Genomic DNA, 57,671 nt, shown 5'->3' with positions numbered 1-57,671 from the left:
CCGTTCCAACGGTAAAAGAGAAAGAAAAAGCAGGAGAAGAGTTCGAGTACTTGTTCTGGGTCAGCTCGATGGGTGCTTATGACAACCGTTCACAGAAAATCGCGCTTTCTTTAGCGAAGATCATGAACGAAGCGGGCATCACCTACGCGATTCTTGGTAACAAAGAGAAAAACTCTGGGGATACGGCACGTCGTCTTGGGAATGAGTTCTTGTTCCAAGAGATGGCGAGCGCGAACATTGCATTGTTTGAAAAGCATGATGTGAAGAAAATCATTACGATTGACCCGCATGCTTATAACACGTTTAAGAATGAGTATCCGGAGTTTGGTCTGAAGGCGGAAGTGTATCACCATACGGAGCTTCTCGCTGAATGGATCAAAGAAGGAAGAATTAAGCCGAAGTATGAAGTGAATGAGACGATCACGTATCATGATTCATGCTACCTTGGCCGTTATAACGAAGTATACGAACCACCTCGGGATATTTTAAAAGCTATTCCTGGCGTTAAGGTCGTTGAGATGGATCGTAATCGTCAGAACGGTATGTGCTGTGGAGCTGGCGGAGGAATGATGTGGATGGAGGAAAAAGCAGGATCGCGTGTGAACGTCGCTCGTACAGAACAGGCACTGGCAGTTAATCCAACCATGATCGGAAGCGGATGTCCATACTGCTTAACGATGCTAAGTGATGGTACGAAAGCGAAGGAAGTTGAGGATCAAGTCCAAACGTTAGATGTTGTTGAAATCTTGGAGAAATCTTTGTTTGGGTCACAAAAACAAGAGGTTCTTCAGTAATTGAATGAGACAGATGAGCTGCTTGGTTCCGTGCCGGCAGCTTCATCCTTGATTAGTAGGTGACTGAGCGTTCGCTCGGCATGTCTAATAACCTTTTGAAAGCGTTTACTATTGGAATTCAACAAATACGGGAGGTTTTTGTATGACTAGATCAGTAATCGTCAGCGGGGCACGTACGCCTGTTGGGAAATTTGGCGGTGGGTTAAGCTCATTGACCGCGTCAGACTTAGGTGGAATCGCGATCAAAGAAGCGTTACAGCGCGGAGGCGTTTCACCTGAATCGGTTGATGAAGTGATTTTAGGATGTGTTCTTCAAGGCGGGCAAGGCCAGATCCCTTCTCGTCAAGCAGCACAAAAAGCAGGACTGCCTTGGGAAACAAAGACAGAGACGATCAACAAAGTCTGTGCTTCAGGTCTTCGTTCGATTACGATGGCCGATCAGATCATCCGTGCAGGCGATGAAGAGGTGATCGTTGCAGGCGGAATGGAATCGATGAGCAATGCTCCGTATATTTTACCAAAAGCGCGTTGGGGACTTCGTATGGGTGACAGCTCTGTGAAAGACCTTATGGTGCATGACGGGTTAACGTGTACGTTCACTGGAGTTCATATGGGGATCTACGGAAACGATGTGGCAAAAGAGATGGAGATCACGCGAGAGCGCCAAGACGAGTGGGCATACAGAAGTCACCGTTTGGCAGTGGAAGCAGCAGAGAACGATGTGTTTGCTGAAGAGATCGTGCCAGTAGAAGTTCCTCAGCGTAAAGGAGATCCGATCGTTGTTTCAAAAGATGAGTCTCCGCGAAAGGATACTTCTATTGAATCTCTTGCAAAGTTAAGACCTGTCTTTTCACAAGATGGAACGATTACAGCAGGAAATGCGCCAGGGGTAAATGACGGTGCGGCAGCAGTGGTTGTGATGAGTGAAGAACGTGCACTAAAAGAAGGAAAAGAAGTGATGGCGACGATCTTAGGTCATACAGCGATTGCAGTAGAAGCGAAAGACTTCCCGAAAACACCCGGGCTTGTGATTACAGAGCTTTTAAAGAAAACAGGAAAAACACTGGATGAGATCGACTTGTTTGAAATCAACGAAGCATTTGCAGCTGTTGCTTTAACAAGTGCAGAGCTTGCTGGGTTAGATCTTGAAAAAGTGAATGTGAACGGTGGTGCGGTCGCACTCGGGCATCCGATTGGAGCGAGCGGCACACGTATCGTCCTTACGTTAATACATGAATTGAGAAGACGCGGCGGCGGGCTTGGAATCGCATCGATCTGTTCAGGCGGCGGTCAAGGTGACGCCATTTTAGTAGAAGTACAAGGATAAGAGGAGGAAGCATAAGTGAACATCAATCAAATTATGGTGATTGGCGCAGGACAGATGGGATCAGGAATCGCACAAGTCTGTGCCATGGCAGGCTTCGACGTTATTTTGCACGATATTAAGGAAGAATTTATTGAAAAAGGAATTGGAAACATTCAGAAGAACTTAAATCGTCAAGTTGAAAAAGGACGTTTGGAAGAAAGAGAAAAAGAAGCGATCCTTTCCCGTGTAACGACCTCTGTCGCCTTAGAAAATGCTTCTAAAGCAGACTTAGTCATCGAAGCGGTCGTTGAGAACATGGACGTCAAAACACAGCTCTTTAAGATGCTGGACCAATTTGCACCAGATCACGCGATTTTAGCATCAAATACATCTTCCCTTCCGATCACGGAAATTGCTGCAGCGACTGAACGTCCGGAGAAAGTGATCGGCATGCACTTCATGAACCCGGTTCCGGTTATGAAACTAGTAGAGATCATCCGTGGGCTTCAAACGACTGACGAGGTTTATGAAACGATCGAAGCGGTATCTAAGAAACTCTCAAAAGTACCAGTGGAGGTAAACGATTTTCCAGGGTTCATCTCAAACCGTATTCTAATGCCTATGATCAACGAAGCGATATTCGCGGTCTATGAAGGCGTTGCGACACCGGAAGCGGTTGATGAGATTATGAAACTCGGAATGAACCACCCGATGGGACCGTTAACGTTAGCAGACTTTATTGGACTTGATACATGCTTGTACATCATGGAAACGCTCCATGAAGGCTTCGGTGACGATAAGTACCGCCCATGCCCGCTCTTGAGAAAGTACGTAAAAGCTGGCTGGCTAGGCAAGAAGACAGGCAAAGGCTTCTACACCTACGCATAGGGGGTCTGACCCCAAACAAAGACAAAAATTCAATTTTGTCTTTGTGAGAAAGACAGTTCAGCATTTCAAAATGGAAATGGGGAGAGACCATGAACCTCGTGTTTACGGAAGAACAAAAGATGATGCAGAAGATGGTACGGGATTTTGCACAAAAAGAGATAGCACCCGCCATTGAACATATGGAAGAAACGGAAGAGTTTCCTCGTCATCTTATTAAGAAGATGGCGGAGCTTGGACTCATGGGAATTCCCATCCCTGAAGAGTATGGCGGTGCAGGGATGGACTTTACATCATACATCATCGCGATTAACGAGTTATCCAAAGTGAGCGCGACGATCGGTGTGATTTTATCCGTTCATACGAGTGTCGGAACGAATCCGATCCTTTATTTCGGGAATGAAGAACAAAAGAAAAAATACATTCCTAAGTTAGCGAGTGGAGAGTACCTTGGTGCGTTCGGACTTACAGAACCAAGTTCAGGTTCTGATGCAGCTAGTCTTAAGACAAGAGCGGTTAAAAAAGGTGATCACTACGTTTTGAACGGTTCTAAGATTTTTATTACCAATGCAGGCGAGGCCGATGTCTATATCGTGTTTGCTTCAACTGAACCAGACAAAGGCAGCTATGGGATATCCGCTTTCATCGTAGATAAAGACACGCCGGGATTTTCAGTAGGGAAGAAAGAGAAAAAAATGGGGTTAAACGGATCAAACACGTGCGAGATCATTTTTGAGGACGCGCGTGTTCCTGCTAAAAATCTGTTAGGTAATGAAGGGGAAGGCTTTAAGATCGCGATGAGTAACCTGAATACGGGCAGGATCGGTATTGCGGCACAATCGTTGGGGATCGCAGAAGCTGCACTTGAATATGCAGTCAATTATGCAAAAGAGAGAAAACAATTCGGCAAGCCGATCGGAGCAAATCAAGGTTTAGGATTCAAACTGGCGGACATGGCAACAGAAGTGGAAGCGGCAAGATTATTAACCTATCGTGCGGCAGACATGAAGACAAACAACATTTCATGCGGAAAAGAAGCGTCTATGGCGAAACTATTCGCTTCCGAAACCGCGATGAAAACAGCGATTGAAGCGGTGCAAGTCTATGGTGGTTATGGCTATTCAAAAGAATATCCGGTTGAAAGATTGTTCCGTGACGCGAAGGTGTGTCAGATCTACGAAGGAACAAGTGAAATACAGAGAATGGTACTCAGCAAACACCTACTAGGGTAAGAGGGAGAGAATAGAGATGCAATTTTTATTATCTGAAGAACACGAAATGATTCGCAAGATGGTCCGTGACTTCGCAAAGAACGAAGTAGAACCGACAGCGGCTGAGCGTGATGAAGAAGAACGTTTCGACCGTTCCATCTTTGATCAAATGGGAGAGCTTGGGCTTTGTGGGATTCCTTGGCCAGAAGAATACGGCGGAATCGGCGGGGACTATCTTGGCTATGTTATCGCAGTAGAAGAACTTTCACGCGTTTGTGCGTCAGTGGGTGTAACCCTTTCAGCACATACGTCCCTTGCTGGCTGGCCGATCTTCAAGTTCGGTTCAGAAGAGCAGAAACAGAAATTCCTTCGTCCGATGGCAGAAGGAAAGAAGATCGGTGCTTACGGCTTAACAGAGCCAGGTTCTGGATCTGATGCAGGGAACATGAAAACAACAGCGAAAAAAGACGGTGATCACTACATCATTAACGGCTCTAAAATATTTATAACGAATGCGGGAGACGCAGAGATCTATGTAGTATTTGCTCGTACGGATATAGATGCAGGCACAAGAGGTGTATCTGCATTCATCGTAGAAAAAGGAACACCAGGATTTTCTTTTGGGAAAAAAGAAAAGAAGCTTGGAATCCGTTCATCTCCAACATTAGAGATCATTTTCGAAGATTGCCGAGTGCCCGCTGAAAACCTTCTGGGCAAAGAAGGTGAAGGATTCAAGATCGCGATGATGACGTTAGATGGCGGACGTAACGGTATCGCAGCTCAAGCAGTTGGTATCGCACAAGGCGCACTCGATGCTTCCGTGAACTACGCGAAAGAACGTAAGCAGTTCGGTAAGCCGATCGGAGTGAACCAAGGGATCGGGTTCAAACTAGCGGATATGGCAACAAAAGTGGAAGCAGCAAGACTTTTAACTTACCAAGCAGCATGGAGAGAATCAGAAGGTTTGTCCTACGGGAAAGAATCCGCCATGTCAAAACTGTTCGCAGGAGACATCGCGATGGAAGTAACAACCGACGCCGTTCAAGTATTCGGCGGATACGGCTACACAAAAGAATACCCAGTAGAACGCTACATGCGTGACGCAAAAATCACACAAATCTACGAAGGCACACAAGAAATTCAACGACTCGTTATTTCAAAAATGCTTTTAAAAGATTAAGAGTTAGAACATTTGTGACGCTCTGGCTTGAATCGGTTTTTCATGAGTTGATTTTTAACAGAGATCTTTTTACAGAGCGCAGCTAGACAAAATAGATTCTAAAAACACCCATGCAGTTGATTGGAGCGCAAGATGCGAGACTCCTGCGGGACCAGTGGGACAGGTGAGACCATTAAATGTCGCAGAGCGACGAATGGGCTCACCGCCCGCCCCGCGGAAAGCGAACATCTGGAGCGTAAATCAACAACCCCAAGCACAAAATCACCACTTCCAAATTTTTTTAAGATCTTTTAGGAGGAAACCATGCATCCATTAGCCAAGCGCATCCAGCAAAAAGAGGAACGGGCCCTTGCAAAAGCGATCACACTTGCCGAAAACAGCGGAGCCGATAAACTAGAGCTTTTAAAAAGCATCTACCCAATGCAAAAAGGCGCACATTGGATCGGAATCACAGGTTCACCCGGTGCAGGGAAAAGCTCGCTCGTTAACCGCCTCATTTCATACCTGCGCAATAAAGGATTGACGGTAGCGGTTGTGGCAGTGGATCCGACAAGTCCCTTTAGCGGAGGCTCCATACTTGGAGACCGTGTACGCATGGCTGATCACTTTACCGATCCTGGCGTGTTCATCCGAAGTATGGGTACCCGCGGAAGCTTAGGCGGACTCTCCCGTTCTACTAAGGAAACTGTGCGGCTCATGGATGCTTATGGGTTTGATGTGATTTTAATAGAAACAGTAGGAGTCGGGCAGTCGGAGCTCGATATTATGAAACTCGCAGATTCTGTTGCAGTGGTCTTGAACCCTGGCAGCGGGGATGTCGTACAGGTGTTTAAAGCGGGAATCATGGAGATCGCAGACTTGTTTGTAGTCAACAAAGCGGATATGCCAGGCGTTCCGAAGCTATTGGCAGAGATTGAAGCAATGCTCGACCTCGTCAAACACGATAGCCCCTACCGGCCACCGGTGGTTCAGACGATTTCTACTGAAAATAAAGGGCTAGAAGCATTATGGGAAGCGCTTCTCGCTCATAAAGCGTATTTAAAAGAGAGCGGTGAGGGAAGCGTTCGAAAGCTTGCCAACCTGAAACGCGAAGTGATGGAAGTGGTCCAACATGAGATTTTTCAACAAGTATGGACAGAGGAAAAAGAACATGGATTCTCCTGGCTATCCGATATAGAGCAAGGCACCACAGATCCTTATACAGCTGCAGAGAAAATCCTTAATCAGCGCTTGCAGCCTGGAGACACGAAAGAGAACGAGTGAGAAGTGAGGGAGGCCATTGAGTAAAAAGGAAGTACCGTCGCTCGTAAAAGATGAAAAACTCATTCAAAAGCGACGCGAAGAGATGGTAAAAGCTGCGGTGTCTTTATTCAAGAAAAATGGATTTCACCGCACCACAACCCGTGAAATCGCAAAAGTTTCAGGTTTCAGCATCGGTACACTCTACGAATACATCCGATCGAAAGAGGATATTTTGTACTTGGTCTGTGACAGCATCTATGATGGCGTGAAATGGAGGCTGCAGCAGGATATCGACTCGGCAGACAGCGGAATAAAAGGTGTTGAGAAAGCGATCACGGCTTATTTTAAAGTGATGGACGATATGCAGGATGAAGTGCTTGTTATGTACCAAGAAGCAAAGTCATTATCTGATGAAGCATTGCCTTATGTACTGAAAAAAGAGCTTGAGATGACGGCGATCTTTGAGAGACTTTTATCTCAAGCCGTGCATAAGGGAGATCTAGACTTAAACGAAAAAGAAATCCAGGCGGCTGCCCATAACATCTTGATCATCGGGCAGATGTGGACGTTCAGACGCTGGGCACTTCAAAAGATATATACCTTGGAAGAATACACAAAATTACAGCTCCAGCAGCTGCTCCATGGCATTAAAGGAGCGTAAGAAAGGATGAAAAAGATGGCTCAAACTGATATTTACCGGCCGAAAAATCCGGTTCGATTTGTAACCGCTTCCAGTCTCTTTGACGGACATGATGCTTCAATCAACATCATGAGAAGAATCATTCAGTCGAACGGATGTGAAGTCATCCACCTTGGGCATAACCGTTCTGTAGATGAAGTGGTGAGTGCTGCTATTCAGGAAGACGTTCAAGGAATCGCGATCTCTTCTTATCAAGGCGGACACGTGGAATATTTTAAATACATGATCGATTTATTGAAAGAACGCGGAGCTAGTCACATCAAAGTGTTTGGCGGAGGCGGAGGGGTGATTATCCCGCCTGAGATCAAGGAACTTCATGCATATGGCGTAACGCGCATCTTCTCACCAGAAGACGGGCGATTGCTAGGGTTACAAGGCATGATCAATCTTATGGTAGAAGAGTGTGATTTTCCGACGGTTACATCACTGACAGACGAGATCGAGAAGGTAAAAGAAAAAGATGTACGTTCCGTTTCACGTTTGATCACACTTGCTGAAAATGCTAAACAAGCTTCAGAAGAGATCGCTGCTACAGCCGAACAGACTCTTTCTGCTTTAAAAGGAATACAGAAGGAAGTGCCTGTTTTAGGAATTACAGGTACTGGTGGAGCGGGGAAAAGTTCCCTTACCGATGAACTTGTACGCCGTTTCTTAAACGAGTGCGAAGACAAAACGATCGCAATTATCTCGATTGACCCAACGAAACAAAAGACGGGTGGAGCCCTTTTAGGGGATAGAATCCGCATGAACGCGATCTATCATCCGCGTGTTTATATGAGATCACTGGCTACACGCGGATCTCGTTCAGAGCTTTCAGATGCGATCAAAGATGCGATTGCGGTAACAAAAGCAGCAGGCTATGATTTAATCGTTGTTGAAACAAGCGGTATCGGGCAAGGGGACGCAGGAATCTCCGAGATCTCTGATGTCTCTTTATATGTGATGACAAGCGAATTTGGTGCGCCTTCACAGCTAGAGAAGATCGACATGATCGATTACGCAGACATCATCGCGATCAATAAGTTTGAGCGCAAAGGCTCTGAAGATGCATTGCGAGATGTGAAAAAGCAGTATCAGCGCTCTCGCAACTGGTTTGATAAGGATCTGGATGAGATGCCAGTCTATGGAACCATTGCGAGTCAGTTTAATGACGCTGGCACAAACGTTTTATTTTATCACTTGATGAAGTTGATTGAAGAGAAGTCTGGTATGGATTGGGGCATTCAGCCTGCAGCGGAAGCGATGACAGCGAAAAAGAACGTCATCATTCCAGGCGAGCGCGCTCAGTACTTGAACGAAATCGCTCAGACTGTCCGTAACTACCATGAAACTGTGAACGAACAATCAAAGCTTGCTCGTAAATCGTTCCAGATCAAAGGGACACTTGAAACGGTCAAAGAGTATGATGTTTCGGGTGTTGAAGTTGAGACAGGATTGAACAAAGCGCTTGAAAAAGTGGAAGAAGAGCTCATGCCGGCGACGAAGAAAATGCTGAATGATTGGCCGAAGATTAAAGAAATGTATGCGAAGAAAGAGTTTGTAACAAAGATCCGCGACAAAGAGATCGTGACAGAACTGACGACGAAAAGTCTTTCAGGTCTTGATATCCCGAAAGTGGCTCTTCCCAAGTTTGAAGACTGGGGAGACATCGTAAAGTGGATTATGAAAGAGAATGTCCCAGGTTCATTTCCTTATACGGCTGGCGTATTCCCTTTTAAACGAAAAGGCGAGGATCCAAAGCGTCAGTTCGCTGGAGAAGGAACACCTGAACGAACCAACCGACGTTTCCATTACTTATCGAAAGATGATGATGCGAAGCGACTAAGTACTGCGTTCGATTCTGTAACGTTATATGGTGAAGATCCGGATTATCGTCCGGACATCTACGGGAAAGTCGGAGAGAGCGGTGTAAGCATCTGCACACTCGAAGATATGAAAAAGCTGTATGACGGTTTTGATTTAATTGCACCTTCTACATCCGTATCGATGACGATTAACGGTCCTGCACCGATCATCCTTGCGATGTTCATGAACACAGCGATCGATCAGCAAGTAAAGGTTTTTGTAGAAGAGAACGGCCGTCAGCCGAATGAAGCAGAATACGAAGAAATTAAAGCGAAGACGCTTTCCGCTGTTCGCGGAACCGTTCAAGCAGATATTTTAAAAGAAGACCAAGGACAGAATACTTGTATCTTCTCAACCGAATTCGCTCTTCGTATGATGGGAGACATTCAGCAGTACTTTATCGATCATAAAGTACGCAACTATTATTCTGTTTCGATCTCTGGCTACCATATTGCGGAAGCGGGTGCGAATCCGATCACCCAGCTTGCGTTCACACTTGCAAACGGCTTTACGTATGTGGAGTACTATTTGAGTCGCGGTATGGATATTAACGATTTCGCACCGAACCTTTCTTTCTTCTTCTCTAACGGGCTTGATCCTGAATATAGTGTCATCGGCCGTGTGGCGAGAAGAATTTGGGCGACTGTCATGCGTGATAAATATAAAGCGAACGAACGCAGTCAAAAGCTTAAGTATCACATCCAGACTTCTGGACGTTCCCTTCACGCACAGGAGATTGATTTTAACGATATCCGCACAACCCTTCAAGCGTTGATGGCACTGTATGATAACTGTAACTCGCTTCACACGAACTCTTATGATGAAGCGATCACAACACCAACAGAGGAATCCGTTCGCCGCGCGATGGCCATCCAGATGATCATCACGAAAGAGCTGGGTCTAGCACGCAATGAGAACTCGCTTCAAGGTTCGTTCATCATTGAAGAATTAACAGATCTAGTAGAAGAGATGGTTCTTCAAGAGTTTGAACGTATGAATACAAGAGGTGGAGTACTTGGCGCGATGGAAACGCAGTACCAGCGCGGTAAGATCCAGGAAGAATCGATGTATTATGAGATGAAAAAGCATGATGGATCACTTCCGATTATCGGGGTGAACACGTACTTGAATCCGAATCCGCCATCTGAAGAAGAATTCAACATGCAGCTTGCGCGTGCGACGAAAGAAGAAAAAGAACAACAGATTAGAAACCTCGCAGCTTTCCAGGAGGCTAGAAAAGATCAAGCGGGAGAAGCTTTGGCTCGCTTGAAGAGTGTTGCGCTTAACGGCGGAAATATCTTTGAAGAGCTGATGAATACCGTAAAATATGCGAGTCTTGGACAGATTACGAGCGCATTGTATGAAGTCGGGGGCAAATATAGAAGGAATATGTAAAGAAAATAATGATGAAAAACATGGTGCTCTAAATAGGGCGTCATGTTTTTTTGTACTTAAATCTTTTTCTTCCATGCAAGTTGATTGGAACGCAAGGTTGCCGACACCTAACTGACGAGCGGTCAGGTGGAGACTCCTTATGGCGCAAAGCGGCAGGAGGCTCACCGCACGCCTCGTGGAAGCGAGCAACCTGGAGTGGAAATCAACTTCTCTCAAAATACATTTACAAGCTGAGATTTAGAATCTCAGTTTTTTTGTTCAATTCATAATCGCTCCTTCTTTAGTAAAAGATAAATCATACTAACGATATTGTTGCATGGTAAAAGTTTTTTACTGTTAGGAAAGGGGAGGCAAATGAACTGGTTTAAGAAAAGCTCGAAAAAAGAAGAACATACGTTACCACAGGTTCTTGAGTATTTAAAAAAATCCGGTGATTTTTTGGACTTTCAAAATCCTCAATCGCCAACCCCTTATTGGATTTCCTATTTTCGTTCATTAGTAGATGCGGAGATTATTCATCGGGACATTCTTCCCTATTTAAACAAAACAACCATAAAAAAAATAGAAGAACTTAAGGCCGCTCTTCCTATTGAAAACGTAATGGTAACGAGTGATCTAGAGACAATCCGGCAAATGATGTTATCTGGCTGTGTACTGATCCGATTAAACGAAAAAGATCAACAAGGTGTGCTTGTAAAAGCAGAAATGAATAAAGTACGGGAAATATCGATACCTGAAGAAGAATTCAGTGTTGTTGGACCAAAGGAATCCTTTGTTGAATCGATTACGACCAATTTGAATTTGATTAGAAAGCGGCTCCCGGTACCAGAGTTAGAGATCAGAGAATTTAAATTAGGGAAGCTCTCAAAGACGAGGGTCGCGGTCATCTATATTTCAGGGATAGCGAATGAAGAAAACATTAATACCGCTCTGCAGCGAGTGGGGGAGATCGAGATTCATCAGATTTTGGACAGTTCGTATGTTTCTCAACTTATATCGGACAATGACAATTCTCCATTTCCTCAGCTGATTGACACAGAACGTCCTGATCGTGTGGCCGGTGTTCTTAGTGAAGGAAGTATCGTCATATTGGTAGATGGCTCGCCGCATGCTTTAATTGGACCAACTACCCTTGTAAAATTCTTTTCAGCTTTAGAAGATTATTTTCTTAATTGGCAATTAGCTTCAGTACTAAGGATTCTCCGTTTAATTGCCGTTTCGTTCTCTATATTAATAACTCCTATTTATGTGGCGGTACTTAATTATCATTATGAATTGATACCAAAGGATTTGATGGCAACTCTTATATCTTCTCGAGATTTTGTCCCATTGCCACCTTTTTTAGAAGCACTCGTTCTAGAACTGACAATTGAACTTCTGAGAGAAGCAGGGGCGAGACTTCCAACAAAAGTCGGTCAAACTATCGGTATCGTAGGCGGGATCGTAATCGGAACAGCATCCGTTGAAGCAGGTTTAACAAGTAACGTGATGCTGATCATTGTTGCATTAGCCGCACTGGCTTCCTTTACAACGCCGGTTTATAAAATGAGTAACGCCATCCGATTGATTCGTTTTCCCTTTCTTGTGTTAGCTGAACTATGGGGAATGATTGGTATTTCGATCGCTTTTATCTTTTTGATGGGCCATTTACTTCGTCTCACTTCTTTTGGTAGACCTTATTTAGAACCCATCTATCCACCGCGTCTTGAAGATTTAAAGGACGCGTTTGTGAGACTTCCTTTTAAAACGCAGCCTAAGAGACCTGTGCAATTACAGTCACAAGATACGGTTAAGTTTTCAGAGAAAGCAGCAAAAGAGAAAAAGGACATTGATGAATAAATTTCTGTATGGAGATGTTATTTTATGAAAGTAACGGTCAAGGAGCAATTTCTTATATCCCCTTATCTCGCCTTTTTCATTGTGCATAGTATGCAGATTGGAGTCGGCGTTATGGGCTTTCAGAGGTATGTAGCAACCTATACGGAACAGGATTCGTGGCTTACGGTCATGATGGGAGGAGCTGCTGTTCATCTCGTAATTTGGATGATGTATAAGATGCTTAATAAAGAACAAGGAGATATCCTTTCTATCCATGAGACCGCATATGGAAAATGGATAGGTCGACTTCTTACTATTCTATTTATCATTTACTTAATAGCGATGGGAATCACCGTGCTTCGAACTTTCCTAGAGGTGCTTCAAGTATGGATGTTTACGTTAATGAAGACGTGGGTGTTCACCTTCGTTTATTTAATCGCTGCCTATCATATTATTGCTGGCGGATTCCGTTCAGTAGTAGGTGTTTGTTTTTTAGGAGTGGTCGTTCCTTTTTATTTGAACTTTACCTTTCTCGCACCGCTAGAGTTTTCAAATGTTCGTAATTTATTCCCGATCTTGGACCATTCTATCAAAGATTTTATCGTGGCTATGAAACCTATGACTTTAAGTTATTTAGGCTTTGAAACGCTTCTTGTGTTTTATCCCTTTTTCAAAAAGCCGGAAACCTCACAAAAATGGTTTCATTACGGAAATCTTTTTACCGTCGTCTTGTATTTCTATCTCATGCTCATCACCCTTGTTTACTATACGCCTGATCATCTGAGACGTACGATTTGGGCAACCATTTCGATGTGGAAGATCATTCGTTTTCCTTTTGTCGAACGATTTGAATATATCGGTCTTGCAACATGGACCATTGTTATCCTTCCTAATATTTGTTTAGCTTTTTGGGCAGCAAGCAGGATGGCAAAGCGTATGTTTAACGTCACACAAAAGAAATCGCTCATCTTTATCTTAGTCTTTGCGATGATCGTATCACCCATGTTTGATGACCGAACGTCCATTGAGAAGTTAAATATGATGGTCTCTCAGTTTGGTTTCTATTTTAATTTTGGTTATATACCGTTATTGTTCTTCTTCCATTACTTTATGAGTAAAGTGAGGAACAAAGCATGAAAAAATTTATAATAACGATCCTTGTTATATGCATTGTAGGATATTTCGGAAGGATTGATAAAGAGATCCTGGATGATTTAGACATTGTGACAGCAGTGGGGTATGACTATAAAGGCAAACGTAAAATCGAAGCCACTGTCGTCTCGCCTATTATCAATCCTGATAAAAGTATATCGAATAAGACGATATCATCCGTAGGTAAAATGAGTAAGGAAGCGTTGTATTTTCTTAATCAAAAATCACCGAATCCCGTCGTAAACGGAAAGATCGAAGTGGCTCTTTTTAGTGAAAAACTTGCCAAAACAAGGGGTGTGCAGAATTATATAGATTATGTTCATCGTGATCCAAGTATCGGTACAAGGCTTATTTTAGCCGTTGTAGATGGAAACGTAAAAAAAATGCTAGGAGAATCTTTTAAAGATTTTGATTCAGGAACCTATATTCAAAAACAAATCGATCAAAACACAAAGAATGGGTTTATCCCTACTAACAATTTACACTTGTTCTTATCTGCTTATTATACGGAGGGAGCAGATCCGATCCTGCCTATTATTGAGCTCCGTGGTAAAAAGATCAACATTAAGGGACTTGCCTTCTTTAAAGGGAGTAAAATGGTTGATTCTATCCCCTATCGAAGTATGTTTGCTTTTAAATCGATATATGAAAATATCGAAAATGCAGGATACACCTTAAAAACCAAGGATAAAGGGAAGACAGAGTATGTTTCCATCCAGGGAATACGCACTACAAAGGTGTATAGAGTGAAGAACGAACAGACCACTCCCGAAATTACGCTTCGCTTAGGTATTAAAGGGTTTCTCAGAGAATATACGGGAGATAAAGTTAATCAAGAATTAATTGATAAGTCCGAGAAAATCATGGCAAAGAAAGTAGAAAAAGATGCAGAAGCGTTGATTAGGCGTTTTCAAAAAAAGGGCATAGATCCGCTGGCATGGGGCGAACAGACAAGAAGCAGGACCAGACATTGGGATCAAAAGAAATGGGATCAGCAATATAAGAACCTTAAAATAAATGTTGAAGTAGATGTTTCGATTTTTGAGATAGGGATTGTTGATGGGAGCCCGTTCTAACCGATAACGGGTTCCTATTTAAATGGATGTGTGAAAAATAAGGAATAATTTTAAAAAAGATAGATTACTACTGGCATATCCGTATAGGATTTGTTTATAATGAAGAGTATGATTCTTCTAGAGATTGAGCACAATGTGTTGATATAAATGAGTGTGGAGAAGGAAAGGAAGTGCCGATGTGGCTATGTTGAACACGTATACGAAAGAACAAGTCGTTGAAATGTCTATGGTCGAAATCGCATTTGAAATTTTGCAGAATGAGAAGCAGCCTATTCAATTTTACGATTTAGTTAAACAGATCGCTGAGATTAAAGGATTGTCTAAAACTGCAGTTGAAAGCCGAATTGCGTATTTTTACACAGATATGAATATCGATGGACGCTTCGTTTCATTGGGCGATAATAAATGGGGATTAAAAACATGGTACCCAGTTGAGAGTTCTGAGGAAGAACTTGGTGCTACCAACAAACCAACAAAACGTAAAAAAGCATCTGAGGATGACTATGACTTTGAAGAGGACTTCGAAGATGAAGATTTCGATGAGTTAGAAGTAGAAGATGAGTTTGTTGAGGAAGATGACGACCTTGCAGATGACGACGATGAAGAAGAAGATGAAGAATTAGAGTTTGACGAAGAAGATGAAGATTTTGAAGAAGACGAAGAAGAAGATCTCGAAGAAGATGCATAGGAAGATCTTTAATCCATTGTAAAAGCCAGTGCCTGAGAAGGTGCTGGTTTTTCTTTTAGCTGTTTACTGTTTTTCGAAAGTAGTTGATTTCCGCTCCAGGTTGCACGCTTTCCGCCATTAGGAGTCTCACCTGTCCCACTCGTCCCGCTGGAGTCGGCAACCTTCCGCTTCAATCAATTTGCAGAGGAGACAAACAATTTAAAAGCACCCGTCTTTTAAAAACTTCTATAAAGGGACATTAAAGAGATAGTCGAAAAATTCAAACCTTCAAAGCTTCTTGACATGAGCTTTGGAGTCGGGTAATATTCTTTTTGGGCTATTCCTGTATCTTTTTTATAAAAGACTAATTATATACGAACTCAAAGCAAAAGTGCCCCCTATCCATAGGGGAAGTGTCTTTTGCTTTTTATTTTTTACACGGATTGGACAGTGCTTGTACAAAAAACAAGCCTCTCCCGATAGTAGAAAAACGGTTTATAGCAAATACTTATTTTAGAAAAATTAGGGGGATTGAATGATGGCAAAATATATTTTTGTTACAGGCGGGGTTGTTTCTTCATTAGGAAAAGGGATTACGGCGGCTTCTCTTGGCCGATTATTAAAAAATCGTGGAGTAAAGGTAACGACTCAAAAATTCGATCCGTACATCAACGTTGACCCAGGAACGATGAGTCCTTATCAGCATGGTGAGGTTTTCGTAACGGATGATGGCGCAGAGACGGATCTAGATTTAGGTCACTACGAGCGTTTCATTGATATCAACCTAAACAAATACAGCTCAGTGACAACAGGAAAAATCTATTCAACGGTTCTTCGCAAGGAGCGCCGCGGTGAGTATCTTGGTGGAACGGTTCAGGTCATTCCGCACATCACAAATGAGATTAAAGAACGCGTTTTCCGTGCTGGCCGTGAAACGAACGCAGATGTCGTTATTACTGAAATCGGCGGAACAGTTGGAGACATCGAAAGCTTACCGTTCTTAGAAGCCATTCGCCAGATTAAAAGTGATGTTGGTTCTGAAAACGTGATGTACATCCACTGTACACTTATTCCATACATCCGTGCAGCGGGCGAACTGAAGACAAAACCGACACAGCACAGTGTTAAAGAGCTTCGCAGTCTTGGTATTCAGCCAAATATTATTGTAGTTCGTACGGAAATGCCAGTCCCTCAAGATATGAAAGATAAGATCGGGTTGTTTTGTGATATCGATCCAAAGGCCGTAATCGAGGCAAGAGATGCTGATACGTTATACCAGGTGCCAATCGACCTCCAAGAACAAAAGATGGACGAGCTTGTTTGCAAGCACTTGAAACTTGAAACACACGAGCCGGATATGGTGGAGTGGAAAGAATTGATCAACCGCGTAACAAACCTAAAAGGTAAAGTGAAGATCGCTTTAGTCGGAAAATATGTAGCTCTTCAAGATGCTTATATTTCAGTAGTAGAGGCGATGCGCCACGCAGGTTACCATTTCGATACTGATATTGATATCGACTGGATCAACTCTGAGACAGTAACGGCTGAAAATGTTAAAGAACTTTTAAAAGATGCTGACGGTATTTTAGTACCTGGCGGATTCGGCGATAGAGGGGTAGAAGGCAAGATTTTAGCTACTCAATATGCGCGTGAAAACAAAGTTCCTTTCTTAGGAATCTGTTTAGGGATGCAACTTGCATCAGTAGAATTTGCACGAAACGTTCTAGGATTGGAAGGCGCTCACTCTGCAGAACTTATGCCTGAAACACCGTTCCCAGTCATCGACTTACTTCCTGAACAAAAAGATATTGAAGATCTTGGAGGAACACTACGCCTTGGTCTATATCCTTGTAAAATTAAAGAAGATACAAAAGCGTTTGATGCTTATAAGGACGAGGTTGTTTACGAAAGACACCGTCACCGTTACGAGTTCAACAATGAGTACCGCGAACAGATGGAGAAAGCAGGATTCATCTTCTCTGGAACATCTCCTGACGGAAGACTTGTTGAGATCGTCGAACTTGAAGATCACCCTTGGTTTGTAGCGTCACAGTTCCATCCGGAATTTACGTCAAGACCTACACGACCACAAGCATTATTCCGTGACTTTATCGGTGCAGTAACACAGTTAAAGAACTAAATAGTTGAATGGTTAGCCGGCAGTTTCCTTTATTGGTTCGAGGAGCTGCTGGTTTTTTTGTTGATGATGTCCGTGTGAGATGCACATCTGATGGGATAAAAAGGTAAAATGTGTGAGTGCATCGAATTTTATAAGATGCTTTAAAAACAAAGAAAAGACTGGCGCACAGCCAGACTTCATCTTATTCTTCATCATATTCTTCTAAAATTTCCTCCGTTGTTAAAAAGAGTGCGTAATAAGCAAATAAAGTGGTTAATCCGGACGGAAATCCTATGCGTGAACCATCGTCGAGCGGAACTAAACCTCGAACAGCCTTCGAGTCGATCACAATATCTACGGAAGAATCCAGTTCTGTTTCATTTTCAGCTTCTTTTTTGCGGCCACCTAGCAAAATTACATGACAATCCGTATGTTCTTTTATCTTTTTACAAAAAGTCACCGCTTCTTCATCGTCTAGGAAGCGTGAAGCCACCACAACGCTATCTACGGGAAGCAATTCATCAAAACTTCCCTCCACAAAAGCCGAGCCGCGACGGAATTTATTTTCACCAAACAGTGCTTCACTCACCACAGCTTCCATTTCGCCGAAACCCTTGAAATAAACGGTCCCTTCAGATAAAACCGAATGGGCAAGCAGACGGGAAGCCTCTTCGATGGATTGTTCTTCTTTATCAGATATCGCTTTTAATAATCCAGAAACTTGTGTTGAAAATATTTTAAGCATTACATGTACTCCTTTTGCCACGAAAAATAATTTATCGCAAAATCGTTCTTTTGTTTAGTATACTGAAATTAACATGACATTTCATGGATGATAGCAGGAAATTCTTTGGATATATAGAAATACATAGAGATAAAGTTGATTTGCAAATGAACTCAGATGAGGTGAGCAATAATGAGCGGGAAAATTTTAATTGTAGACGATCAATATGGGATTAGAATTCTTTTAAATGAAATCTTCCAAAAAGAAGGATACAAGACGTATCAGGCTGCTAATGGAGTACAAGCTCTTTCAATTGTGGAGAAGGACCGTCCTGATCTTGTTATTTTAGATATGAAAATCCCGGGAATGGATGGACTGGAGATCCTTCGCCGTGTGAAGAAACATGATGAAACGATTCAAGTTATTATCATGACTGCTTATGGTGAGTTGGACATGATCCATGAAGCCATGAAACTCGGAGCGATTACTCATTTTGCAAAACCGTTTGATATTGATGAGATCCGAGCTGCTGTAAGGAAAGAACTTCCATTAAATGCTCCATCCTAAGAAAAAATCTTTTAAAGCCCGACGTGTCGCCGATGGTAGCGTTTACACCTCGAAAACGTTGATGTGTTGCGGTTTCCGGGCGATATTGGTATGCTATACTAGAATGTAAAATGAGCATTATGAAATGTTTAGCAAGTCGCCATGAAAGGTAAACTAAAATGGCTTCTTTTTGCTGTTTATGCATTTCAGCAATATACAATACAAAAACGTAGTTGGTCTGCTCGTGCCAATATCCAAAGGAGGACATGTAACATGCCTTTAGTTTCAATGAAGGAAATGCTTGAAAAAGCAAAAGCGGAAAATTATGCAGTTGGTCAATTCAACTTGAACAACCTTGAGTTTACTCAAGCTATACTTAAAGCTGCACAAGAAGAGAACTCACCAGTAATTCTTGGTGTTTCTGAAGGTGCTGCTCGTTATATGGGTGGATTCAAGCTGACTGTAGCTATGGTAAAAGCACTTATGGAAGAATACAAAATCACAGTTCCTGTAGCGATTCACTTAGACCATGGTTCAAGCTTTGAAAAATGTGCTGAAGCGATTCATGCAGGTTTCACATCTGTTATGATCGATGGTTCTCATCATCCTTTAGAAGAAAACATCGCGTTAACGAAAAAAGTAGTTGAGCTTGCTCACATCCACGGTGTTTCTGTTGAGGCAGAACTTGGCCGTATCGGTGGACAAGAAGACGATCTAATCGTTGATGATGCTGAAGCTGCATACGCTGTTCCATCTGAGTGTGATCAGCTAGTTCGTGAAACAGGAGTTGACTGTTTCGCACCTGCACTTGGTTCTGTTCACGGACCTTACAAAGGTGAGCCTAACCTTGGATTCGACCGCATGAAAGAAGTAATGGAACTAACTGGTGTACCTCTAGTTCTTCACGGTGGTACTGGTATTCCAACAAAAGACATCCAAAAAGCGATCTCTTTAGGAACGGCTAAAATCAACGTAAACACAGAAAACCAAATCGCTTCACATAAAGCTGTTAAAGAATATATCGGAGCTAACCCAGACAAGTACGATCCACGTAAATACTTGACTGCTGCTCGCGATGCGATTCAAGCAACAGTAGCAGGAAAAATGCGTGAGTTTGGTTCTTCCAACAAAGCGTAATTTCCTGGTCAAATAAGACTAATATGAACCTTTCTTTGAAACCGCCTATACATCATAGGCGGTTTCATTTACACTATAATAGTGTGTAACGTGACAGGTTGTTTAATCGACTTATGAGTAGTCGATTATTTATGTTGCAAGTTAAACCGTAAAATGTAAGCGCAATACTAACGTGTATGAAGAAGTGTGTGTTATAAAAGAATATAAACGAACGAGAAACCTAAAAAAACAGGAGTGATTGTTTTGAAATTCTTTATTGATACAGCAAACATTGAGGATATTAAAGAAGCCTATGACCTGGGCATTTTATCTGGAGTAACAACAAACCCATCTTTAGTAGCAAAAGAAAAAGGCGTTGATTTCCATGAACGCTTAAAGGAAATTACAAATCTTGTACCGGGTTCAGTTAGTGCTGAGGTGATCGGAACTTCTTATGAAGAAATGGTAGAAGAGGGCCGTGAATTAGCGAAGATCGCGCCTAATATTACGGTAAAAGTCCCAATGACGCTTGATGGTCTGAAAGCTGTTAAAACTTTTTCTGATGAAAACATAAAGACGAACGTGACGCTTATCTTTAATGCGAACCAAGCATTGCTAGCTGCACGTGCTGGTGCTACATATGTATCGCCGTTCCTAGGGCGCTTAGATGATATCGGTCAAGATGGATTAGAGCTTATCTCACAAGTAGCGCAAATTTTTGCGATTCATGAGATTCCAACGGAGATCATTGCAGCATCGATCCGCCACCCTGTTCACGTAACAGAAGCAGCAATCCGCGGAGCTCATATCGCAACGATCCCACCAAACGTAATCAAAGGACTAGTAAAGCACCCATTAACAGACCAAGGAATCGAAAAATTCCTAGCTGATTGGGAAGCGGCTAACAAGAAATAATTATAGTTTATTGTTGAACGTTTTTTAGGTAGCTTCTCCGAATAGTTGATTGGAACGTAAGGTGCGAGACTCCTGCAGGCTCACCGCACGCCCTGCAAGCGAGTATCCTGAAGTGGAAATCAACATCTCTCAACAATGTTCAACTGACTACCAAAATAATACATGGCAAAGAAAATTTTGGTAAATAATAAAATTAACGAAACTGGTAATATATTCACAATTACGATGGTCTTTGTGACTCTTACTGAAAGGAGTTTACCATGGAAAAACTGATGATTGAAGGGGGCTATCCTCTAGAAGGAACGGTCCAAGTAAGCGGAGCGAAAAACAGTGCGGTGGCTTTAATCCCCGCTACGATATTAGCAGAATCAACCGTTACCATTGAAGGTTTGCCTAACATATCAGATGTTCGTATCCTGCGTGATTTGTTAGAGGAAATCGGGGGAGAAGCTTACCTGGATGAATATCAGTCGCTTACGGTTAACCCTGAAAAGATGATTGCGATGCCTCTTCCGAGCGGAAAGGTAAAAAAGCTTCGTGCCTCTTACTACTTGATGGGTGCGATGCTTGGGCGTTTTAAAAAAGCGGTAATCGGCTTGCCAGGTGGGTGCAACCTTGGACCACGTCCGATCGACCAGCACATCAAAGGCTTTGAAGCGCTTGGTGCAAAAGTGACGAACGAGCAAGGTGCGATCTATCTACGCGCAGATGAGCTTGTTGGCGCACGCATTTACCTGGATGTTGTAAGTGTGGGAGCAACGATCAATATCATGCTTGCAGCAGTAAGAGCAAAAGGGCAGACGATTATTGAGAATGCAGCGAAAGAACCTGAAATTATCGATGTAGCTACGCTCTTAACGAGCATGGGTGCAAAGATCAAAGGAGCAGGAACAGACGTCATTCGTATCGATGGTGTCGAAAAGATGCACGGATGCCGTCACTCTATCATTCCAGACCGTATCGAAGCCGGAACGTACATGATCTTAGCAGCTTCCATGGGGCAGCAGGTTTTAATCGATAACGTTATTCCGCTGCATTTAGAATCACTGATCGCCAAGCTTAGAGAAATGGGCGTTTTCATCGAAACGAAAGACGATCAAATTCTTGTTTATCGAGGGAGTGACCCTCTAAAGAGCGTCGATATCAAAACGCTCGTTTATCCAGGGTTCCCGACAGATCTTCAACAGCCGTTCACATCGCTTTTAACAAGCTCAGAAGGCACGAGCATTGTAACAGATACGATCTACAGTGCACGCTTTAAACATATCGACGAACTTCGCCGAATGGGAGCGAATGTGAAAGTTGAAGGCCGTTCTGCTATAATAAATGGGCCAGCAAAGCTTGAAGGGGCAAAAGTAAAAGCTTCTGACCTTCGAGCAGGGGCAGCGCTTGTTGTAGCCGGTCTCATGGCTGAAGGTGTTACGGAGATTTCAGGCCTTGAGCATATTGACCGCGGCTACGAATCTTTAGTAGAAAAGTTAAAAGGACTTGGAGCTAAAGTGTGGCGTGAAAATATGGATGTAGAAGAAATGGAAGAAATGAAGAACTCATAAGTGTAAAAAAGAGAAATCACCCAACCGGTGATTTTTCTTAAGGATAAATATGTAAGCGTTTTAAGTTTGGGGAGGGGACCACATTATGGAGAGAAGTTTATCAATGGAGCTTGTTCGTGTAACAGAAGCGGCAGCTCTAGCATCAGCACGCTGGATGGGAAGAGGCAAGAAAGACGAAGCAGATGATGCAGCAACAACAGCTATGAGAAATGTTTTTGACACGGTTCCTATGAAAGGAACGGTTGTGATCGGTGAAGGAGAAATGGACGAAGCGCCTATGCTCTATATCGGTGAAAAGCTGGGAACGGGCTATGGGCCACGCGTAGATGTTGCCGTTGACCCGCTTGAAGGGACAAACATCGTGGCATCTGGAACATGGAACGCACTAGCTGTTCTGGCGGTTGCTGACCATGGAAACTTGCTTCACGCACCTGACATGTATATGGACAAAATTGCAGTCGGACGTGAGAGCGTAGGGAAAATCGACATCGACGCACCTGTTATTGATAATTTAAAAGCAGTAGCAGAAGCGAAAAATAAAAATATTGAAGACTTAGTTGCGGTTATTCTAGACCGTCCACGTCATCAACAGATTATTCAAGATATCCGTGAAGCGGGTGCAAGAATCAAGCTGATCTCTGATGGTGATGTGGCCGCTGCGATCAATACAGCATTCGATGATACAGGTGTAGATATTTTATTCGGTTCAGGTGGAGCACCTGAAGGCGTAATCGCCGCTGTTGCCTTAAAGTGCCTTGGCGGAGAGCTTCAAGGAAAGCTTCTTCCTCAAAGTGATGAAGAATTAGCACGATGCAAAAAGATGGGGATCAATGACGTGAACCGCGTATTATACATGGATGACCTTGTAAAAGGGGACGATGCGATCTTTGCAGCAACAGGTGTAACGGACGGTGAGTTATTAAAAGGTGTTCGCTTTGACGGATCTACTGGAACGACTCAATCTGTTGTTATGCGTGCAAAATCAGGAACAGTTCGTTTCATCGACGGCAGACATAGTCTGAAGAAAAAGCCAGATCTAGTAATCAAACCTTAAGAGGTGAAAAAGGCCGGACAATGCGTCCGGTCTTTCTATTATATGGATCGTTTATGGGAATAGTGGGGCAGACGATTCTTCTTCGATTTTTTTGACAGGTTCCGTTCTTTCTTTCTGTGGGAGGACGGCTTCACCCTTAACCATTAATGAAGGTTGTGGGTAGATGCCTCTTCTGCTTCTATCTCTTGTTTATTTTTCTTTTCCACATCCGATACACGGGGTCATGAACTAACGTTCGATGACAGTAAGGACAGAAATGAAGAAGAAAGAATGATTTTTAACACACTGAAACGCCCTCTCGACCGTTACAAACGGGCATATAAGAGGGAGAACGGGTGATAAACATAAACAAAAAGGATACTGGTTTTCCAGTATCCTTTTTGTTTTACAAGCCAAACACGATGACGATGTATCTAGCCGTTGTGATGGCAACCTCAGGTGGAAGCCCGCCTTGTATCAATATGGCGGCGATTCCTTTCTATTCGGTTGTTTGGAATACTTTACAAGCACCCATAAAATGATGAGAGATGCGATAAGTGCTGCGATTATCGTAGGTGTCGTGAGAGTGGATGAACCTGTTAACATTCCGTAGACCTTTGATATCCCTTGACTAAAAAACCAGACAAGAAGCCCTAACGTGAGTACGTTTAGGAATCCCATCCGATAGGCGCGGGGTATCGAAATCCACATCTTTAATAGTTTCATCCAACGTGTGGGTTGCGGCATGATGCACCTCCATTTTCTGAATGTTTGAAACTTTACACCATCATAACAAACTTTTTTTGTTGATATGAGGCGTAAAGGCGCAAAAAGGTAAGAAATGACTAGTCGGATAATGTTGGGGAATACTGATAATTCAACGTTTTTATGTAAAAAAAAGATGCTGGGACTTTTTTTATGGGGTGGATTAAAATTGTCGGGGTAAGGGTTTTTTAAAAGCTGTTAGGCGTTTATCGTTTGATGCGATCATGAATCACAATCAAACGTCTTATGAAAACATCACGAGCGACATGCTGGACGAATTTGTTAGGAGTACGTTTACAAAACTGAATTGTATTACACGTGCATCTATGAAAAGAATAATCAGTGGTTTCGCTCGTCCGTAACAGGGGGAGGAAGAAACTTTGTGGTAACCCCGAAACACAGCCAGGCGGTCGTGCGTTAAAGTTTTATTCCACCATTCGTCTTGATGTTCGGCGTAAAGAACAAGTAAAGAACGGAACAGAAGTGGTAGCGAATAAAACCAAGATTAAAGTAGTAAAAAACAAGGTTGCCCCTCCGTTTCGTGAGGCTGACGTCCAAATCGCTTTCGGAGGGAAGGCTAGGCAGGCGAATTGTCATAACTTGATTAAAGAACATATTTGTGGTTAAAATAAGAAGTATGATTCATTTAGGATAAAAATTTCTTCAGCCCACTAACCTTAAAACCCTAAACTCCTTCCATTTACCAAAACCAATTCAACGTATATAAATCCCAAAATTTCAGCAACAACAATAAATAGTAAAATAAGAAAAGCGTGGTGTCACTATGGGGATTGATTTAGCTACATTAGAAACAAAGAAATTAAAAGAGCTTTATGAGCTTGCGAGACAATACAATATTCAATATTACGGAAAACTGACGAAACGGGAATTAATGTTTTCTATTTTAAAAGCACAAGCAGAACTTGATGGTTATTCATTCATGGAAGGGATATTGGAGATCATTCCGAACGAAGGATTCGGCTTCTTGCGTCCGATCAACTATTCTCCAAGCTCACAAGATATCTACATATCTGCGTCACAGATCCGCAGGTTTGATCTTAGAAACGGAGATAAAGTTTCGGGTAAAGTTCGTCCTCCAAAAGAAAACGAACGATATTACGGACTTTTACAGGTTAATGCGGTTAACGGAGAAGACCCTGAGACGGCTAAGGAAAGAGTGCATTTCCCTGCTCTGACAGCCCTTTATCCTGAAAAGAAAATGGTTATGGAGACAACAAGCAATAACATTTCGACACGTATCATTGACATGATGGCACCCGTTGGTTTTGGTCAGCGTGGATTAATCGTCGCTCCTCCAAAAGCAGGTAAGACAAGCTTATTGAAGGAGATCGCACACAGTGTAACGACAAACAACCCGCAAGCGGAACTGATTGTGTTGTTGATCGATGAGCGCCCAGAGGAAGTAACAGATATCGAGCGTTCTGTAAAAGGAGACGTTGTAAGTTCAACCTTTGATGAAGTGCCTGAAAACCATATAAAAGTGGCGGAGCTTGTTTTAGAACGTGCGATGAGATTGGTTGAACACAAAAAAGACGTTGTCATTCTCCTCGACAGCATTACACGTCTAGCACGTGCGTATAACTTGGTTATCCCGCCAAGCGGACGTACTTTATCTGGTGGTATCGATCCTGCAGCGTTCCATCGTCCGAAGAGATTCTTTGGTGCGGCCCGTAATATCGAAGAAGGCGGGAGCTTAACGATTCTAGCTACTGCTCTTGTAGATACAGGTTCACGTATGGACGATGTGATTTACGAAGAGTTTAAAGGAACAGGTAATATGGAGCTACACTTAGACCGCAAGCTGGCTGAACGCCGTATTTTCCCTGCGATCGACATTCGCCGTTCTGGTACAAGAAAAGAAGAGATGCTTATCGCAAAAGATCATCTTGAAGCATTATGGTCGATCCGTAAGACGATGGATGACTCTTTCGATTTCGTAGATAAATTCATGAAACGTATGCGTAAAACGGAAAATAATGAAGAATTTTTTGAGCTTTTTGAGTCGGAGAAAAAAGGTGCCACAAAGCGCGTTAAAACAGTGACCAACTAAGGAAAAAGTATGGTTGCAAATGGGATTTGTCCCTGTTATACTGTTTTTATGTGTTTATTTAACTCTGATTCCGCAGAGGAAGCAGGGCAGAAGGAGTGAAATTGACATGAAACAAGGAATTCATCCGAATTATAAGAAGGTTATCTTTGTTGACGCTCAAAGCGGATTTAGCTTCCTTTCTGGTTCTACGTTACATTCTAACGAGACGATGAAATGGGAAGACGGAAACGAATATCCAGTAATCAAAGTGGATGTAAGTTCTGATACTCACCCGTTCTACACAGGACGTCAGAAGTTCTCTGATGTTGGTGGACGTGTTGACCGCTTTAAGAAGAAATACAACCTTAAGTAATTTGTTGCAAGCAAAAGGGCAGGAGTCTTTCTTGCCCTTTTTTTCTTTATAGAATAGATATGATTTGATTTGAAACTCGGTAACTGTCCGTTGATGGGCCGGGTTTTTTATACGCTTAAAACTTTAATTTTTGTCCTTTAAAAGGAGTTAATCGCTCCGAAAAAGAACGTATTTGTAGGCTACAAAAGATTGGGGCTTTCTTGGGTATTATCTGCCTGGAGCGGAAATCAACTACTTTCAAAGAGCCGCCATGTATAAGATAACACCCTATTTGTAAGAACAAATTACGTACATACTAAGGGAAGATTGTTGTGAAAGGGGAGCAAGCCATGTATGTGATGAAACAAAATGGCTGGATCGAATTAATTTGCGGAAGCATGTTCTCTGGGAAGTCAGAAGAATTGATTCGCCGTGTCAGAAGAGCCACATATGCTAAGCAAAAAGTACAGGTGTTCAAGCCGCTGATTGATAACCGCTATAGCGAAGAATCGGTTGTTTCTCATAACGGTACGGCAGTGATGGCTGAACCTGTTGGACGATCGGTAGAAATCTTGAAAAATGTACTGCCTGAAACAGAAGTGGTAGCCATTGACGAAGTGCAATTCTTCGATGAAGATATCATTCCAGTCGCTCAAGAGCTTGCTGACCAAGGTTTGCGAGTAATCGTAGCTGGGTTAGACCAAGATTTTAAAGGTGAGCCTTTCGGGCCAGTTCCTAAAATGATGGCTCTTGCTGAACACGTGACGAAGCTTCAAGCGATCTGCATGTCTTGCGGTTCTCCTGCAAGCCGTACACAGCGTTTGATCAACGGGAAGCCCGCTTCTTATGATGATCCGGTTATTTTAGTCGGAGCATCAGAATCGTACGAGCCCCGCTGCCGTCATTGTCATGAAGTTCCAGGTAAAAAAAGAAATCTTCTTTCAGGCGTAGAGGGCTTGGAAGGACGATCTAACTAAATTTTTTTGTCCCGAGAGTTGTGGCTCTCGGGTTTTTTGATTCCTTTTTTGTTCATAAACCCTTCTTGCTCAGGAAATCCTAAAGGTATGGGAGGTGTTTTTAGTGAAAAAGGCTATTTTTATGCCCTTTTTAGTGTTGCTTGTTACGGCTTGTTCTCCTATGCAGTCGTATAAAGAAGAAGGGGCAAAAACGGAACCGGCAGCTTATGAGGAAAATGGGGACATCCGTGACAACATGTTTGGGCACGGAATTATAAATTATCACATGACTAAAAACGAACCCCGCATCAACTACAGTTTTGATACGAACATGAATCCAAGTGATTATCGAAGCATGAATCAAACGCGATTTGATTTATCGGATGATCAGGATTTGATTCGTCAAACCGTAAAAGATGTCTCGGGAATCAATCCGCAATTGGTAACCATCAACGGGAACTATGCGCACATTCATGTAAACGTGCCCCATGAGATGTCCAAAAGTGAACGATCTGCTTTATATCGAAAAATTACAAATGCAGTAGAACGTACTGTTCCAAGATATAACTACTCCTTAAAGATCGATTCCTAAAATTTCTTATCCACTTTCCATGTTTTCTTCTCATCTGATAGGGAAATAAAGTACGTATCTGATGAGAGGAGGGATTGTAATGGTTGATAAAAGAAAGTCAGAGGATTCTCCGGAACAAGAAAAGAAGGAACGGTCTAACGAGGACGTAGAACCCCAGCGTGATCCCGATAAACCAGATCACACAGGTAACCAGAATTCAAACAATAATTAAATGTAAAAACCGGTCCTCTGCAGAAGACCGGTTTTTTTAAGTGCTATTTTATTCGTCTCGCCGCTTGCTGCACGGGATCCCACGAGCCGTTGTAAGGCGGAGCATACGACAGGTCAAGATCAATCAGTTCATCAACATCCATCTCGTGATAAAGCGCTGTTGCTAGAACGTCAATCCGCTTATCTACACCTTCAGCCCCTATGATCTGACCGCCTAAAAGTTTTTTTGTTTCTTTATGGTACGTTAATTTTACTTCGAGTTTCTTCGCATCCGGATAGTAACCGGCATGACTTTTTGATGTGATGCGAATGTCGTCATAAGGAATTTTGAGTTTTTTCGCTTCTTTGTTGGAAAGACCTGTTTTGCCTAAAGTTAGATCCATATATTGAATGATTGACGATCCGACGATGCCTTTAAACGTCTTATCGATGCCTGCCATGTTCAGTCCAGCGATTCTACCTTGCTTGTTTGCGGTGGTTCCGAGCGGGATATGATCGTTCAGCTTTTTTATCCGGTGATAATGGGTAGCACAGTCACCTGCCGCATAAACATTTTCCACATTTGTTTCCATTCGTTCATTAACGACGATCACACCTTGTTCATTCAACGTGATCCCTGTGTCATTCAGAAAATCCGTATTCGGTTTTACACCGACTGCTGCGATGACAAGATCCGTGGGATAGTCTTTTTTTGCGGTTTTTACAAATTGGACATGATCATCCCCTTTAAAGCCGATCACATCTTCTTCCAGACATAGTTCGATTCCGTGTTTTTCAGTTTCTTCATGGATCAGTGGTGCAAGATCTTCATCAAAGATGCTTCCGAGCTGTTTGCCGCGCTGAATGATGCGCACCTTTTTTCCGAGTCTAACCACGTTTTCGGCCATTTCAAGTCCTATGTATCCGCCCCCGATAATCGTTATATGCTGAACATCGTTAAGTCCAGCCATCAGTTCTTCTGCATCAGGAATCGTTTTTAACGGATAGATTCCGTTCAAATGAATACCTGTCCATTCTTTAGGCATGAAAGGGCTCACCCCGGTCGCGATAAGAAGCGTATCGTAAGTGACCTCAAAAGGTTCTCCACTTTTTGTATGGATTCCTGAAACGGTTTTAGAAGTGGTATCAACTTTATTTACTTCATGAAAAGTACGTGCATCGATTCCGTACTTTTCGCGGAATGTCTCGATGCTTCGTGCGATCAATTTATCGGTTGAGGGGATCAGACCGCCGACAACATAAGGGAGACCGCACTGTCCGTATGAGTAGATCCCGCCTTTTTCTAGAACGGTAATATCGGCCTTTTCTATGTTTCGAACCATTTGCATAGCAGCGCTCATCCCGGCTGCGTCTCCTCCAATGATGCAATATTTCATTATGTCAGCTCCTCTCCATGTATCTAACAGTATAGTATTCCCATCACACTAAGAAATTAACGTAAAGTCCCTAAAAGCATTGCCAATATAGTAATAGACCAACAAGAAGTCTGTTCAAAAAACGAAATATGATATAGAGAAAGAGGTGGTTGTGTGCTTGAGATCAAATCAAACGGAACGGACTGGAATGCTCCTATTCAGCCGATCCATACATTGCTGAAAAAATTAGCTGAGAAACCTTTAGACCCCGTTTATGAAGGAATGGGGAATTTTATTATAAAATACAAGACGGATAAACATACGGATAACCCTCGTTATGTAGGCTGTACGCACTTTTTTGGGCATTTTGCGACCATTCCCTACGTGTTCAATGTAATTACGGATGAAAGAGTGATTATTGAAGAACTTACAAAAGCGATTCGAATAAATCAAGAGCGCTTAGACTATGAACAGCTACGAAAAAATATTTTCTCCTATTAATTTCCTTTTGTCCTATGCTATGCTTTTTTTCGAGGTGAGGATGATGAGAGGTAAAGTAGTTTCTTTAAATATCAAGCTTCCTGAGCAAGTTACAGCATCGGGCAGATCTTTTTTTACCGGTTATCATAAAGTTCCCCAAAAGGATCCCGTTTTCCTCTATAAAACGCATTTTGAGGATGATGGGGTAGGAGATACCGTTCACCATGGAGGGGAAGATCAAGCGGTTTGTGTGTACCCTTTTGAATACTATGAAAAATGGAATTCTGAACTGCAGCTGGATTCACCGCTTGTGGTTCCTTCGTTCGGAGAAAATATTACATCTGTTAGCTTATTAGAAGATGAGGTGTGTATTGGAGATGTCTTTCAGATGGGGGAGGCGATCGTTCAGATTACACAGCCGAGACAACCGTGTAACACGTTAGCGTCCATCATTTGTCGTCCTGATATGATAAAAAGAATCGTGGACACTGGCCGTACGGGATACTACCTTCGTGTTTTGAAGGAAGGCATGGTCACAACAGGAGATGAGATGGTACGAACCGAAAAACACCCCCGTGGCCTTACGGTAACAGAAACGAACAATATCAAATACGGTTTCGAAAAAGATCCTATCAAGATCCAGCAGCTGATGGATGTTAAAGAGCTGGCAGAAAATTTCAGAAGGTCTTTATTAAAGAAAACTTAAAACTTTTATTATAACAGTTTTTGGAGTTGGATAGACTTGGGAAAATCGTTCTTTATTAAAGTCGTTCGTTTCGTATCATTGAACGGTTTTTTCCCAATATTTGAAATCTCCAATCGTGGTACAATAATCCAGTAATAGTCAAACAATTCAGAAATATACATACGGGCCCGGGACCTGACCACCAAGAGTACATGGTTTGATTGTTATAAAATCATGATTGGGGGAAAAGAAATGAAAAAAACCGCATTACGCACGTTTAGTGCTATGCTCAGTTTATTATTTGTCCTATCCTTATTGGTAGGAAATCTCCATTTCTCTGCATCTGCAGCACCGGTTGATAAAGGACCGAAAAACTTCCTCGTTGGTTTTAAAACAGATATTCAAACAGCTCAGGTAAACGATGTTAAAAAGATGGGTGGACAAGTTAAGCATCAATTCAAATTCATGGATACGATGCTTGTTTCTATGCCAGAGGCGGCAGCAGAAGCGCTTAAGAAAAACCCGAATGTATCTTATGTGGAAGAAGATCACATGGCATATGCAACAGCTCAAACCACACCATGGGGCATTACACATATTAAAGCAAACCAAGTCCACGCAACTGGAAACACAGGTTCAGGTGTAAAAGTGGCGATCTTAGATACAGGAATCGATGCTAGCCACGCTGATCTAAATGTTCGCGGAGGTGCGAGCTTCGTTCCAGGTGAGCTGAATGCACTGACAGATGGAAACAGCCATGGTACACACGTTGCGGGTACAGTTGCCGCACTTAATAACACGACAGGTGTTCTAGGTGTAGCCTATTCAGCTGACCTTTATGCGGTAAAAGTATTAGATAGTTCTGGAAGCGGAACATACAGCGGCATCATTCAAGGAATTGAGTGGGCTGTTTCAAACAATATGGATGTCATCAACATGAGCTTAGGCGGAAGCTCTGGTTCCACAGCGCTTAAGCAAGCTTGTGATAATGCATATAACGCTGGGGTTCTTGTAGTAGCGGCTGCAGGGAACTCAGGTACAAGAGGAAAGCAGAATACAATCGGCTATCCGGCTAAATATGCTTCGGTTATGGCAGTTGGAGCCGTTGATTCCAACAACAACCGAGCATCATTCTCAAGTGTAGGAGCTGAGCTTGAAGTCATGGCACCAGGGGTAAACATTTCGAGCACCGTTCCAGGCAACAGTTATGCTAGCTACAATGGAACATCGATGGCTTCTCCTCACGTAGCAGGAGCAGCAGCACTCGTTATGGCTGGAAACCCAGGTCTTACGAACGTTCAAGTTCGTCAAAAGCTCGTGAATACAGCGAAATCGTTAGGCGATGCATTCTATTACGGTAAAGGCGTAATCGATGTTTACGCAGCGACTAGATAACTGATCCTTGAAGAGGTCCCTGTATGGGGGCCTCTTTTTTATGCTATCTTTATGCTATCTTACTTAGGAATCTATCGTTACATCCAAACTATTAAAAAACTTTAAACCAATCGTGATCAAATTTATAATAAAAGGGATAATTGGAGTAGAGAAGCTATCTTTGCAGCTTATGAGTGTGTTTATCATAGATTTCGTTGAAAAAATGGAATCAAACCAGTTGAAAATAGTTACACTGTTGAAGCAGCATTTTGCTGAAAAACATTGAGAGTTTAGCGGATAACGACTATAATTATACTGTTATGCATATAAAGCAGAGGTGAAAAACCATGTTAGAACGTTTAGAGACGATCGAACAGCGTTATGATAAATTGAATGAACTATTAAGTGACCCTGAAGTGATTAATGATACGAACAAACTTCGTGAGTATTCAAAAGAACAATCTTCCCTTCAGGAGACTGTTGCGGTTTACCGTGAATATAAAGAGGCAAAAGAACAGCTGGATGAGGCCAAAATGATGCTTGAGGAAAAGCTTGATCCTGAAATGACAGCCATGGTGAAAGAAGAGATCTCTGGTCTTTCTGATCAGATCGAAGAGTATGTTGCCAAGTTGAAAATCTTATTGCTTCCGAAAGACCCGAACGATGACAAGAACGTTATCGTGGAAATCCGCGGTGCTGCAGGTGGGGACGAGGCTGCATTATTTGCTGGTGACCTATACCGGATGTACACGCGTTATGCGGAAATGCAAGGATGGAAGTCTGAAGTCATCGAAGCTTCTTACACAGAATTAGGTGGATATAAAGAGATTATCTTTATGATCAACGGTGCTGGCGCTTATTCGAAGATGAAGTATGAGAACGGGGCACACCGTGTTCAGCGTGTACCGTCAACTGAGTCTGGCGGACGTATCCATACATCCACAGCTACAGTAGCGGTTCTTCCGGAAGCAGAAGAGGTAGAAGTCGAAATCCATGAAAAAGATGTTCGTGTTGATACGTTCACATCTTCTGGTCCTGGAGGGCAGTCTGTTAATACGACGCAATCAGCGGTTCGTTTAACACATATTCCTACAGGCACGGTTGTATCGTGTCAGGATGAAAAATCACAGATCAAAAACAAAGAAAAAGCGATGAAGGTTCTTCGTGCGCGTGTATATGATAAGATTCAGCAAGAAAAGCAAAAAGAGTACGATGAGACACGTAAGAGTGCGGTTGGATCAGGTGACCGTTCTGAACGTATTCGTACGTACAACTTCCCGCAAAACCGTGTTACCGATCACCGTATCGGCCTGACGATCCAAAAGCTTGATCAGATCCTTCTTGGTAAAATGGATGAGTTTGTAGAAGCACTTATCACAGAAGATCAAACAAGCAAAATGAAAGCACAGGCGGACGCGTAAAATGAGTACGAAAGTTCACGAAGCCCTCGCCTGGGCTTCTTCTTTTTTAGCAGACCATAATCGGGAAGCTTTTGCCGCAGAGATTCTGATGAGGCATGTACTCGGTGATGTCAGCCGAACGGATATGCTGATGCGTCTTCACGATCCGTTAAGTGAAGGAACGTATGAATCGTTAAGATCAGCCGTTCAGCGTCATGTTGACGGTGAACCGGTTCAATACATTACCGGCCGGGAAGATTTTTACGGCCGCACGTTTTCGGTAAATGAAGAAGTTCTGATTCCCCGCCCTGAGACGGAAGAGTTAGTGGAACATATGTTGACTTTGATCGTGGATCACTTTCCAAGCGATGAACCAGTGGCTGTTGCAGATATCGGAACAGGAAGTGGTGCGATTTCTGTAACCATGGCGCTTGAAAATCAGGGTTTAAACGTATACACAGTGGATATTGCGAAAGAGTCCATTGAAGTCGCACGTGGGAATGCGAGAAAGCTCGGAGCAGACGTTACGTTTCTGCACGGCGATCTGCTGAGACCTTTTATCGATAAAGGAATTAAGCTCGACGTCGTGGTATCAAATCCTCCCTATATACCTATTCATGAGATCGAGGTTCTCGATACGATCGTAAAAGATAAGGAACCGATGCGCGCGTTAAGCGGTGGGGAGGATGGATACGACTTTTATAGAAGATTCATGGAAGAGCTGCCGCTCGTATTGAAGGATCGAGCCTTAGTTGGCTTTGAAGTAGGAGCAGGGCAGGGAGCAACGGTTGCGAGTATGTTGAAAGATACGTTCCCGGCTGCGACTGTTTATGTGAAATATGATATCAGCGGCAAGGACCGCATGGTGTTTGCTGTGATTGGGAAATAATTTGGGAAAAGGGGACAGACCCGGGTCTGTCCCCCTACAATTAAAAGGCTGACTCTTAAGCTTTTCAAGCGATAGAGTCAGCCTTTTTGTTATTCTTTTACCATCAGTTTAAGCGGTGCGGATATCTTCTTTTCTACTTTTTTGCCGGCTAATACGTCAGATGCTGCTCCGACTGCTAGTTTCCCGATTAGTTCTGGCTGCTGAGCGACTGTTGCAGCGAGCTTACCGGCTTCAACCGCTTTTACAGCATCTTCGTTACCGTCAAAGCCAACAACGATCACATCACGGCCAGAGCTGTTTATGGCTTCAAGTGCTCCTAATGCCATCTCATCATTATGAGCGAATACAGCTTTAATATCTGGATTTCCTTGAAGCAGATTCTCCATGACGTTCAACCCTTTTGTACGGTCAAAGTTAGCCGATTGTTTTGCAGCAACGTCTAACTTTTGATCTGCGATGTTGTGGAATCCTTTACCACGTTCACGAGTGGCAGATGCACCTGGTTCACCTTCCAGTTCAGCGATTTTAGCACCTTCACCAACTTGTTCTACGATATAATCGGCTGCCATCTCTCCGCCTTTTACATTATCAGAGGCGACGAACGATGCGACATCACCTTTTTCTGTAGAGCGGTCCAGCGTCACAACGGGAACACTGACGCTGTTAGCGGATTGAACAGCTGTTGAAATAGCTGCTGAATCTGTTGGGTTGATCAGTAAGGCATCTACACCTTGCTGCAAAAGATCCTCTACATCATTTACTTGTTTCGCAGAGTCGTTCTGTGCGTCAACCACTACCACTTCAGCTCCTTGTTTCTTTGCTTCTTCTACAACGCCATTTTTCAATGAAACGAAGAATGGGTTGTTTAAAGTAGAAACAGATAAGCCAATCTTAATTTTTTCTCCTTCACCTTTTTTCGATGGTTTTGCCCATGAAGGAGGTTCCATTGAACAAGCTCCTAAAAGAAACACCGACAACGATAGAATGAATATGAATACTTTTTTCAACTGAAACCCTCCTATGCTGCTTTCTTACGGTCAATTAATACAGCGATCAAGATCACGACACCTTTTACAACCATTTGGAAGAAAGAGGAGACACCCAATAGGTTCAGACCGTTGTTTAGTGTACCGATGATCAATGCACCGATCAGCGTACCAACGATCAGGCCACGTCCTCCCGATAAGCTTGTCCCGCCTAACACAACGGCAGCGATGGCATCAAGTTCATAGGATGTTCCTGCTGTGGGCTGTGCGGAGTTCAGACGTGATGTTAAAATGGCTCCTGCGAGTGCAGAAAGTAGTCCTGCGAGAGAATAGATCATGACCTTAACTTTTGTTACTTTAATTCCAGAGATGATCGCGGCTTTCTCATTTCCGCCGATCGCGTACGTCTTACGGCCAAAAGGTGTTTTATGAAGAATCACCCAAAAGGCGGCAAAGGTAAGCATCATCGTAACAGCAGGTACTGGAATACCTAAGAAATACCCGCGACCGAAAAGCTGAAATAAATAATTTTCTCCAAGACCTGTGATCGGATTTCCGTCAGTATACACGAGTGTCAGACCACGGAAAATCGTCATTGTCGCTAATGTTGCGATAAAGGGTGCCATTTTGCCTTTTGTAATCAAAAGCCCGTTGATCGCTCCCATCACAGCTCCAAGCAGACAGCCGACTAAGATCGCAAGCATCGGATCCATTCCCGATACGATCATGCCTGCCATTAAAGCACTAGAGAGCGCGAGTATCGATCCGACAGAAAGATCGATGCCTCCTGTTAAAATTACGAATGTCATACCAAATGCAATAAGTGCGTTAATCGCCACTTGGCGAAGCAGATTTAGTAGATTTAGTGGTTCTAAAAAACTTGGATTCAAAGCCGAAACGATCACGACTAGGATGATTAAACCTAGGAAAGGTCCGAGTTTCTGCTTAATGTTATCAAAATGATTAACTTTTGCAGCTGATGTTTTCATCGTTACTGTCCTCCCGTTGCATACGTCATAATTTTTTCTTGCGTTGCTTCGTTCTTACTTAGCTCACCGCTGATCTTGCCTTCATGCACCACGAGGATCCGGTCACTCATCCCGATCACTTCAGGAAGTTCAGAAGAGACCATGATTATTGCGACACCGCGGTCGGTAAGTTCGTTCATCAACTGATAGATTTCACGCTTAGCCCCTACATCAACCCCTCGTGTTGGTTCGTCTAAGATCAATACTTTCGGTCCAATGCCGATCCATTTCGCGATTACAACCTTCTGCTGATTACCGCCTGAAAGGTCTTTCGCGTTCGTTTCACCTGATTGTGTTTTAATACGCAGCCTTTTTATCAAGAGATCAACGAACTCATTTTCCGTTTTATCGTCGATGAAGCCTTTTTTCGAAAAACTTGTTAAGTTCGGAAGAGCCATGTTATCCCGTATGGTGAAATCGAGAACAAGCCCCTCTGTTTTACGGTCTTCAGTAATAAAACCAATGCCTCGTTTTACAGCTTCAGAAGGATTTTTGATCTCAATCTTCTTGCCATCAAGCCAAATCTCACCACTATCGAGCTTATCGAGTCCAAACAATGCACGCATGATTTCCGTGCGGCCAGCTCCCATAAGACCTGCGATACCAACCAATTCACCAGATTTCACGGAGAAACTTACATTTTCGAAGACGCCGTTCCTTGAAGCATTTTTAACTTCAAGCATCATTTTACCGACACTCGAATGCCGCTCTGGAAAACGATCGGTCAGTTCACGGCCAACCATTTTACGAACCACTTCATCAAAGTTGGTATCAGAAATCAATGTCGTATCGACTGTTTTTCCGTCACGCATCACGGTAATACGGTCACAGATCGCGAAGATCTCCTCCATCCGGTGGGAGATATAAACGATTGAAACCCCTTCTTTCCGAAGAGCGTTGATAACTTCAAACAGCTTTTCGATCTCACGTTCCGTAAGAGCAGCGGTCGGCTCATCCATAATGATCACTTTTGCATCTGTCATCAGCGCTTTTGCGATCTCGATCATCTGTTGCTGACCGACTGAACAGAGACCCGCTTGTTTGTCTAAAGGAATGTTTACAGCAAGTTTGTCGAACTGTTCGTTTGCCAACGCTTTCATTTCTTTTGTTTTTAAAAGACCGAACGTTGTGCGTAGCTCTTTACCGATAAAGAGGTTTTCAAGGACCGTCATTTCCGGCCAAACGTTCAGCTCTTGATGAATAAACGCAATTCCATGTTTCTCTGCCTCTTTTGGATTATCAAAATATTTTTCTTGTTCATCGATCAAAATCGTTCCTGAATCTCTTTTATGAAGACCTGTTAAAATGTTCATGATGGTAGATTTTCCTGCACCGTTTTCACCCATGAGAGCGTGAATTTCGCCTTCTTGGAGTTCAAAATCTACTCCGGATAATACTTGGTTCGTTCCAAATGCTTTGTAAATATCATTCATCTGGATATGCATCCCAACCACTCCTTTCTAGAAGATGACGCCTGCTTTTAAAATACAGTTCGCATACGGAGTAACTTCACCTGTTCGAATAACCGCTTTGGCGTTCTTTGTAAGTTCTTTAAATTGTTCGTGTGGTACAAATTCAATCTCTTTATCTGAAAAAGTCTGATTCATAGATTGAAGCGTTTTTTTGTTATTTTCCTTGATCTCACTCGCCAAGATAATCTCTTCTACGATCATGTCATCCGTTACGGCTTTTACCACGTCTTCAAAGCTAGGGACACCAAGGATCAGGGCTAAGTCAATACGCGGAACATGTGAAGGAATCGGCAGTCCCGCATCTGCAATGACGATTGAATCCGTATGCCCGAGATCGGCCAGGACTTTTGAGATATGACTGTTTAGGATACCATGACGCTTCATAATGTTTCCTCCACTTCTTTTCTGTATGGCATACCGCCTTGTGCTCCGAATTTTGTGACAGAGAGGGAGGCTGCGCGATTTGCAAATCGAAGGCTGTCTGTGATGTTTTTTCCTTCGGCTAATGCAACAGCCAGTGCGGCATTAAATGTATCTCCTGCTCCCGTTGTATCGACAGCTTCCACTTCATAAGAAGGAACAAGCACTTCTTTCTTACCGTCAAAATAGCGGACACCTTGTTTTCCTTCTGTGATAAAAATTTTGTTCGGGTACCGCTTTAAAGCTTCCGTTATCGATAAACCATCAAACAATACGGCTGCTTCATGCTCGTTCGGTGTCAGATAAGCGGCATTTTCGATGACTTTTTCTGAGATCGGTCGAGAGGGGGCAGGGTTCAACAAAAGAGGTACCCCGTACTCCTTACAGCGTTCACTCACGTACTCGACCGTTTCTTCAGGAATCTCTTGCTGAATCAGAACCATGTCTGCTTTTTCGATAATGGATAGCGATGTACCGACATATTCAGGTGTCACGTGGTCGTTTGCGCCTTTTACGACGACAATACTGTTGTCACCTTCAGCCAAAATGATATGAGCTGTTCCGCTTTCTGTATCTGTAACCGGTTCCACATTGGTTACATCAACACCGTTTTCTTTGAAGTTATTTAAAATAGCCACTCCGTAATGATCGGAGCCCACACATCCGAGCATCGACACGTCTGCACCTAATCGTGCGGCTGCAACAGCCTGGTTGGCTCCTTTTCCACCTGGGACGGTTTTAAAGGACGTACCTAAAACCGTTTCACCTGCACCTGGACGTTTTTCAGAAGTGACGACGAGATCCATCGAAGAACTTCCGATCACTGCAATCTTAACCATTGTTATCAACCTTTCTTGTTGTATGTCTTTCAATAAAAGTTACCGGCAGCTGAATCTGCTGCTGATGTATGTGTTCTTTGTCCATATGTTTGATCAAAAGTTTAGCTGCTTCTTTTCCCATCTCGTATGCCGGCTGGCGAATCGTCGAAAGGGAAGGGAACAGCAAACTGCTCTGTGGAATATCATCAAATCCGATGATCTGGATGTCTTCAGGTATCTTTTTCCCAAGTCTCAGCGCTTCGTGAAGGATGGCTGTTGCCACAATATCATTGCTAGCGAGCACTCCGTCTGTGTCTGGATACATGGAAAAGAGCTCTTTTGCCCATTTTTCCGCATCCTCAAAAGCGAATGAGGTAGTGGACATCACATGAAAATCGATATCTGACCGGCTTAACTCTTCTAATGCACCTTGAAACCGATCTTGTGCCGGTTCTATATGAGCAGGCCCTTTTAGAAGGGTGATGCGTTTACTGCCGCGCTTCACGATTTCGTTGGCAGCGATCCGGCCGCCTTCTTTACCGTCTGCATAGACAGAAGGATAATCGCTCGATGTCCGATCTAAAAAGATGACAGGGATGGACAAGTTAGCATAATTCGTTTTGCTTTTATTTGTAGTCGCAGAGATGATACCGACGACATTGTTCTGAATAAAGGTGTTTAAATAATCGAGTTCTTTTTCATCGTTCTCATCACTGTTTCCAAAAAGGATTCGATAGCCACCCTTTTGCAGTTCATCTTCCACACCTCTTGCAAGTTGTGGGAAGAAGGGATTCGTAATATCCGGCAGCAAGAGGCCGATTAACTTTGATTTTTTCTTATAAAGGGAGCGGGCCACTTCATTGGGGCTGTAGTTTAATTGCTTCATCGCTTCGGTAACGCGTTTTCGTGTATCAGCGTGAACATATCCTGTTTCATTCAAAACACGAGAAACCGTCGCAACCGATACGCCTGCTTCCTTTGCAACATCTCGAATGGTAGCCAGAACCTTTGCCTCCCTTCCTGATATGTAACCGTTTACACATATAAGGTAACATGCATTTTAGCGCAAAGCAAGTTGGTAATCTTTTCTAGTAAGAAGCTAAACAAACCTTTGTCGAAACAGGCAGAAAAGATTTTAGTAGTTTACTAGTATGTTTTTTTCTCACACTGACCAAACTGTGGTTAGAGACGAAGGGGAGGAAAAAACAATGAAAAAACGCAATCATTTCTTTATTCTTATTCTTATATCTTTAGCGGTGATTTTCTTATTTTTTGAAACACAAACGAAAGTGGCAAACGCGACGATGAATGCCTCTGTTAAAATACCAGAAGAATCGATCAGACTTCGCATACTAGCAAACAGTAATTCAGTTACGGACCAAAAGCTGAAGCGTGAAATCCGTGATGAAGTAAACGCACAGATCACAACGTGGGTAGATGAATTATCAACCATTGAAGAAGCGCGTGAAATCATCCGCAAACAGCTTCCAGCGATCGAAGCGATCGTTCAGGATAAGCTTGATGAAGCAGGCGTAGAGAAAACATTCTCAGTCGAACTGAACAAAGTAGCGTTTCCTACGAAAATGTATGGCGATTATATCTACCCGGCAGGTAAATACGAAGCCGTGCTGATTACCCTTGGAGAAGGAGAAGGAAAGAACTGGTGGTGTGTGCTTTTCCCGCCATTATGTTTCTTAGACTTTGAAAACGGTGATGCTGTAAAAGAAAACAAAGATGGCCAAAATGATAAAGCCGAGGACACGGCTTCTGCAGATGAAACTGAAAAAAATGCATTTGCAGCAGAAAGTGAAGAAGCAGAAGGCATCCAGACGAAATTCTTTGTCATAGAGTTATTTGATAGCCTCGTAAGCGCCGTCGGATCGTTATTCTCTTAAAATGTGCATAAGTTCCTCCCTATTTTCATAGATTATAGAAAACGAAGAAGGTAAGCCTAAAAGGTATGCCTTCTTTTTTTAACCGTTTATGTAAAAAGCCATCGAGCAGGGCGGCAGGAAACCTGATCTGTCCAAATGAAGAGTGAAAAACTGCAGCGTGAGGCTGTTAGTATAAAAAGAACAGGGGAGAGTTGAAGATGACGATTATTTTAAGACAGGCGATGCAACATGAGGCAAAAGATTTATTGCAGCTTGTTGGAAAAGCTGGACTTCAGTCAGAGGGAATCAAAGACAGCATCGAGAACTATCTAGTCGTGGTGAATGAAGAGGGTGAAACCATTGGAACGGTAGGGCTTGAACGAATCGGGAACGACGGATTGCTGCGTTCTTTCGTATTGAAGCAGAAATATTCATCTGAATCCCTTCTCCTTAAACTCATCGATAAAATTTTGGTATACTCTAAAGACAAAGGAGTCGAAACACTTTATTTACTCACAAAAGCGGTGCAAATGTTTGAAGCGCTGTCCTTTAAGGTGATTCCAAAAGATAAAGTGCCTCCACATATTGAAAATGCCGATCATGTAAAAAATAATGCATCATCAGGAGCGGAACTTTTAGCCTATGCTTTAGATTCTTAAGAAATTTGTCAACAAGTTGTCCACAATTAACGACAAATTGTGCATAACTCTGTGGATATAAAAGTTTTGTGGATTGGCCTCTTTAAATGGGGTCAACCTGAGTAGTAGAAAGGGATTAGAACGATGAAATCATTCCAAACGGAACGCTGGACTGTGGATAACTTTGACGAAAAGCTCGTCCAACATCCACAAGTTATTCAAGCATCCTTGTGGATAAAACAAAATGAAGTGGTGGCTTTGCCGACTGAAACGGTTTATGGACTGGCGGGTAACGCGCAAAGCGACCATGCGATTGCGCGAATTTTTGAAGCAAAAGGAAGACCGAGCGACAATCCGCTCATTGTCCACATTTCAGACCGAAAACAGCTCGACGGCCTCGTTTCTTCTATACCCGAAAATGCAGGAAAGCTGATGAACGCTTTTTGGCCAGGTCCTTTAACGATCGTACTGCCAAAAGGTGAACATGTGAGCGAAAAAGTTACGGCAGGGTTATCGACCGTTGCGGTGAGAATGCCTGATCATCCTGTAGCATTGGCTGTGATCGAGGCATCTGGTGTTCCGCTTGCTGCACCAAGTGCGAACCTTTCAGGTAAACCAAGCCCGACAACAGCGAACCACGTGTACGAAGATTTAAAAGGAAAAATTCCTGGAATCGTGGACGGAGGATCTACGGGAGTTGGCGTGGAATCGACTGTGGTTGAATGTACGGATGAAAAAGTAACGATCCTAAGACCAGGCGGAGTTACGTTAGAGGATTTGGAACGCGTTGTAGGGTCCGGAAATGTCACGATCGACCCAGGTATCCAAAATGAAAAGCTCGCACCGCGGTCACCGGGTATGAAATATACACACTATGCGCCAGATGCCCCTTTTGTCCTTGTGGATGGTAGCCCGGAATTTTTACAGCAGCTTGTGGATAAAGAAAAAGCTAGGGGAAAGAAAATCGGAGTCCTCACTACCAAGGAACGAGTGGATGTTTATCAAGCGGACTGCGTCATTCCTGCTGGGAGAAGAGAGAATCCAGAATCGGTCGCTCAGCATTTATATGAGGCCCTTCGTTCATTTAATGAAGCGGGTGTCGATCAGATATTTGGTGAAGTGTTCCCGAAAACCGGAGTAGGAGTCGCGATTATGAACAGACTTGAAAAATCAGCTGGCGGAAATGTGATAAAAGAACAGTGAAAACATAGCGGATAGTGAAGCAGTAGGGTAGTTTATACCTTGCTGCTTTTTTAATGGGTGAACCGCTTTTTACGGTACGTGTTTTTATAATATATTACACGTTCGCTCAGAATTTTTGAGTACCGCTCAAAAAAGCCGAGTTACGCTCAACATTCGTTATCTTCGCTCAAACTGACCCCCGTTTCGCTCAGAATCTCGTTTTTTCGCTCAAACTTAATAAAACGGAGCTAAACAGTGCTGAAACGGAACTGAAAAGCCTGTGTCTAATGCGACACAGGCTTGTTTTTTTGAATCGGCAGCACGATTGAGAAGGTGGTGCCTTCGTTAATCTTGCTGTCGATTAAAATTTTTCCGTGATGATTCTCCACGATTTTGTAACAGATCATCAGGCCGAGTCCTGTTCCTTTTTCCTTTGTGGTGTAAAACGGTTCGCCGAGGGTGGCGAGGCGTTCTTCGGGAATTCCGCAGCCATGATCGGTAAAGGATGTGATCACGTTATTATCTTGTTTTCTGAGGTGAATATGTACGAAGCCGCCTGTTGGCATGGCTTCAATGGCGTTTTTTAGCATGTTCACGAACACTTGTTTAATCTGATTATCCACACACCAGATTTCAGGGAGATCAGGTTCACTGTCAAAATAGATCTGAACATTCGTTAATATCGCTTGCGTATCCAGGATCGAGATGACATGCCGAAGCAGATCTCTTAGATCAGTTTTTGTAAAATTCATCGCTTGCGGTTTTGCGAGCAGCATGAATTCTCCTACGATGCTGTTGATGCGGTCGATCTCTGAGAGCATGATTTCGTAGTAATCCTTATCTTCTGATGCTTTGGATTGCAGAAGCTGCAGAAATCCTCGTATGGAAGTCAGGGGGTTACGGATCTCATGGGCCACACCTGCTGCAAGCTGTCCGAGTACGGAGAGTTTGTCTGATTTTCTGAGCATCTCTTCGGTTTGTTTCCGTTCTGTTAAATCACGAGCGACAACAACGCACGATTCTGGCTGGCCGAGGTCGTTGATGATCGGGGTCGCGTTTGCTTCTAGGGTTACCCAATGTCCGTGTGCATGCTTGCATCGAACTTCGAATTTAACCGGTTTTAGCGTTTGTACCATCTCATTGATCGCAAATTTTACTTTTGGCCTGTCATCTGGATGGAAGAATCCTTGAATCTTTTTTCCGTCATAAATGGACGGGTCGAAGCCGAGCAGCAGCCTGTTAGAAGGAGAGAAGTATTTGACGTTCCCTTCTAGATCTACCACTCCGATTAGATCTGTCGTGTTCTCTGCGATAATCCGGTACTTTTCTTCGCTTTCTTTTAATGCCTTTTCTTTTAATTTTTTTTCTGTGATATCTCTTGAAATCGCGGATAAAGCGACCACTTCGCCGTTTTCCCCGTATATGGGGCTAAGAGAAAGGCTGACGTTGCGGCGTTGCCCGTTTTTCGTGAGCCGGATCGTCTCTACTCCTTTTACATAGCCGCCGTGTTTCACAATGGTGACGAGTCTTTCACATTCAGCGATTTTATCATGAGGAACGATCGGCAGGATATATGAAGAAAGGTTGCCGTTCAATTCGCTCTGTGACCAGCCGTAGATCTGTTCGAAAGCCGGATTTACTTTTACCGAAAAATCCGCTACGTGTACGACGGAGATAGCGTCACTAGAATGATAGATAACGGATTCGAGCAGATCCTTTGTTTCTCTCAGTTCCTTTTCCGCTTCTCTTTTGGCGGTTACATCCTTTGCGATGCCAAATACACCATGTACGTTGTTCAGCACGATGATCGGGGTAAGCGTAAACGTAATCTGGCGGGTATTCCCGTTTTTTTGGAGGATGCGTGTTTCGTGCATCTGGGAATTACCTTTTAAGACATCTTTAAACTGTTCGATCGCGGTCGCTTTTCGCTCAGGCATCATAAGAGGATCGAACGTCATGCTAAGAAGCTCTGTTTCGCTGTATCCTGTCAATGCGGTACAAGCTTTGTTGACGGTTGTAAATTTACCGTCAAGGTCCAAAGAGAATAAAGCATCGATGTTATAGTCCATTAGTGATCTGAACCGCTGTTCACTTTCTGCAAGCTGCGTTTCTACTTGTATTCGTTCGCTCAAGTCCACGCAGAACCCGTAAACTTCAGACACTTCTCCATCTTTAAAGATAGGGCCGATCGCTGCCAGAAATGGGATGCCGTTCAGCTTCGATTCATACGTTAAACTTTCTCCTTTTAACGCTCTCTCGTATACTTCTTTCTTAAAAACGGCCATCTCTGGCGGAAAGATGTCTTCTATTCTTTTTTGCAATACGTTTTCCTGTTTGAGGCCGAACATGTCAAAAAGCTCACCTTGGCTCTCGGTCATGATGATTTCATCACCTTGCTTTATAAATCGAAAGGTCATGCTTTTTTGGCGGGAAACACCGGTTTTAAACGGAGAGAACCGCCATATGCTTGTTCCTGATGTTGGAATGGCCGGTACGTTTTGGACCATGCTTGTTCCTCCCTTTTTCGAACAGGTTTATATCTCTTTTATATACGCGGTCCCTATGCAATTTCCCTTCCTTTGCATCTGTTAAGTGTGCAATTTTTAGCCGTTTAAACAGCTTGTATATTTTTAGTCTTTTTAAAAGTAGACATGCATAGGTTGAAAGTATGATGGATAAAGGAGTGGGAACTATTTGGCGACGATGGGGGAATGGATGACACTGTGGTTTATGTCCATCGCACTCGGTATGGACGCCTTTTCGATCGGGCTGGGGATGGGGATGCTTTCTCTTAGAGTAAAGCAGATTATGAAAATAGGAATCACGATCGGTCTTTTTCATATGCTGATGCCGCTTGGCGGTATGACGATCGGGAAAGAAATATCTGCTCATTTTGGGGGAATCGCAGGGATAATCGGAGGGATTCTTCTCGTTATATTAGGTGTGACGATGATTCGCTCTTCTTTTTCAAAAGAGGATGAGCCGCTTGTTCGGCCCGTTGGTTTCGGTCTGCTCGTTTTTGCCTTAAGTGCTTCACTTGACAGCTTTTCTGTTGGTCTTAGCTTAGGAATCTATGGTGCAAAAACGTGGCTGACTATTTTTATGTTCGGGATGATGAGCATGCTTCTAACGTGGTGGGGCCTCATGATGGGGAAGAAAGTGCAGAAGTGGCTGGGTTCTTACAGCGAAGCTCTAGGAGGCTGTATTCTGCTTGCGTTTGGTGTGAAGATTCTTTTTCCCTTTTAGTTGATTGCCAGAAGATTTATTTCTCCTAGAATCCGATGATATACTAAGAAAAACGTTACTCTCTATAAAAATGGGGAAAGCTAGAATATGAGGTGAACACTCCAATGAACGTGTTATTTATTTGTACAGGAAACACTTGCCGAAGTCCGATGGCTGAAGCGATTTTACGGGAAAAAGGAAAGGGAAGGTTCAACGTAAAATCAGCAGGAGTATTTGCCGGGAACGGCGCTGTAATGAGTTCAAATGCCACACAGGCCCTGTCAGAAAAAAAGATCAAAGAAAATCACCAGTCACAAGGTGTTACCGAATACTTGATCGAGTGGGCAGATCTTATTTTAACGATGACCGAAAGCCATAAGCATGCCCTCGTAGGGAGATGGCCGGATGCTGTCAATAAAACGTATACGCTAAAAGAGTACGTGATGGACGAAGAGGATAAAAAGAAGATCGAAGAAGTTTACGAGCTTTATACAGAGATTGAGATGATCAAGCTAAAATATATGTCAAAAGATTCGAGCAGTGAAGATGTGAAACAAGCGTTCGAAAACGAAGTGCGTCCGCTTGTGGAGAAGCGGATGAAACTTGAGGGTTCTATACCTTCCCTAGACATTACAGACCCATTCGGCGGTCCCCTGCATCTCTATCAGGAAACAAGAGATGAAATTGAAGCACTTATTGAAAAACTAGTGAAAAAAGACGATAAGTCTAAAGAGTGAATCATATTCGGAAGAGGCTGTCTTAAATAAGTGTGATGCGGCATTGAATAGGGTACAAGGAAAGCATATAATGGAAAAAAGTATGAGAGAGCAGGTGCAGACAACATGAAAATAGCAATAGGTTCAGATCACGCCGGAGTTGAATTACGAAAAGAAATCATAGCTATGATTGAAGAGCTTGGAATGGAAGTAGAAGATGTTGGCTGTGAATGCACAACATCTGTAGACTACCCAGATTTTGCGATTCCTGTCGCAGAAAAAGTAGCCAACGGCGAGGCTGATCGCGGAATCTTAATTTGCGGAACAGGAATTGGGATGAGTATCACAGCAAACAAGGTAAAAGGAATCCGCTGTGCCCTTGTTCATGATCTGTTCAGCGCAAAGGCAACAAGACAGCATAATGACAGCAATGTACTTGCCATGGGTGAACGTGTCATCGGTCCTGGCCTTGCTTTGGAAATCGCAAAAGTATGGCTGACAACAGAATATGAAGGTGGACGCCACGGACGCCGTGTGGATAAGATCTCTCAATACGAAGGCCAATAGCAACAAACCCAAAATATGAAGGGAAGACCATCCAATGAGCGACGAGCTCCAACAGATTCAAAACCAAGTCCTGAATGTTTTGCAAGATCTGCAAAAGCATGCACAATTAAAAGGTTCGCAATTATTAGTAGTAGGTGCAAGTACGAGCGAAGTAATTGGTGAACGAATTGGCACATCAGGCACGATGGATACAGCAGGTGCACTTTACCGCGGTATCACAGCGTTTCAAGAGGAAACAGGAGTAGCACTTGCCGTGCAGTGCTGTGAACACTTGAATCGCGCCCTCGTCATGGAGCGGGCGGAAGCAGAAAAAAGAGGCTATGAAGAAGTTCGGGTAGTTCCGGCTCGATCAGCAGGCGGTGCATTAGCGACGCACGCTTATCATCACATGGATGAACCCGTAATCGTTGAATATATAAAAGCCGACGCAGGCATCGACATCGGTGACACCTTTATCGGTATGCACCTCAAGCATGTTGCCGTGCCGGTTCGAAGTGAAATCAAAAAGGTCGGAGCGGCGCACGTCACGTTGGCGAAGACCCGCCCGAAATTGATCGGCGGCGAACGCGCCGTATATCCAAGCAAAGAAGATATCCGTTGTTTTTGATTGTGAAAGGGGTTTGATCTTAAACGTGTAAAAACTTTTGAGTTCAAGCTCCTTTTTTATTTGAAACAAGAGAAAAAGGATGTTTGGAAGATCAAAACGAGATCAGGGAATGACTTTGTAAGATTCTAAGCTAGGATGGAATGTTTTCAAGCTGTTTGTCATTGTAAGATTGGCTCGGATCAGCAGGTTTGAGCGAAAGTCCACCGATCTTGAGCGGAAATCAAGAATTTTGAGCGTAGCTCTGCGATTCTGAGCGTAACTCGAGGATTTTGAGCGAAACGAGGGTCATCTTGCGCGAACGTGTAACAAAATAAAAAAACACGTACCGTAAAACCTTATAAGGGCTAAAGAGGCTGACGTTGGTCAGCCTTCTTAATTTTAAAAGGAGATTGCCCATTTCACGCGTTAAAACCAGTGTTTAGCGACCCACAATCCACCCTAATTCCATTCAATCTCATAATGAATCCACTCAGAGTTAATATTCTTTCCGCCCATTTTCTTATACAGTGCTTGTGCAGACGTATTATCCATGGCGGTTTGCCAAGTCAGGTACGCATAGTCCTCGTTTTTCGTGAACTGCAGGACATGCCTAAACAATTTCTCGCCGATTCCTGACCCGCGATGTGCCGCATCCACGAAAAGGTCGTTCAAAATGGCGATCTTCTGAACGCGTGTGGTGCTGAAGGAGAAGTAGAGGGTGGCGAATCCGGCAAGCGTTCCGTCTTCTCCGACTGCGACAAACTGCGTTCCTGCTTCATCAGAATTCAAAATGTGCAGGATGTGGTTCTCCAGCCGCGAATCCTCAGGTTTTTTTCCTTTATAAAAATCCACAATATAGGCGCGCATCAAATCTTTTAACTCCTTTAGATCCTCTCTTATAACAGGGCGTATCTGAATATCAGCCATTTAACATTCTCCCTTTTACATTTTTTTGATGGAGATTGCATTCCTCATTCTTTGAATAGAATCCTGCAAGCTGTCTTTATTTTTCATCATAAAGTTGACAAATAAGAGGTCCACAATCGTCAATTGGGCGATCCTCGAAGACAGTGCTTCTGACCTGTAAGCGGTTTCTTCTGAGACCGTAAAAAAAACGAGGTCCGCCTGCTTGCTTAAAGGCGTTTTCGCATAGTTTGTGATCGCGATGCACTTCGCCCCGTTATCTTTCGCGACGGAAAGAACGTCCAGGAGATCTTTGTTCGTTCCTGAATGAGAGATGAAAACAGCTGCATCTTGATCAGTCAACTGGGAAGCGGACATGAGCTGCATATGTGTGTCACTGTATGCGGAGCTCGTCTTGCCTGTCCGAATAAATTTATGATGGGCATCCATTGCGATAACACCTGAGCCGCCGTTTCCATAGAAATCGATTTTTCTTGCAGCACTCAAAACAGAAACAGCACGTTCTAGCGTTTCGCTGTTCATGATATTTAATGTCTCTTCTAATGTGCGAATATTTGATTTTACGACTTTTGCCGCGATATCGATCTCAGCATCGGATTCCAGGATCTGCTCGTGGATGTCTTTGATCGGTGTCACGATGTCAGCGGCAAGAGCAATCCTCATCGCTTGATAGCCTTTATAACCCAGTCTTTTACAGAATCGGAACACGGTCGCATCTGCAACAGCGAGATCATCTGCAACTTGATTGATGCTTTTATGAACCATCTTTTTTGGGTCGTTCAACACGTAATCGGCAATCTGCTTTTCTTTTTCACTGAAAGAAAAGTAGGAGGATTTAATTCGTAAAATGCAAGATTGGTGATTCATAGATTAGCACCCCTAATAACGGAAGTTGATACTTTCAGTTTAGCCGAGAACGAGAGATTTGAAAATAATTTTCTTGTAAACGTTTACAATAAAAAAATTTTATTATAAGATACCAATACATGAAAAAAATTTTAACGCATAAAGGATGATCAGTATGTCAGGATCAACATTGATTCTCGTTGCTCTACTTGGTGTTTTTGCACTTTTATTTTTAGTTATTAAAACAAAGCTGCATGCCTTTGTTGCACTCCTTCTCGTTTCTTTGCTTGTAGGGGTAGCGGCTGGAATGCCGCTTCAAAATGTTATAGAGTCGATTACGAACGGCATGGGGGGAACTCTCGGTTTCGTTGCCATCGTTGTTGGACTAGGTGCGATGTTCGGACAGATGCTTGAAGTGTCGGGCGGTGCTGAACGTCTCGCACAGACATTGGTAAAAAAATTCGGTCAGGATAAAGCGCAGTGGGCGCTGACGCTGACAGGATTCCTCGTGGCCATCCCGGTATTTTTCGATGTTGGTTTTATTATTTTAGTTCCCATCGTTTACGGACTTGCGAAAAAGACAGGCCGTTCGTTGCTTTACTACGGTATTCCGCTTTTAGCAGGTTTAGCGGTAACACACAGCTTTGTACCGCCGACACCAGGACCAATCGCGGTTGCAGACCTTTTAGGGGCTGAGCTTGGCTGGGTAATCCTATTTGGTGTATTAGCAGGTATTCCTTCTGCCATCCTAGCTGGACCTGTATTCGGTAGATATATCGCGAAAAAGATCCACGTTACTGTACCTGATTATATGGAGATGGAAGAAAAGCATTATGACAAAGAGCTTCCAAGTTTTGCGATGATCGCGAGCTTGATCTTTATTCCACTCGTATTGATTCTAGCGAACACGGTATCAGGTGTTTTATTAGAAGAAGGCAACACAACACGTTCTGTATTAACATTCCTAGGTCATCCGTTCGTTGCGCTTATTCTAGCGACACTACTTGCATTCTACTTCTTAGGTGTAAAAAGAGGATACAGCGGTGACGAGATTCAGACCATCGCAACAAAAGCGCTTGAACCTGCGGGGATTATCATCTTAGTTACTGGTGCAGGTGGTGTTTTCAAACAGATCTTGATCGATTCAGGTGTCGGAGAAGTATTAGGGGACATGATGGCGGGATCCGCTTTGCCTCCGATTCTACTAGCCTTCTTGATCGCATCACTCGTCCGTATTGCGCAAGGGTCAGCAACGGTTGCGATGGTTACAGCAGCTGGTTTGATCTCACCGCTCATCGACACATTAGGGTTAGAAGGACCCGTGCTTGGCTTGATCGTTATCTCGATCGCTGCGGGTGCTACTGTTCTTTCACATGTAAACGATTCAGGCTTCTGGCTTGTAAACCGTTACTTTGGATTAAACGTAAAAGATACATTAAAATCTTGGACAATGATGGAGACCATTATTGCATTAACTGGCTTTATGGTTGTGTTTGTATTAGGGTTCTTTATACACTAGGATAGTTGTTAAACGAGGGAGGGCATACTAATGCTGCTCCCTTTTGTGAACGTTTTGGAAGGAGAATGTATGTTGAAAAGTTATGCGCTCGGAATTGATATTGGAACAACAAGCACGAAGGTCGTCCTTTTTGATGAAAAGGGAGCGGCTGTAGCACATCATTCAAAGAATTATCCTTTACTCGCAGAAATTCCAGGATCTGCGGAACAAAATCCTGATGAGATCTATGAAGCTGTCATCTATTCATTAAGAGAGACGGTAAGGAAGAGTGGAGACTTGGCTGAGAAGATCGGGTTTATCTCGTTCAGTACGGCGATGCACTCTCTTATTGCAGTGGATGCAGAAGGTAAGCCGTTGACGAACAGCATCACATGGGCTGATACGCGCAGTGAGTCTTATGCGTTTGCTGCGAGATCTAGTGCTGAAGGTTTAGATCTCTATAAAAGAACAGGTGTGCCGCTTCATCCGATGACACCTTTGTTTAAGCTGCAGTGGCTAAAGAATGAGCAGCCGGATATATTTAAAAACGCAGCGAAGTTTGTTGGGATAAAAGAGTACATACTATACCGCTGGTTCGGTGAATGGGCAATCGATTATGCGTCGGCTGCCGCGATGGGTTTATGGAACATGCAAACGCTTGATTGGGATCAAGAAGCGTTAGAGATGGCAGATGTGACGGCAGAAAAGCTGCCTGAAATAAAGCCCACCACTTTTTACTGGGACAGTCTTTCTGTCACACTGGAAAAATTGAGCGGACTGGATTCCTCTGTAAAAGTAGTGATTGGAGCAACCGACGGCCCGCTGTCAAATCTTGGAGTAGGTGCGATTTCGCCAGGAGATGTAGCAGTAACGATCGGTACGAGTGGAGCGATCCGGACGATCTCAAAAACCCCAATATTGGATGCAGAAGGAAGAACGTTCTGTTATCCGCTGACTGAAAAGCATTGGGTGTCAGGCGGTCCGGTGAATAACGGCGGCATCGCGTTTCAATGGGTTCACGATGTTTTTACTGAAGTGGAGAAAGAAGGCTCGTACGAAAAGCTTTCCAAGCGGGCTGACGCTGCACCTCCAGGCAGTGATGGCTTGATTTTCCTGCCTCATCTAACGGGTGAACGTGCTCCATTATGGGATGCGCAGGCAAAAGGTTCTTTTATCGGACTGACGCTGCGCCATAAAAAAGATCACATGGTCCGTGCGGTATTAGAAGGCACGATTTTCAATCTGTATCAAGTGTATAGCCTTGTTAAAACACAGACTCAAGAAAAAGCGGACGTGAAGATCTTCGCGACAGGCGGGTTTACGAACTCACCGGCATGGAAGCAGATCTTAGCAGATGTCTTTCAGAAGGAAGTCAACATCCCGGAACATACCGAAAGCTCGTGTCTGGGAGCGGTGCAGTTAGGAAGATTTGCGCTCGATGAAACAGATGTTTTACAGGAAGTGTCTGAGGAAATCAAGCAGTACAGTACCGTGATGCCAAACACCGAACATGCTGAGACGTATGGAGAGTTGTTTACCATCTATCAAAATGTGTCTGACGCGTTGGCTTCTCAATATAAGGCGATTCATGAGTTTCAAAATAAATAAGAAAGGGAGCGGGCGGCGTGGTGCCTGCTCTTTTTTTGGCCAATTTTAACGTGGATTTGGCAGAAAATGACGGTTTGGTCGCTTTTTTCAGGGGTTTGCGGGTGGTTTTGTGTTCGCTATGAGCTAGTTTGAGCGAAAAAGAAGAATTTTGAGCGAAACGAGGGGATTTTGAGCGAAGATAAGAAATGTTGAGCGAAGATCCGCTTTTTTGAGCGGTACTCAAAGATTCTGAGCGAACGTGTAATAAATATAAAAACACGTACCGTGAAACCCAATCCGGCTGAAGCGTGCTCCAAACAGCCAAGCTCTTTCATAAAAAAAGACTTGTCCCTAAGACAAGCCTTATAAACTACTATTCAATATAAGTCGCGTTGATCAACGAGAGTCCTGATTTGGCATCTTTACCAGTCTTCACGTTTCCGTAGACGATGACATCGGAACCAGGCGCTACATTACCCATCGTAAAGTTCATCACTTTAAAGTTCGTCTCTCCAACTTTAAGCTCGAAGCTTCCGCCCATGCCTTTTTCTAGATTGTCCTCATTCACGGTACCCACCGCTTTGATGACTTTTTCTTCATACGCTTTTGGATCCGATTCTAATGTTGCAGGGTCTAATTCCACAGCATTCTCCTGCAAGTTTTTAATGATTTTTGCTTGCTGTTTTGCCATGTCGTCAGAAGCTTTATTCTTTTCGGTCTGCTCTGTCTTCGGCTCTTTTTCCGACTTCGCTTTTTCTTCACTGCAGCCCGTTAATGCAAGCACAAGGACTAGAAGACTCGCTCCAAACCACTTTTTATTCATGATGCATGACACCCCTTCTACATCTACTATTTCTCTCTATTATCTATCATCATACCATTTTCATGCCTATCTAAAAATATGAATTTTCACACTTTGTGAAAGATTGTGCATTTCCCCTTACAACTGACGACATAAATGTGTAAGATAGAAGGGTATGTTACATCATTAAAAATTTTTTTCACATAAGGTAAGGGGGAAGCGAAAATGAACCATTTGAAAACAGCTGATCAAGAAGTCTACCAATCCATCATGGATGAACTGCATCGCCAGCGTACGAAAATCGAACTGATTGCTTCTGAAAACTTTGTTAGCCAAGCCGTAATGGAAGCGCAAGGCTCCGTATTAACAAATAAATACGCAGAAGGCTACCCGGCAAGACGCTATTATGGCGGATGCGAACATGTGGATGTTGTAGAGAACCTGGCAAGAGACCGCGTGAAGAAAATCTTCGGTGCTGAACATGCCAACGTACAGCCGCACTCTGGTGCACAAGCTAACATGGCCGTTTATTTCACTATCCTAGAGCAAGGTGATACCGTTCTTGGTATGAACCTATCACACGGTGGACACTTAACTCACGGAAGTGCTGTTAACTTTTCCGGTATTCAATACAACTTTGTCGAGTACGGCGTGGACAAAGAGAAGAACGTTATCGATTATGAAGATGTTCGTCAAAAAGCGCTTGAACACCGTCCGAAGCTGATCGTAGCTGGAGCGAGCGCGTATCCGCGTGAGATTGATTTCGCGAAGTTCCGTGAGATCGCGGATGAAGTAGAAGCTTACCTTATGGTGGATATGGCCCACATCGCTGGACTTGTTGCAGCGGGTCTTCATCAGAATCCAGTTCCTTATGCTGATTTTGTAACGACGACAACACACAAGACGCTTCGCGGACCGCGTGGCGGCATGATTTTATGTAAAGAAGAATATGCGAAAAAAATTGATAAATCCATCTTCCCTGGTATCCAAGGTGGTCCTTTGATGCACGTGATCGCTGCAAAAGCGGTATCTTTTGGTGAAGTGCTTACAGATGATTTCAAGAAATATGCGGAACAGATCATAAAGAATGCGAAACGACTTGCTGAATCTCTGAAAAAAGAGGGACTTACACTTGTTTCTGACGGCACGGACAACCACTTGATCTTAATCAACGTGAGTGAACTGGCGTTAACAGGGAAAGTAGCTGAAAAAGCACTTGATGATATCGGTATTACCGCAAACAAAAACACGATTCCATTCGATCAAGAGAGCCCGTTTGTAACAAGCGGTATCCGTATCGGAACAGCAGCCGTTACTTCCCGCGGTTTTGTTGAAGAAGATATGGACGAGATCGCATCGATCATGGCATCTGTTCTAAAGAACGTTGAAGATGCTGATGTATTAAAAGATGCACAAGCACGCGTTGAGAAGCTTGCAGGAAAGTACAAGCTTTACGAATAAAGTATGATTTTTGAACCCTTTTGCCCATTGGCAGGAGGGTTTTTTGTTTTTCTAATGAAATTCATAGAATGGAATAATTTTGAATAAATATGTTGAGTGTTTGAAAATTCTAGAAAGCGGTGTGGTATATGGAAGAAGTTATTTCCGTTAAGGCGTTAAGCAAAAATTATGGACCGAAAAAAGCGGTAAACAATTTATCTTTTTCTGTAAAAAAAGGGGAGATCTTTGGCATTATTGGACCAAACGGCGCGGGGAAAACAACCACGATCGAGATCATGGAAGGTCTCCGCAAAAAGAGCTCTGGCGAAGTGTCTGTGCTAGGGATGGATCCTGAACAAGACCGAAAAAAGCTAAACGGCAAAATCGGGGTACAATTTCAGGCAACCTCGATTCAGAAGAAGATGAAAGTAAAAGAAGCGTTGAGTTTATTTTCTGCTATCTACAATCAAAAAAGCTCCGGTGACCATATGTTAAAGCTGCTCGGTTTGGAAGACAAGATGGATACATATTTCGATGATTTATCCGGCGGTCAGAAGCAGCGGCTTACTTTAGCCTTGGCTACTCTCCATCAGCCTGAAATTGTTTTTCTCGACGAACCGAGTATGGGTCTTGATCCACATGCGAGACGCGAGATGTGGAATATCATTCGAGCATTAAGGGATGAAGGGACAACGATCGTTGTGACGACGCATTATATGGAAGAAGCAGAAAAGCTGTGTGATCGAGTCGCGATGATCTATAACGGTGAGCTTCGGGCATTGGATGAACCAGCCCGGCTAGTAGAGGATGTTTCTGCTCATTACGTAAGTTTTCGCAGTCCGGATTTTCCGCTGGATGAGCTTCGAGCACTTCCCGGCATTGTAAAAGTGGAGCAGGATATGGAGGCTGACGCTTATAAGATCTATACAGAAAACCTTCAAGAAACGTCTTTTCATCTATTTAAAAACGCCCAGGAAGGCAGCTATCACATCGCTGATTTTAAATTCGAACGAGGCACGCTTGATGACCTGTTTGTTCACTATTTAGAAGGGGGGCAAACAGCATGACGGCATTATGGCAGCTCACAAAGCTTGAAACGAAAATGTTTTTCCGGGATAAACTCCAGGTTTTTTGGACCTTTTTGTTCCCAGTGCTCATGATTTGGCTTTTCGGGTCCATGTTTAAAAATGAATCTATGGGCGGTTTCAATTTTGCAAGCCTTTATGTTCCATCATGGATCGGAGTCAACATCGTCACCACCGCATTCTTTACGTTAGGCACGGTGCTCTCAGGCTACCGGGAGACGGGGGTTCTCAGAAGATACCAATCGACACCCCTTGCGCCATGGAAGATTCTTTTTGCGCACACGATTCAAGGAACGGTGATCTTTGCTTTTTCGGCAGTTGTCCTTGTCGTGTTCGGTATGCTCGTATTTGATCTGCACATGCCTGAATACTTGGGAAGCACGGTGCTTGCGCTGCTGGTAAGCATCATCTCGTTTTTTCCTTTTGCACTTTTTCTTACGTCGCTCGCTAAAAACGTAGGAACGGCGGCTGCGATCAGCTCACTTTTTCTAAACCTGATGCTCTTTTTATCAGGTGCGACGTTCCCGTTAGAAATGATGCCTGAGGTTTTACAGTACGTCGCGAAGGTTCTTCCACTGTACTACGTGATCGAGCTTCTTCGCGCAACTTGGAACACCTCACCAATCTGGGAAAACATGACGTCTGTTTATGTATTGCTGGGCATTTCTATTGTTTCGGTCGTGTTGTCGAGCAAGTTTTTCAGGTGGAGCGGGAAGGATGAATAATCATAAGGAATGATGTATAAGAGTGCTGGTGTGTACCGCACTCTTTTTTTATTGGTGTCTTTTTGGGGAAGACACCCGCAAAATCGGTTCATTTTTCATGGTTTCATCGGCTAAAAAGGGGAATAGTAACAAGTGAGCTGAACAAGAAATATTTGGAGTCTATATTGCGGCAACATTACCGCTGATTTTCCTTGAAGTGCATCTTGTTTTTCTGTACAATGCTAGAGATGCTTTTTTAGAAACGCCAATAAAAGTTACATAAAGGAGAGGTGCTTTAAGCATGAGCAATGTATATGTCCTTGATCATCCGTTAATTCAGCATAAATTGACATACATTCGAGATGAAAGAACGGGTACAAAAGAATTTCGCGAGCTTGTAGACGAAGTAGCAGGGCTGATGGCCTTTGAAATCACGCGTGACCTTCCCTTACAGGAAGTTACGGTGAAAACGCCTGTTGCTGAAGCGACAATGAAAACAATCGCCGGGAAAAAACTAGGGCTAGTACCGATCCTTCGTGCCGGTCTTGGTATGGTAGACGGTATTCTTAAACTGATTCCAGCAGCAAAAGTAGGACACGTTGGTCTTTACCGCGATCCTGAAACGCTAACACCGATCGAATATTACGTAAAGCTTCCTTCTGACGTAGAAGAGCGTGACTTTATCGTGATCGATCCGATGCTGGCAACTGGTGGATCTGCTTCTGCAGCAATTAATTCTATTAAAAACCGCGGAGCAAAGAACATTAAGCTGATGTGCTTAGTTGCTGCTCCAGAAGGTGTAAAAGTGATCCAGGACGAGCACCCTGATGTAGATATCTTCTTGGCTGCATTAGATGAGAAGCTGAACGACCACGGATACATCGTACC

The 57,671-nt window shown here is 43.4% G+C and carries 55 protein-coding genes (2 of these 55 cut by a window edge); 42 read left to right on the top strand and 13 right to left on the bottom strand.

The genetic code is table 11. The features are described from left to right. The 13 genes from M3206_RS08505 to M3206_RS08445 all read left to right on the top strand — a co-directional run. On the top strand, positions 1-794 hold the end of the coding sequence (locus M3206_RS08505) for a 4Fe-4S dicluster domain-containing protein (RefSeq protein ID WP_251312085.1). Its footprint begins 1,339 nt before the window's first position; only the last 794 of its 2,133 coding nucleotides appear in the window; its start codon lies off the left edge, out of view; it ends in the stop codon at positions 792-794. Between the two features lie 142 nt (positions 795-936). Continuing rightward, the gene (locus M3206_RS08500; RefSeq protein ID WP_251312084.1) at positions 937-2,121 is read left to right on the top strand and encodes an acetyl-CoA C-acetyltransferase; all 1,185 of its coding nucleotides are present in this window, start codon (positions 937-939) and stop codon (positions 2,119-2,121) included. Positions 2,122-2,136: 15 nt separating this feature from the next. Beyond that, positions 2,137-2,988, top strand: coding sequence for a 3-hydroxybutyryl-CoA dehydrogenase (locus M3206_RS08495; protein ID WP_251312083.1), 852 nt, complete (start codon positions 2,137-2,139; stop codon positions 2,986-2,988). 89 nt (positions 2,989-3,077) lie between these two features. Next, positions 3,078-4,217 carry an acyl-CoA dehydrogenase gene (locus tag M3206_RS08490; protein WP_251312082.1) on the top strand — a complete coding sequence of 380 codons (1,140 nt, stop codon included), beginning with the start codon at positions 3,078-3,080 and terminating at the stop codon, positions 4,215-4,217. Between the two features lie 16 nt (positions 4,218-4,233). Then, a complete protein-coding gene (locus M3206_RS08485; protein ID WP_251312081.1) occupies positions 4,234-5,376 on the top strand; it encodes an acyl-CoA dehydrogenase in 1,143 nt (380 codons plus the stop codon). Between the two features lie 303 nt (positions 5,377-5,679). Beyond that, positions 5,680-6,639, top strand: a complete 960-nt coding sequence (gene meaB, locus M3206_RS08480; RefSeq protein WP_251312080.1) for a methylmalonyl Co-A mutase-associated GTPase MeaB — start codon at positions 5,680-5,682, stop codon at positions 6,637-6,639. Between the two features lie 16 nt (positions 6,640-6,655). After that, positions 6,656-7,279, top strand: a complete 624-nt coding sequence (locus tag M3206_RS08475; protein WP_251312079.1) for a TetR/AcrR family transcriptional regulator — start codon at positions 6,656-6,658, stop codon at positions 7,277-7,279. 15 nt (positions 7,280-7,294) lie between these two features. Next, positions 7,295-10,558, top strand: a complete 3,264-nt coding sequence (gene icmF / locus M3206_RS08470; RefSeq protein WP_251312078.1) for a fused isobutyryl-CoA mutase/GTPase IcmF — start codon at positions 7,295-7,297, stop codon at positions 10,556-10,558. A 354-nt stretch (positions 10,559-10,912) separates the two neighbouring features. Continuing rightward, positions 10,913-12,397 carry a spore germination protein gene (locus M3206_RS08465; protein ID WP_251312077.1) on the top strand — a complete coding sequence of 495 codons (1,485 nt, stop codon included), beginning with the start codon at positions 10,913-10,915 and terminating at the stop codon, positions 12,395-12,397. A 24-nt stretch (positions 12,398-12,421) separates the two neighbouring features. After that, complete coding sequence (locus M3206_RS08460) at positions 12,422-13,513, top strand: GerAB/ArcD/ProY family transporter (protein WP_251312076.1); 1,092 nt, start codon at positions 12,422-12,424, stop codon at positions 13,511-13,513. Continuing rightward, entirely contained in the window at positions 13,510-14,604 is a 1,095-nt protein-coding gene (locus M3206_RS08455) for a Ger(x)C family spore germination protein (protein ID WP_251312075.1), read from the top strand. The genes M3206_RS08460 and M3206_RS08455 overlap by 4 nt, the downstream gene beginning before the upstream one ends. A gap of 184 nt (positions 14,605-14,788) precedes the next feature. Further along, on the top strand, positions 14,789-15,292 hold the full coding sequence (rpoE, locus tag M3206_RS08450; protein ID WP_251312106.1) for a DNA-directed RNA polymerase subunit delta: 504 nt from the start codon (positions 14,789-14,791) through the stop codon (positions 15,290-15,292). 517 nt (positions 15,293-15,809) lie between these two features. Continuing rightward, positions 15,810-17,411, top strand: a complete 1,602-nt coding sequence (locus tag M3206_RS08445; protein WP_251312074.1) for a CTP synthase — start codon at positions 15,810-15,812, stop codon at positions 17,409-17,411. A 181-nt stretch (positions 17,412-17,592) separates the two neighbouring features. On the opposite strand, the gene M3206_RS08440 is transcribed toward M3206_RS08445, so the two are convergent. Then, positions 17,593-18,135, bottom strand: coding sequence for a DUF2529 family protein (locus tag M3206_RS08440; RefSeq protein WP_251312073.1), 543 nt, complete (start codon positions 18,133-18,135; stop codon positions 17,593-17,595). 168 nt (positions 18,136-18,303) lie between these two features. Here M3206_RS08440 and M3206_RS08435 point away from each other — a divergent pair, with 168 nt between their 5' ends. The 5 genes from M3206_RS08435 to glpX all read left to right on the top strand — a co-directional run bounded on the left by M3206_RS08435 (position 18,304) and on the right by glpX (position 23,298). Then, entirely contained in the window at positions 18,304-18,681 is a 378-nt protein-coding gene (locus M3206_RS08435) for a response regulator (protein ID WP_251312105.1), read from the top strand. 252 nt (positions 18,682-18,933) lie between these two features. Then, positions 18,934-19,797: a class II fructose-1,6-bisphosphate aldolase gene (gene fba, locus M3206_RS08430; RefSeq protein ID WP_251312072.1), complete on the top strand. Its 864-nt coding sequence runs from the start codon at positions 18,934-18,936 to the stop codon at positions 19,795-19,797. A 243-nt stretch (positions 19,798-20,040) separates the two neighbouring features. Next, on the top strand, positions 20,041-20,691 hold the full coding sequence (fsa, locus tag M3206_RS08425) for a fructose-6-phosphate aldolase (protein WP_251312071.1): 651 nt from the start codon (positions 20,041-20,043) through the stop codon (positions 20,689-20,691). 260 nt (positions 20,692-20,951) lie between these two features. Next, on the top strand, positions 20,952-22,244 hold the full coding sequence (locus tag M3206_RS08420) for a UDP-N-acetylglucosamine 1-carboxyvinyltransferase (RefSeq protein ID WP_251312070.1): 1,293 nt from the start codon (positions 20,952-20,954) through the stop codon (positions 22,242-22,244). An 85-nt stretch (positions 22,245-22,329) separates the two neighbouring features. Continuing rightward, complete coding sequence (gene glpX / locus M3206_RS08415; RefSeq protein ID WP_251312069.1) at positions 22,330-23,298, top strand: class II fructose-bisphosphatase; 969 nt, start codon at positions 22,330-22,332, stop codon at positions 23,296-23,298. Between the two features lie 456 nt (positions 23,299-23,754). Here glpX and M3206_RS08410 read toward each other — a convergent pair whose 3' ends face one another. Continuing rightward, positions 23,755-24,024, bottom strand: a complete 270-nt coding sequence (locus M3206_RS08410) for a hypothetical protein (RefSeq protein ID WP_251312068.1) — start codon at positions 24,022-24,024, stop codon at positions 23,755-23,757. Between the two features lie 360 nt (positions 24,025-24,384). On the opposite strand from M3206_RS08410, the gene M3206_RS08405 reads away from it, so the two are divergent. From M3206_RS08405 to M3206_RS08380, 6 genes are all read left to right on the top strand, one after another. Continuing rightward, on the top strand, positions 24,385-24,669 hold the full coding sequence (locus tag M3206_RS08405; RefSeq protein WP_425590717.1) for a hypothetical protein: 285 nt from the start codon (positions 24,385-24,387) through the stop codon (positions 24,667-24,669). A 157-nt stretch (positions 24,670-24,826) separates the two neighbouring features. After that, positions 24,827-26,113 (top strand): transcription termination factor Rho, encoded by a 1,287-nt coding sequence (gene rho / locus M3206_RS08400; protein ID WP_251312067.1) that lies wholly within the window; start codon positions 24,827-24,829, stop codon positions 26,111-26,113. Between the two features lie 106 nt (positions 26,114-26,219). After that, on the top strand, positions 26,220-26,465 hold the full coding sequence (locus M3206_RS08395) for a type B 50S ribosomal protein L31 (RefSeq protein ID WP_066293975.1): 246 nt from the start codon (positions 26,220-26,222) through the stop codon (positions 26,463-26,465). 329 nt (positions 26,466-26,794) lie between these two features. Beyond that, positions 26,795-27,421 (top strand): thymidine kinase, encoded by a 627-nt coding sequence (locus M3206_RS08390; protein WP_251312066.1) that lies wholly within the window; start codon positions 26,795-26,797, stop codon positions 27,419-27,421. Positions 27,422-27,524: 103 nt separating this feature from the next. After that, entirely contained in the window at positions 27,525-27,992 is a 468-nt protein-coding gene (locus M3206_RS08385) for a hypothetical protein (RefSeq protein ID WP_251312065.1), read from the top strand. Between the two features lie 79 nt (positions 27,993-28,071). Next, the gene (locus tag M3206_RS08380) at positions 28,072-28,203 is read left to right on the top strand and encodes a 3-methyladenine DNA glycosylase (RefSeq protein ID WP_251312064.1); all 132 of its coding nucleotides are present in this window, start codon (positions 28,072-28,074) and stop codon (positions 28,201-28,203) included. A 43-nt stretch (positions 28,204-28,246) separates the two neighbouring features. Here the strand turns inward: M3206_RS08380 and M3206_RS08375 are convergent, their stop codons facing one another. Next, a complete protein-coding gene (locus M3206_RS08375) occupies positions 28,247-29,578 on the bottom strand; it encodes an FAD-dependent oxidoreductase (protein WP_251312063.1) in 1,332 nt (443 codons plus the stop codon). A gap of 153 nt (positions 29,579-29,731) precedes the next feature. On the opposite strand from M3206_RS08375, the gene M3206_RS08370 reads away from it, so the two are divergent. From M3206_RS08370 to prmC, 5 genes are all read left to right on the top strand, one after another. Then, entirely contained in the window at positions 29,732-30,058 is a 327-nt protein-coding gene (locus M3206_RS08370; RefSeq protein ID WP_251312062.1) for a hypothetical protein, read from the top strand. 43 nt (positions 30,059-30,101) lie between these two features. Continuing rightward, positions 30,102-30,743: an MOSC domain-containing protein gene (locus tag M3206_RS08365; protein ID WP_251312061.1), complete on the top strand. Its 642-nt coding sequence runs from the start codon at positions 30,102-30,104 to the stop codon at positions 30,741-30,743. 231 nt (positions 30,744-30,974) lie between these two features. Continuing rightward, entirely contained in the window at positions 30,975-32,117 is a 1,143-nt protein-coding gene (locus tag M3206_RS08360) for a S8 family peptidase (RefSeq protein WP_251312060.1), read from the top strand. A 326-nt stretch (positions 32,118-32,443) separates the two neighbouring features. Then, positions 32,444-33,517: a peptide chain release factor 1 gene (prfA, locus tag M3206_RS08355; protein ID WP_251312059.1), complete on the top strand. Its 1,074-nt coding sequence runs from the start codon at positions 32,444-32,446 to the stop codon at positions 33,515-33,517. Position 33,518: 1 nt separating this feature from the next. Then, positions 33,519-34,385, top strand: coding sequence for a peptide chain release factor N(5)-glutamine methyltransferase (gene prmC / locus M3206_RS08350; RefSeq protein ID WP_251312058.1), 867 nt, complete (start codon positions 33,519-33,521; stop codon positions 34,383-34,385). Between the two features lie 89 nt (positions 34,386-34,474). Here prmC and rbsB read toward each other — a convergent pair whose 3' ends face one another. The 6 genes from rbsB to M3206_RS08320 form a co-directional block, all read right to left on the bottom strand. Continuing rightward, positions 34,475-35,332 carry a ribose ABC transporter substrate-binding protein RbsB gene (gene rbsB / locus M3206_RS08345; protein ID WP_251312104.1) on the bottom strand — a complete coding sequence of 286 codons (858 nt, stop codon included), beginning with the start codon at positions 35,330-35,332 and terminating at the stop codon, positions 34,475-34,477. Positions 35,333-35,403: 71 nt separating this feature from the next. Further along, positions 35,404-36,360 carry a ribose ABC transporter permease RbsC gene (gene rbsC / locus M3206_RS08340; RefSeq protein WP_251312057.1) on the bottom strand — a complete coding sequence of 319 codons (957 nt, stop codon included), beginning with the start codon at positions 36,358-36,360 and terminating at the stop codon, positions 35,404-35,406. Positions 36,361-36,362: 2 nt separating this feature from the next. Beyond that, positions 36,363-37,844: a sugar ABC transporter ATP-binding protein gene (locus M3206_RS08335; RefSeq protein WP_251312056.1), complete on the bottom strand. Its 1,482-nt coding sequence runs from the start codon at positions 37,842-37,844 to the stop codon at positions 36,363-36,365. 15 nt (positions 37,845-37,859) lie between these two features. After that, entirely contained in the window at positions 37,860-38,255 is a 396-nt protein-coding gene (rbsD, locus tag M3206_RS08330; RefSeq protein ID WP_251312055.1) for a D-ribose pyranase, read from the bottom strand. After that, on the bottom strand, positions 38,252-39,130 hold the full coding sequence (gene rbsK, locus M3206_RS08325; protein ID WP_251312054.1) for a ribokinase: 879 nt from the start codon (positions 39,128-39,130) through the stop codon (positions 38,252-38,254). The genes rbsD and rbsK overlap by 4 nt, the downstream gene beginning before the upstream one ends. Further along, positions 39,123-40,112, bottom strand: coding sequence for a LacI family DNA-binding transcriptional regulator (locus tag M3206_RS08320; protein ID WP_251312103.1), 990 nt, complete (start codon positions 40,110-40,112; stop codon positions 39,123-39,125). Before M3206_RS08320 ends, rbsK begins: the two co-directional genes overlap by 8 nt. A gap of 205 nt (positions 40,113-40,317) precedes the next feature. On the opposite strand from M3206_RS08320, the gene spoIIR reads away from it, so the two are divergent. The 3 genes from spoIIR to M3206_RS08305 all read left to right on the top strand — a co-directional run bounded on the left by spoIIR (position 40,318) and on the right by M3206_RS08305 (position 42,824). Beyond that, complete coding sequence (spoIIR, locus tag M3206_RS08315) at positions 40,318-41,004, top strand: stage II sporulation protein R (protein WP_251312053.1); 687 nt, start codon at positions 40,318-40,320, stop codon at positions 41,002-41,004. Positions 41,005-41,201: 197 nt separating this feature from the next. Then, positions 41,202-41,642, top strand: coding sequence for a hypothetical protein (locus tag M3206_RS08310; protein WP_251312052.1), 441 nt, complete (start codon positions 41,202-41,204; stop codon positions 41,640-41,642). A 123-nt stretch (positions 41,643-41,765) separates the two neighbouring features. After that, complete coding sequence (locus M3206_RS08305) at positions 41,766-42,824, top strand: L-threonylcarbamoyladenylate synthase (protein ID WP_251312051.1); 1,059 nt, start codon at positions 41,766-41,768, stop codon at positions 42,822-42,824. A 263-nt stretch (positions 42,825-43,087) separates the two neighbouring features. Here the strand turns inward: M3206_RS08305 and M3206_RS08300 are convergent, their stop codons facing one another. Continuing rightward, positions 43,088-45,310 carry a PAS domain S-box protein gene (locus M3206_RS08300; protein ID WP_251312050.1) on the bottom strand — a complete coding sequence of 741 codons (2,223 nt, stop codon included), beginning with the start codon at positions 45,308-45,310 and terminating at the stop codon, positions 43,088-43,090. A gap of 196 nt (positions 45,311-45,506) precedes the next feature. Between M3206_RS08300 and M3206_RS08295 the strand changes: the two genes are divergently transcribed. From M3206_RS08295 to M3206_RS08280, 4 genes are all read left to right on the top strand, one after another. Further along, positions 45,507-46,049, top strand: coding sequence for a manganese efflux pump MntP family protein (locus M3206_RS08295; RefSeq protein WP_251312102.1), 543 nt, complete (start codon positions 45,507-45,509; stop codon positions 46,047-46,049). Positions 46,050-46,153: 104 nt separating this feature from the next. Then, a complete protein-coding gene (locus tag M3206_RS08290) occupies positions 46,154-46,765 on the top strand; it encodes a low molecular weight protein arginine phosphatase (RefSeq protein ID WP_251312049.1) in 612 nt (203 codons plus the stop codon). Positions 46,766-46,870: 105 nt separating this feature from the next. After that, positions 46,871-47,311: a ribose 5-phosphate isomerase B gene (gene rpiB, locus M3206_RS08285; RefSeq protein ID WP_251312048.1), complete on the top strand. Its 441-nt coding sequence runs from the start codon at positions 46,871-46,873 to the stop codon at positions 47,309-47,311. A gap of 34 nt (positions 47,312-47,345) precedes the next feature. Continuing rightward, entirely contained in the window at positions 47,346-47,918 is a 573-nt protein-coding gene (locus M3206_RS08280; protein ID WP_251312047.1) for a TIGR01440 family protein, read from the top strand. Positions 47,919-48,356: 438 nt separating this feature from the next. On the opposite strand, the gene M3206_RS08275 is transcribed toward M3206_RS08280, so the two are convergent. Both M3206_RS08275 and M3206_RS08270 read right to left on the bottom strand, forming a co-directional pair. Continuing rightward, positions 48,357-48,824, bottom strand: coding sequence for a GNAT family N-acetyltransferase (locus tag M3206_RS08275; RefSeq protein ID WP_251312046.1), 468 nt, complete (start codon positions 48,822-48,824; stop codon positions 48,357-48,359). Positions 48,825-48,839: 15 nt separating this feature from the next. Beyond that, on the bottom strand, positions 48,840-49,688 hold the full coding sequence (locus M3206_RS08270) for a MurR/RpiR family transcriptional regulator (protein ID WP_251312045.1): 849 nt from the start codon (positions 49,686-49,688) through the stop codon (positions 48,840-48,842). 154 nt (positions 49,689-49,842) lie between these two features. On the opposite strand from M3206_RS08270, the gene M3206_RS08265 reads away from it, so the two are divergent. Beyond that, complete coding sequence (locus M3206_RS08265) at positions 49,843-51,186, top strand: gluconate:H+ symporter (protein WP_251312044.1); 1,344 nt, start codon at positions 49,843-49,845, stop codon at positions 51,184-51,186. Between the two features lie 69 nt (positions 51,187-51,255). Continuing rightward, positions 51,256-52,773: a gluconokinase gene (locus M3206_RS08260; protein WP_251312101.1), complete on the top strand. Its 1,518-nt coding sequence runs from the start codon at positions 51,256-51,258 to the stop codon at positions 52,771-52,773. Between the two features lie 352 nt (positions 52,774-53,125). On the opposite strand, the gene M3206_RS08255 is transcribed toward M3206_RS08260, so the two are convergent. After that, entirely contained in the window at positions 53,126-53,575 is a 450-nt protein-coding gene (locus M3206_RS08255; protein ID WP_251312043.1) for a hypothetical protein, read from the bottom strand. Between the two features lie 204 nt (positions 53,576-53,779). On the opposite strand from M3206_RS08255, the gene glyA reads away from it, so the two are divergent. The 4 genes from glyA to upp all read left to right on the top strand — a co-directional run. Continuing rightward, the gene (glyA, locus tag M3206_RS08250; protein WP_251312042.1) at positions 53,780-55,015 is read left to right on the top strand and encodes a serine hydroxymethyltransferase; all 1,236 of its coding nucleotides are present in this window, start codon (positions 53,780-53,782) and stop codon (positions 55,013-55,015) included. 128 nt (positions 55,016-55,143) lie between these two features. Beyond that, entirely contained in the window at positions 55,144-56,061 is a 918-nt protein-coding gene (locus M3206_RS08245) for an ABC transporter ATP-binding protein (RefSeq protein ID WP_251312041.1), read from the top strand. Beyond that, complete coding sequence (locus M3206_RS08240; protein WP_251312040.1) at positions 56,058-56,804, top strand: ABC transporter permease; 747 nt, start codon at positions 56,058-56,060, stop codon at positions 56,802-56,804. The genes M3206_RS08245 and M3206_RS08240 overlap by 4 nt, the downstream gene beginning before the upstream one ends. Before the next feature lie 280 nt (positions 56,805-57,084). Then, positions 57,085-57,671: the 5' portion of a uracil phosphoribosyltransferase gene (gene upp, locus M3206_RS08235; protein WP_251312039.1), read on the top strand. 43 nt of this gene lie beyond the right edge of the window; only the first 587 of its 630 coding nucleotides appear in the window; its start codon is at positions 57,085-57,087; its stop codon lies off the right edge, out of view.

It is taken from the genome of Fictibacillus phosphorivorans, assembly GCF_023715845.1.
Taxonomy (GTDB): domain Bacteria; phylum Bacillota; class Bacilli; order Bacillales; family Fictibacillaceae; genus Fictibacillus; species Fictibacillus phosphorivorans_D.
The sequence above is the reverse complement of the archived record's forward strand: the minus strand, read 5'-3'. Positions and strand labels throughout refer to the sequence as shown.

What these genes read in the sequence shown, in the direction of transcription:
- M3206_RS08500 (WP_251312084.1), top strand. Translation starts at nt 937, where the DNA reads ATGACTAGATCAGTAATCGTCAGCGGGGCACGTACGCCTGTTGGGAAA.
- M3206_RS08490 (WP_251312082.1), top strand. Translation starts at nt 3,078, where the DNA reads ATGAACCTCGTGTTTACGGAAGAACAAAAGATGATGCAGAAGATGGTA.
- M3206_RS08485 (WP_251312081.1), top strand. Translation starts at nt 4,234, where the DNA reads ATGCAATTTTTATTATCTGAAGAACACGAAATGATTCGCAAGATGGTC.
- meaB (WP_251312080.1), top strand. Translation starts at nt 5,680, where the DNA reads ATGCATCCATTAGCCAAGCGCATCCAGCAAAAAGAGGAACGGGCCCTT.
- icmF (WP_251312078.1), top strand. Translation starts at nt 7,295, where the DNA reads ATGGCTCAAACTGATATTTACCGGCCGAAAAATCCGGTTCGATTTGTA.
- M3206_RS08465 (WP_251312077.1), top strand. Translation starts at nt 10,913, where the DNA reads ATGAACTGGTTTAAGAAAAGCTCGAAAAAAGAAGAACATACGTTACCA.
- M3206_RS08460 (WP_251312076.1), top strand. Translation starts at nt 12,422, where the DNA reads ATGAAAGTAACGGTCAAGGAGCAATTTCTTATATCCCCTTATCTCGCC.
- M3206_RS08455 (WP_251312075.1), top strand. Translation starts at nt 13,510, where the DNA reads ATGAAAAAATTTATAATAACGATCCTTGTTATATGCATTGTAGGATAT.
- rpoE (WP_251312106.1), top strand. Translation starts at nt 14,789, where the DNA reads ATGTTGAACACGTATACGAAAGAACAAGTCGTTGAAATGTCTATGGTC.
- M3206_RS08445 (WP_251312074.1), top strand. Translation starts at nt 15,810, where the DNA reads ATGGCAAAATATATTTTTGTTACAGGCGGGGTTGTTTCTTCATTAGGA.
- M3206_RS08440 (WP_251312073.1), bottom strand. Translation starts at nt 18,135, where the DNA reads ATGCTTAAAATATTTTCAACACAAGTTTCTGGATTATTAAAAGCGATA.
- fba (WP_251312072.1), top strand. Translation starts at nt 18,934, where the DNA reads ATGCCTTTAGTTTCAATGAAGGAAATGCTTGAAAAAGCAAAAGCGGAA.
- M3206_RS08420 (WP_251312070.1), top strand. Translation starts at nt 20,952, where the DNA reads ATGGAAAAACTGATGATTGAAGGGGGCTATCCTCTAGAAGGAACGGTC.
- glpX (WP_251312069.1), top strand. Translation starts at nt 22,330, where the DNA reads ATGGAGAGAAGTTTATCAATGGAGCTTGTTCGTGTAACAGAAGCGGCA.
- M3206_RS08410 (WP_251312068.1), bottom strand. Translation starts at nt 24,024, where the DNA reads ATGCCGCAACCCACACGTTGGATGAAACTATTAAAGATGTGGATTTCG.
- rho (WP_251312067.1), top strand. Translation starts at nt 24,827, where the DNA reads ATGGGGATTGATTTAGCTACATTAGAAACAAAGAAATTAAAAGAGCTT.
- M3206_RS08395 (WP_066293975.1), top strand. Translation starts at nt 26,220, where the DNA reads ATGAAACAAGGAATTCATCCGAATTATAAGAAGGTTATCTTTGTTGAC.
- M3206_RS08390 (WP_251312066.1), top strand. Translation starts at nt 26,795, where the DNA reads ATGTATGTGATGAAACAAAATGGCTGGATCGAATTAATTTGCGGAAGC.
- M3206_RS08380 (WP_251312064.1), top strand. Translation starts at nt 28,072, where the DNA reads ATGGTTGATAAAAGAAAGTCAGAGGATTCTCCGGAACAAGAAAAGAAG.
- M3206_RS08375 (WP_251312063.1), bottom strand. Translation starts at nt 29,578, where the DNA reads ATGAAATATTGCATCATTGGAGGAGACGCAGCCGGGATGAGCGCTGCT.
- M3206_RS08365 (WP_251312061.1), top strand. Translation starts at nt 30,102, where the DNA reads ATGAGAGGTAAAGTAGTTTCTTTAAATATCAAGCTTCCTGAGCAAGTT.
- M3206_RS08360 (WP_251312060.1), top strand. Translation starts at nt 30,975, where the DNA reads ATGAAAAAAACCGCATTACGCACGTTTAGTGCTATGCTCAGTTTATTA.
- prfA (WP_251312059.1), top strand. Translation starts at nt 32,444, where the DNA reads ATGTTAGAACGTTTAGAGACGATCGAACAGCGTTATGATAAATTGAAT.
- prmC (WP_251312058.1), top strand. Translation starts at nt 33,519, where the DNA reads ATGAGTACGAAAGTTCACGAAGCCCTCGCCTGGGCTTCTTCTTTTTTA.
- rbsB (WP_251312104.1), bottom strand. Translation starts at nt 35,332, where the DNA reads ATGGAACCTCCTTCATGGGCAAAACCATCGAAAAAAGGTGAAGGAGAA.
- rbsC (WP_251312057.1), bottom strand. Translation starts at nt 36,360, where the DNA reads ATGAAAACATCAGCTGCAAAAGTTAATCATTTTGATAACATTAAGCAG.
- M3206_RS08335 (WP_251312056.1), bottom strand. Translation starts at nt 37,844, where the DNA reads ATGCATATCCAGATGAATGATATTTACAAAGCATTTGGAACGAACCAA.
- rbsD (WP_251312055.1), bottom strand. Translation starts at nt 38,255, where the DNA reads ATGAAGCGTCATGGTATCCTAAACAGTCATATCTCAAAAGTCCTGGCC.
- rbsK (WP_251312054.1), bottom strand. Translation starts at nt 39,130, where the DNA reads ATGGTTAAGATTGCAGTGATCGGAAGTTCTTCGATGGATCTCGTCGTC.
- spoIIR (WP_251312053.1), top strand. Translation starts at nt 40,318, where the DNA reads ATGAAAAAACGCAATCATTTCTTTATTCTTATTCTTATATCTTTAGCG.
- M3206_RS08310 (WP_251312052.1), top strand. Translation starts at nt 41,202, where the DNA reads ATGACGATTATTTTAAGACAGGCGATGCAACATGAGGCAAAAGATTTA.
- M3206_RS08305 (WP_251312051.1), top strand. Translation starts at nt 41,766, where the DNA reads ATGAAATCATTCCAAACGGAACGCTGGACTGTGGATAACTTTGACGAA.
- M3206_RS08300 (WP_251312050.1), bottom strand. Translation starts at nt 45,310, where the DNA reads ATGGTCCAAAACGTACCGGCCATTCCAACATCAGGAACAAGCATATGG.
- M3206_RS08295 (WP_251312102.1), top strand. Translation starts at nt 45,507, where the DNA reads ATGGGGGAATGGATGACACTGTGGTTTATGTCCATCGCACTCGGTATG.
- M3206_RS08290 (WP_251312049.1), top strand. Translation starts at nt 46,154, where the DNA reads ATGAACGTGTTATTTATTTGTACAGGAAACACTTGCCGAAGTCCGATG.
- rpiB (WP_251312048.1), top strand. Translation starts at nt 46,871, where the DNA reads ATGAAAATAGCAATAGGTTCAGATCACGCCGGAGTTGAATTACGAAAA.
- M3206_RS08280 (WP_251312047.1), top strand. Translation starts at nt 47,346, where the DNA reads ATGAGCGACGAGCTCCAACAGATTCAAAACCAAGTCCTGAATGTTTTG.
- M3206_RS08275 (WP_251312046.1), bottom strand. Translation starts at nt 48,824, where the DNA reads ATGGCTGATATTCAGATACGCCCTGTTATAAGAGAGGATCTAAAGGAG.
- M3206_RS08270 (WP_251312045.1), bottom strand. Translation starts at nt 49,688, where the DNA reads ATGAATCACCAATCTTGCATTTTACGAATTAAATCCTCCTACTTTTCT.
- M3206_RS08265 (WP_251312044.1), top strand. Translation starts at nt 49,843, where the DNA reads ATGTCAGGATCAACATTGATTCTCGTTGCTCTACTTGGTGTTTTTGCA.
- M3206_RS08260 (WP_251312101.1), top strand. Translation starts at nt 51,256, where the DNA reads ATGTTGAAAAGTTATGCGCTCGGAATTGATATTGGAACAACAAGCACG.
- M3206_RS08255 (WP_251312043.1), bottom strand. Translation starts at nt 53,575, where the DNA reads ATGAATAAAAAGTGGTTTGGAGCGAGTCTTCTAGTCCTTGTGCTTGCA.
- glyA (WP_251312042.1), top strand. Translation starts at nt 53,780, where the DNA reads ATGAACCATTTGAAAACAGCTGATCAAGAAGTCTACCAATCCATCATG.
- M3206_RS08245 (WP_251312041.1), top strand. Translation starts at nt 55,144, where the DNA reads ATGGAAGAAGTTATTTCCGTTAAGGCGTTAAGCAAAAATTATGGACCG.
- M3206_RS08240 (WP_251312040.1), top strand. Translation starts at nt 56,058, where the DNA reads ATGACGGCATTATGGCAGCTCACAAAGCTTGAAACGAAAATGTTTTTC.